Here is a 46963-nt window from a genome sequence, read left to right on the forward strand (position 1 = left end):
GAGCGGGCCTGGATACCCCATTTCCCATCCTGTAGCGTCAGTATGTAGAGTGACTCGTAGACACCGATGATGGAGTCGTCACTTCTGTACCTGGTGTAGCTCAGCGCGTAATGCGCCTTGTGGTCGTTGAACTGGATCAGCTCCCTGCGATCCCATCGACTGTATTTCCAGTCATCCTCCTCTCTTAACCGCGAGAACAAGTCCATCGGATTCCGGCCCGGTGCCTCATAGACCTTGAACTTTCCATCAGCCAGACGGAGATGCGGGAAATGCATGGTCGCATCCATTTTTTCCGCATCATGTTCGTTCAACGCGTCCATGAACCTGTCAAGCGTCAGCATGCACGCCGCGTGAATGTCTTCCCTGTTTGCAACCATGGTCTCTCCCGTTCATTTTCGAGACAGCAGAATCAGAGTTCCCGCAGAAATTGCAGAACAACTGAAGTGAATGTGTCGACAGTCCGCAGTAAAGGTAATCTTCCACACCCAGCCCGTCCAGCACTGAAGCAACGCGCGCGGCATAGGACGCCATCGATTGCTCGCCTTCCCAGTCAGGACTTCCATGCCCTGGGTATTCAAATGCAATGATCGGATGGCCCTGCGCCCATTTCCTCACCTGTTCACTCCATAACCTTGAATCGGATCCGAGCGAATTTCCAAGCACCAAGGCGATACGGCTCGCAGAACCCACCACGCGATGCGTGACGTCATTGGTTCTGCCACATGCACCGAAATACGGATGATTGACCAATCTGGTAACTCCAAATCTGCCTGGTTAGTCTTGACCAACTGACGGCAGGTCGCCTGCCACCGACCGCTGCTCCTCGCTGGAAAATATCATTAACCTGGGAGTGGCTGGCCAGCTGTCTCCCGTGCACACCTGCAGTCGCAGCACTTCATGTTTCTCGTGCGCGCGGCGGTCCAGGGAATGGGCATCGGCGCATTTGCTTCGTACATGGCCGAAAGCGAGGTCGCTGCCGGCAGGCTTGTACGCGTATTGCCTGATTGGACTCTTGACGGTTTCGGCGGGCATCTTTATGCGATTACGACGCCGAACCAGCTACTTCCGAGAGCGACGCAGGCGTTGCTTGATCATCTTCGCGACCAGATCAAGGGCCGGAACCTCGATAAGCTCAGCGAACTCCCTCCACGCAATACGAAGACGCGCCTCATCGCAAATTGAACGTGTCCAAGTCGCAAACGGACAGTGTCCGAAGCGCTGATCAGGCGATCGCGCCTGGAAAGTTCAGTCAGGCACGGGAGTGCTGGCGGACTCGCCGGCAACCGGGGGCTTAAGCCACACGTCGGCAACTGTCAGCGGGCGACCATCCTGGGAGCGAACCTCAAGGCGAGCCAATGGCAGCCCCGTCTTCGTCTCGATCAGACTGTCACGCGCTTCGTCGGGCGAGAAGCATGATTCATTGCCCCACTGGCGCAGGGCGACGATCACCGTGAGGAGGCCCTGGCCTTTTGGCGTCAGTGCGTATTCGCGATACGCGCCGCCGTCCTGCGCAGGCAGCGTTTCCATGATGCCCAGTTCGACGAGTCGGCGCAGGCGCTGCGTCAGTATGTTCTTGGCGAGCCCGAGGCTTTTCTGAAAGTCGCCGAACCGACGGATACCCCTCAGGGCATCGCGCACGATCAGCAGAGACCACCAGTCGCCGACCGCATCCAGGCTGCGGGCGACCGGGCAAGCATCTTGATCAAAGCTTTTCCGCCGCATGTGTAGGGCCTCTCAAAAAGTGGTTGTTTTTTTAAACTAGCTGGGTGCATACTGCAACCGCGCGGATTCATTATTAAACCATGTTGCGAGACACCCCATGAATGCGTCCTTACACGCGGCCCCAGGATCACCCGTGAAACCCCCGCCTTCTGGCGCGTAACCGTCCATATCCCCCCGATCACTGTGTTCGATGCCGGCTCCGCGCCAGGAGCTGGAGAGCGACTCCTGCATCTCACGGAGTCTGATCCGGCGCAACCTATCGCGGTGTTCGATTGCGCCAAGCCGGGCTTCCTCATCGCGCACTTCAGCTCGGCGGCCGGACCCAACTGGCAAACCACCGATGGAGAAACGCTATGAAAGCCATCCAATATCAAGCTTACGGTAGCTATCAGGAAAACCGTTTAGTTGACGTGGATCGTCCGCAACCGAAGGACGGCGAGGTGCTCGTGGAAATGCACGCTGTCGGGATCAATCCTCTCGACAATACGTTCCGCTCCGGGCACATCTACATTTCCACCCCGGACAACCTGCCCCGCATTGGCGGACAGTCGGGAGCAGGAGTCGTGGTCGAGACACGGAGTGCTGATTTCAAAGCCGGTGATCGCGTCTTCGTCAAGGGACAGGGTTCGGGTCTGGTGGCCGATGGCACATGGCGCGAGTACGTCGCTACGCCGGCAGCCGGGCTTGCCCACGTACCCGCTGGCCTGGACGACAACCATGCGGCGGCGTTTCTCGCGGGTGCGGGCTATCTGACCGGCTACCTGGCGCTGACGGAGATCGCGAAGTTCAAGCCAGGCCAGACCGTGCTGGCCCCCGCAATCGGCAGCGCCGTCGGCATGGAAACTGTGCAGATCGCGCGCCGCCTGGGCGCATCCCTGGCGATCTCGACCGCCAGCACGACCGAAAAGGCCGAGCGGGCTCGCGCGGACGGCTACGAGCACGTGATTGACCTGTCCAAGGAGAGCCTGAAAGACGGTGTGCTGCGCATCACCGGAGGGAAAGGCGTCGATATCGTGGTTGACGGCGTGAGCGGAAAGCTGACCGGCCAAGCGCTTGCCTCGCTCGCATTCGGCGGCACGGTCGTCGTAGTCGGTTATGCCGGGGGGCGAGAGACGGAAGTGAGCATCACCGACATTATCTGGAAGGCTGCGACGATCCGTGGTTTCACCTTCAGGCTGTTTGCGCCGGAAACCGTTGCGGCAGCCAACCAAACGATCCTCGGGTATCTGGAGGAGGGCGCGCTGGAGCCAAAGATCGGCAAGGTCTTCCCGCTGGCAGAGGCCGCCGAGGCCGTTCGGTATCTGATCGAAGACCGTCCCTATGGGCGGGTAATCATGCAGGTTTAGGCCGTCGCGGAAGGGTTGCGACGCGGTCTTCAACCTCTGCGCAAAAAGGGGCACCGCTCGTCGTGCCGGTCAGGTGAGCGCAACCTGGCATGACTCTGATTCACCAAACGGCTGTCATGCAACAGGGCGGCCGGACTATGCCAACCATCCTACTGAAGAGGCAACATCATGCAGCGAAAGCCGGCAGTCCTGATCACGGGCGCGTCTACTGGAATCGGCTCGGTATACGCAGATCGTTTTGCGCGTCGCGGTCACCCGATCGTGATGGTCGCGCGCGATACAGTGCGAATGCAGGCACTCGCAGCTCGGCTACGCGCCGAAACAGGCGTCGAGATCGAGATTCTCAAGGCCGATCTGAATGACCTCGCGGACGTCGAGAAGATCGAAACGCGTCTGCGCGATGACCCGAACGTCGGCGTCCTGGTGAACAATGCCGGCACCGCATTGCCGGGCACTTTCGTCGAGCAGAGCAGTGCCGACGTGACGCGGCTGATCGGACTGAACGTCACGGCGCTCACCCGGCTCGCGAGCGCGGTGGCGCCGCGCTTTGCGCGCGCAGGGCAGGGTGCAATTGTCAATATTGGGTCGGTGGTCGGGCTCGCGCCGGAGCTAGGCATGACAGTGTACGGCGCTACGAAGGCGTTCGTGCTTTTTCTCTCTCAAGGCTTGCATCTGGAGCTTGGCCCGAAAGGCGTCTATGTGCAGGCCGTTCTGCCGTCTGGGACGCGCACCGAAATCTGGCAACACGCCGGGCGGGACGTGAACACGATCGAAGGCATGATGGAGCTCGATGAACTGGTGGATGCGGCGCTGGTTGGGTTCGACAACCGCGAGACGGTGACGATTCCGCCGCTGCCCGAGCTCGCGCAATGGCAGCAATTTGACGCGGCTCGGCTCGCGATGTTGCCGAACTTCAGGCAAGAGCACGCTGCCGCGCGCTATCGCAGCAAGATGTGAGGGCCGGGTTGCCAGGTTTTGGCGCTACTAGTCGCGAGCGGGCATCGCCACGTACGCGCCAACGTAGAAGTCCATTTGATTCGAACCGATAAATCACTTTCTTCTCGGCCAGCCCGGCCGAGGCAGAACCTGGTTCGAGTACCTTCGATACGGTGGAGAACCGTCGAGTTGCAATGACCGGTTGAATCCACAAAGCGCAAACGGACATTGCGCTACCCTCGGCGCGACTGGCCACGTGATCGAATTCCGGGTTGCGCATCCACGGCAGTGAGGAGATGCTGGCGGCCCTCATCCAGAATTTCATCCGCGAGCGCCGGGTCAATGTCGGCAACAGCACGCGAAAGCAGCAGCGTGCCAACCATCTGGCTGAACAGCGTGATCGCCTTCCTGCGGCTGCCTTCCTTGATCCCATCCGTCTCTTCGATGACTCTGGCGAATTGTTCGAAATTCCCCGCGAGACCTGCCGCGTAAGCGTCGCGCGCTGCTTGGCCCAGCCGGCGGGCGTCGCCTACAAAACCCGACAAGGGGCAACCCGCATCGATACTCGCGCGATGCTCAGGGGATAGATACCACTGAATCCGTTGCCTGACCGGGTTGGCATCAGCCGATCTGGCGTCTTCGATTATCGAGGCAAACACTTCTCCACCATCCTCCATGGCCTTGTCCATCACCGCGGCTACCAGTGCGTCCTTCGATTTGAAGTGGTTGTAGAAACCGCCCTGTGTAAAGCCAGCCGCCTTCATCAGCTCGGCGAGCCCGACCGCATCGACGCCGCGCTCGCGAAACAGCTTCTCGGCGGCTGCCACGATCGCACGCCGGTTTTCAATCGCCTGCTGCTTGGAAACACCCATTCCCCCTCACTTCGGCCGCCAACGGCCCAATAAGACGCATCGAAAAATACAATGGTGATCACCATTGACATTGTCGGGGCGAGCGACCACAATCCATCGCATAGACAATGTCATTCACCATTGTGTTGAGTATAACCTACTTGACTCAAGCGTCCACGCAGCACGGACACAACGACTACCCGGCGCCTGAGCGCGTCGCCGCCTGAACCTTCAAAGAGGAACGCAGCATGACGAAGAGAACCCCTGAACAGAACAAGGCACTTGTGCTGGAAGCGTTCGACACCCTGTTCAACAAGCGCGACTTCGTTGCCGCAGAGCAATTCTGGTCCGATCGCTACATCCAGCACAGCGCGCATATTGCGCCGGGGCGCGAAGGCTTGTTCGATCTGATCCGCACGCTGCCCGATACCTTGCGCTACGAGAACCAGCTGATCGTGGCCGAGGGCGACTATGTCATTGCACATGGGCGCTTCTCCGGCATCGGTCGATCCGCCGCGTGGATTGCAGCCGATATCGTCCGCTTCGAAGACGGCAAGCTGGCCGAGCATTGGGACGTCCTGCAGGACGAAGCGACCCAGGCGCAATCCGTGAGCGGCCTGCCGATGTTCGGCGACCGGTTCCCTGCCTGAGCACGCAAGCATCAACCACCGAAGCATCAACAAGGAAACGATCATGAGACTCACCGGAAACACCATCTTCATCACGGGCGGCGGTTCGGGCATTGGCCGCGGGCTAGCCGAGGCGCTCCACAAGCAAGGCAACAAGGTGATCATCGGCGGCCGTCGGCGCAGCCACCTGGACGAGGTGGTGGCGGCGAACCCTGGCATGGCCGCGGTCGAGCTCGACATCACTGATGCCGCCAGCATCGGCCGCGTAGCGGCGCAGTTGATCGCGGACTATCCCGATCTCAACGTGCTGATCAATAACGCCGGGATCATGCTGCCCGACCACGCGGGTGGCCAGATCGACGACGCGCAGATGGTGTCCACCATCACCACCAACCTCATGGGGCCGATCCGCATGACGTCCGCGTTGATCGATCACCTCAAGACCCGGAACGATGCTGTCGTCGCCCATACCAGCTCGGTGCTGGCTTTCGTGCCATTGGCTATGACTGCCGTGTACTCGTCGACCAAGGCGGCGCTTCATTCGTACATCCTCTCGCAGCGCTTCATGCTGCGGGACACGACGGTTCGCGTACTCGAGATCGCACCGCCTTGGGTACGCACGGACCTCATGAACAGCCGCGAAGCCGAACAGGCGATGCCGCTTGAAGCGTTCATCGCCGAAACGATCGCAGTCCTTGGAACCGATGCGGATGAGATTCTGGTTGAAGGCGCGAGGCTGTTCCGGGGCAACCCGGGTCCCAATGAACACGACCTCGTCAATGGTTTCAATGCACAGATGATGGCGACGCTGGCTGGGTGATGCGCCGCCTGCCGGCCCCATGACGAAAACGACCGCTGAACAGAACAGAACAGAACAGAACAGAACGATATGACAAATGATCTTTTGAAGCTGGCTATCGAGGCGCATGGAGGCCTTGCGCGCTGGAACGCGTTCAGAACGCTCGAAGCCGAAATGTCGATCACAGGCGGCATCTGGCATGTCAAGCAGAAGCCCGATATTTTCAGGCACGTTGTCGCCGCAATGGATACGCAAGCCCAGCGTGTCGAACTGCGGCCTTTCACAGCGCCCGATCGACACTCTCTGTTTACTTCGGCCCGCGTCGCCGTCGAATCGACGGACGGACGCGTACTCGAGAGTCGCGATAATCCGCGTGCCTCTTTCGCCGGCCACAGTGTGCAGACGCCCTGGGACGATCTTCATGCGGCGTACTTCTGCAGTTATGCGCTGTGGACCTACTTCAGCGCGCCGTTTCTCTACACCTACCCTGGCGTAGTGACCGAGGAGCTGTCGCCGTGGCAGGAGGACGGCGAGCAATGGCGGCGCTTGAAAGTGACATTTCCAGGTTCCATCGAAACGCATTCACGCGAGCAGGTTTCGTACTTTGGCCCGGATGGTCTGCTGCGGCGCCATGATTACACCGTGGACATCATGGGCGGCGCTACCGGCGCGAACTATGCGTCGAACTACCAGGACTTTGACGGCATCATGGTGCCGACGACCCGGCGCGTGTTCGCATATGACGCTGAAGGCCAGAAAATCGACGAACCTTTGCTGGTTGCCATCGACATTGCAACGGTCTGCTTGCGCTAGGGCCGCCGGCAACAGGACGCGAAGACCCGTCGCCCGACTCACGCCTTCGCGGCCTCCTCTTGCGCCGCAACCTCCGCCCACCGATCCGCGCGCGCAATCTCGATATCGTTGGGCCGAACCAACTGGTCGTTGTCATCCACCAGCGCCGCACGCACCGGCCGCCCCTCCGTGCGGGTGCGCAACACTACCGGCCCCTGGCCGCAGGCGGCAAGGTGACGGTCGCCCCATTGCAGCAGGCCAACGATCACCGGCAGCAGTTCCACGGCAGCGCGCGTGGGCCGGTATTCGAAGCGCTCGCGCTCGCCCGGCTCGCGATAGCTTACGCGACGCAGCAGGCCGGCCTGGGTCAGCGTCTTGAGCCGGGTCGACAACACGGCGGGTGAGCACTGCAGCCGTTCGAGAAATTCGTCGAAGCGGCGGACGCCGTGAAATACGTCGCGCAGGATCAGGATGGACCACTTCTCGCCGACCAGCGAGAGGGTCGCGGCGATGGAGCAATGGCGGAGATCGTCGGGAGTCAGTTCCATGCATTCAGGATAGCAGGCTAACTTCATTTACAAAAGTCAGGGTATTGCCTATACTCCTGGCTATGGAATTTGAAGTCAGGAAGCAACAATGAAACCCAGCCACCCCGTCCGCCTTGCCGGCTCGTCCCGGACACCCGATAGCGGCTCGCGCGCCGCTTGCCCGGAATGTGCGGAAACCTGGCAGCTTTCCGGCGGCGAGCGGGTGGTGGTGCGCGCCGTGCGCGCCAGCGATGCGGAGCGGGAGCGGGCTTTTGTTCAGGCCTTGTCGCGCGAGAGCAGCTATCACCGCTTCCTGACCGGCGGGCGCGTGTCCGATGCGGTCATCGACCTGTTCATCGAGAGCCATGACGGACTGGCGCTAGTGGTCACGGCGCAAGTGAATGGGTTGCCGGTGATCGTGGCCAACGGCAATTACGTGGTCACGGGCGACGAGGTGGCCGAGTTCGCGGTGGCGGTGGCGGACGACTGGCAGGGCAAGGGGATCGGCCGCCGCCTGATCCGGCGCCTGTGGGATGCAGCGGCCGACGCCGGCCTGCGCCTGCTGCGCGGCGACGTGCTGAGCGAGAACCGGCGCATGCTCGCGCTGATGCGCGAGCTCGGGTTTTCCATCCGGCGCAATCCGGAGGACAGCTTCTTGTATGAGGTGAACATAGCGCTGCGCGGGCACGCCGGCAGCGCGTCGCAGATGGACGTAGCGCGGGTCGCGGCGGGCTGAGGCCAGCGGCCCTGCGGATTACGCCTCGGCAGTGGTGCGTTTGCGTGCCACTGCCGTCAGTGTGCATCCGATCGACGCCGTGATGATGCTGGCGATCGCCAGCCATTGCTGCGCATTCAGTGTCTCGTGCAGGAAGGCCAGTCCGGCGAGCGCGCCGATGGCCGGCTCCATGCTGAGCAGAATGCCGAAGGTGCGGCGCGGCAGGCGCTTGAGCGCGACCATTTCCAGGGAGTAGGGGATGGCGCTGGACAGCAGCCCGACCGCCAGCCCGGCCAGCAGCAGCGAAGGGCTGAACATGGCGGCGCCGGCATGGGCCAGGCCGAAGGGCAGCACCACCAGCGCTGCCACGGTCAGCCCCAGCGAGGTGGCCTGCCCGCCGTGCGCGTTGCCGGCCATCTGGCCAAAGACGATGTACAGCGCCCACCCCACGCCCGCGGCCAGGGCGTAGCCGATGCCAACCGGATCCAGGCTGGCGACGCTCTCCCCCAGCGGCAGCAGCAGCAACAGGCCCGCCACCGCAAAGGCGATCCACACGAAGTCGATGGCCCGCCGCGACGACGACACCGCCACCGCCAGCGGCCCGGTGAACTCGATGGCAATCGCCAGCCCCAGCGGGACGGTGCGCAGCGACATATAGAACAGCAGGTTGGTGGCGCCCAGCGCCGCGCCGTACAGCGCGATCACGCGCGCGTTGGCCAGGCTCAGTGGCATCCGCCAGGGCCGCCACACGCACAGCAGGATCAAGGCCGAGAACGTCACCCGCAGCGCCGTGGTGCCCTGGGCGCCGACCGCGGTGAACAGGCTCTTGGCAAACGACGTGCCGATGCACAGCGAAGCCATCGACCCGATCAGCGCCAGCACGGCGGCCAGGGTGGCACTTTGTTTGAGGCGATGCAGCGGCAATGGAGGCTCTCGGGCGTTTGCGAGCCCGCATCTTGAACGATCTTGGCCCGCCTGGCTAGGCGGCAATGTGCTGCAAGCGCGCCGCATGCAAAGCGTGCTCCGGTGGCAGCCAGCGCGTCGTGTCCGGGTTTATTTTCTGTCCCGCGTAATCGACGCATCACTTGTCCGGCATTGACCCGGCCATCCTCTCCAATGCTTCGCCGATGCTAGGGTAAATACCAGGGATCAATTCCCGGAAAGTGGGAATCCATGTTTTGATATTTGGGAAAACGGCTGCATGCTCTCACCCTATGCAGATCAAAGCCAATACCCCCGAAGTCAACTTGCCCACCGCTGGCGCGGACCGCGTGCTTTTTGTGCTCGCTGCGCTGGCACAGCAGGGCCAGCCAATGACCGTGCGCGAATTAGGTACCACGACAGGCTTGCCCAAAAGCACGCTGTATCGGCAACTGGTGCTGCTCAAGCGGTGGGGCTTCGTGCTGGAGTCGGACGGACGGTATGCGCCCGGCCCGATCAGCCTGCAGCTGGCGCTTGGCTTTGACATGGCTTCGCACCTCGCGCGCGAAGCGCTGCCGGAAATGCAGTGGCTGGCGCAGCAATCCGGCGAGAGCGTAGGGCTGGTGGTCGCGGTCAAGGACCAGGCGGTGTGCCTGGAAATGATAGAGAGCCGCCAGTCGCTGCGTTGCTCGTTCGAAAAGGGGCGCGGAGTGCCGCTGCGAGCGGGTGCGTCGGCAAAGTCCCTGCTTGCGTTCATGCCCGAGGACGCACGCCGCCGCCTCGTTCTTGGCCTGCCGGATATGGATGCCGCGCAGGCCGAACGGCTGCTGGACGAACTGGCGGGCATCGAGCGGGCTGGCTATGCAGTCAGCCAGGACGAGGTGGATGCCGGCGTGTGGGGCGTCAGCGTGCCGGTGTTCCGCCGGCGTGAGAAGACAGCGGCGGTAGGCTCGATCACGCTGATGACGCCGGCTACCCGCACGCAGGGGCGCGAGCCGCTTCTGATCGAGATGACAAGGTCCGCGGCAGCGAGAGTCTCGGCCGGTTTGCAAGCCTTTTGAGATACCTGCGGGCGCAGCCTGTGCCGGGCAGTCCAGCCGGCCGAACCCAATACCCCGATACCCCGATACCGTTCAACCTGGTGGAGATTGGCCGCGCCGATGCGGCCGTGACCGGCAGGCCCGCCGCGATGCAATATGTCAAGGCGCGCGGTGGCATGCGCGTGGTCGAGAAAGCCTTGACCACCGAGGAGTACGGCATGGCGGTGCGCAAGGATACGCCGGAGCTGACTCGCGCGGTGAACGCCGCCCTGGCCAAACTCAAGGCCGATGGCACCTATGCGCAGCTGATCCAGAAATGGTTCGGCGCCGCGCATAAGTAAGGCGGGAAGACATTATGGAACTGGATTTCTCGCCGGTCTGGGCAGGCTTGCCCGACTTGGCGCGCGGCGCCGTGGTCACGGTCGAAGTGACAGCCTGCGCGCTGGTGCTCGGATGCGTGATGGGCTTGCTGGTTGGCATCGGCCGGCTCGACCCGCGGCGTCGCGTCGTGTATGGCATCTGCACCGCCTACGTGACCGCCATCCGTGGCACGCCCCTGCTGGTGCAACTGTTTCTGCTGTTCTTCGGGCTGCCGCAGTTCAACGTCCTGCTGCCGGCGTTCGTTTGCGGGGTGATCGGCCTGGGCATCTATTCAGGCGCCTATGTCTCCGAGATCGTGCGCGGTGCGATCCAGTCGGTCGACAAGGGCCAGATGGAGGCGGCGCGTTCCATCGGCATGTCGTCAGGCCAGTCGATGCGCGCGGTGATCCTGCCGCAGGCGATCGTGCGCATGATTCCGCCGTTGGGCAACGAGTTCATCGCCTTGATCAAGAACTCGGCGCTGGTTTCGCTGCTGACCATTCACGATGTGATGCACGAAGGGCAGAAGATTATCAGCGTGTCCTACCGCTCGCTGGAGGTGTATCTGGCAATCGCGCTGGTCTATCTGCTGCTGACCAGTGCCGCTGGACTGTTCCTGCGGCACATGGAGCAAAGGCTGCGTATGGGAGGCATGGTGCAATGAGCGATACCGCAATCATCCGGATCCGCAATCTGGGCAAATCCTTCGGCGACCATACGGTCCTGAAGGGCATCGATTTCGATGTGGAGCCATCGCAAGTAGTGGTGGTGATCGGGCCGAGCGGCTCGGGCAAGAGCACGTTCCTGCGCTGCTGCAACGGGCTGGAGCAGGCGGAGACCGGCACCATAGAGATCTGTGGCTCCAGGCTGCTGGATCAGGGGAGCCTGATCGCCGACCCCGAACTCAACCGCTTGCGCACGGAAGTCGGGATGGTGTTCCAGTCCTTCAACCTGTTTCCCCACCTGTCCGTGCTGCACAATGTCACGCTCGGTCCCCGCATGTTGCGGGGAGCCTCGCGAGAAGAGGCCGAGCGCAAGGCGATGGCATTGCTGGAGAAGGTGGGCCTGGCGCACAAGGCGCATGCCATGCCGGCCAGCCTCTCGGGCGGGCAGAAGCAGCGCGTGGCGATAGCGCGTGCGCTCGCCATGGCCCCGCGCGTGATGCTGTTCGACGAGCCCACCTCGGCGCTCGATCCGGAACTGGTGGGTGAAGTCCTGCAGGTGATGAAGGTGTTGGCCGCCGAAGGCATGACGATGGTGGTGGTCACGCATGAGATGGGTTTTGCTCGCGAGGTCGCCGATGTCGTGGTAGTGATGGACGGCGGCGGCATCATCGAAGCCGGTCCGCCGTCGGTCATTTTCTCCGCGCCCACGCAGGAGCGCACGCGCGGCTTCCTGCAGGCCGTGCTGACGCGGCAGTGACCATGGCGCTGACCGGAACCCTTTGGCAGGGCCGTACCGACGCCGGTGAGCGCGGAGATACCAGACGCCTGTTTCATATCGTGCGCGCCGCGGGCGCGTCGGTGCCGGCCGGGGCGCCAGTGCTGGTGGGATTCGCCTGCGATGCCGGTGTGCTGCGCAACCATGGCCGCGCCGGCGCCGCGCAGGGGCCGGATGCGATCCGCCGCGCCCTGGCCAATGTGCCCGCGCACGGCCTGCCTGCCTTGTACGATGCCGGCAACGTGACCTGCGAGGACGGTGCGCTGGAAGCCGCCCACGAACGCCTGGCGGGGGCGGTCCGTGCCGCGCTGGACGCCGGCGGCCTGCCACTGGTGCTGGGCGGCGGCCACGAACTGGCCTGGGGCAGCTGGCAGGGATTGCGGGCGCATCTGGATGCCGCCGGCGACAACGGCCGGCTGCTGATTGTGAATATCGACGCGCACTTCGACTTGCGCACCAGCCGGCCAGCAAGCTCCGGCACGCCGTTCGATCAGATCGCGTGCGAGAGTGCGCGCCGCGGGCTGCCATTCGACTATGTTTGCCTGGGCGTGAGCCGTCTTGCCAATACCCCGGCCTTGTTTGCCCGTGCCGACGAACTCGGCGTGTCCTACGTCGAGGATGTCGACTTGCAGGAGCGGCATCTCGACGCTCGCCTGGTCGCGTTGAGGGAGCGCATGGCCGCGGCCGAGCACGTCTACCTCACCATCGATCTGGATGCGCTGCCGGCCGCCGTCATGCCAGGCGTCTCGGCGCCCGCTGCCTTTGGCGTGCCGCTTGCGGTAGTCGAGGCGCTGGTGGGCGAGGTGAGGCGCAGCGGCAAGCTGCGCGTGGCTGACCTGGCGGAGTACAACCCCGACTACGATCGCGATCATCAGGGCGCGCGGGTGGCCGCGCGGCTGGCATACCGGTTGCTGGCCTGACGCCGGGCTCGCTTGCCCGTGTCCGCCTATCCCCGCCCTGCCAGCGGCAACGTCGCCAGCCGCTCCAGCACGATCGCACGCATGCCCGCGGGAGCCGGCAGCTGCTCCAGTAAAGACGGCCAGCGCTCGCGCGCCATGGCCACGGCATCCTTGACGGCGGCGGTGGCGATGCGCTCGGCGATCCTCGCCTCGCGCGCGAACTCGCGGTAGGTCTGCAGGGTTTGCGCGCGCTGCTGGCGGTCGATGGCAACGTTCTGGCCGAAGCCGGCAAAGCCCGGCAGGGCCGCCACGCTGACGATGTCGTAGGCGGGCGACAACTCGGGCGCGATACCGTTGCGGTAAAGGAATGAGAAATTCTTCAGGTGGGCATCGCTGTTGCCCAGCAGGGTGTTGACGGCTTGCCGGATAAAGAACTGCCGCACATCCTCGATGCCGCGTACGCTCAGGCGCTCCAGCAATTGCACCAGCGCGACGTAGGCGTCGCGGCCGGCGTACTTGCGGTTGGGCATGCGGGTCAGCAGCTGGCAGCCGTCCTCGGCATGCACGCGTCCGCCAGGCTCGCGGTCGAAGCGGTCCACGGCGAGGAAGTGCAGCCCGCTGCCAAGGGTTTCGGCCAGGCCTGCCACCTCGATGGCGGCAAGCGGCGCGGCCCGGCACGGCGCGACCGCCACACCGGCGGCCTGCGCCAGTTGCATCGATACGTATTCGTTGAAGACCTGGCTGTCGTCGTTGCGTGCGGGCAGCTTGGCGATCAGGTCCGAAAGGTGCCCGTGGGTGGGCATGGTGTAGCGCTTGCCGGCATGCGCGGTGGATAGCGCAATCTTGTTCTGCACGCCCGAGACCGAGGCCGCGCCTTCGGTGGCGCCTTCGATCACGGCGATTTCCAGGTTGTCCGCGCCGCCAGTCACGCCGACGGTGCGCACATGCTCGGGCAGGGCGTCGATGGGGGCGGGGCGCACCACCACCGCGCCGGGCAGGTCGTCACCGGCGGCGGCCAGGATGCCGAAATCGTCGCGATCCTCGGGATTGTGACGGGTGGACTCCAGACGCTTGCGCAGTTCGCTCTCGGGCAGCAGTCCGGCGAAATAGGGCGGCAGCGCGGCGTTGGTGTTGTAGAGGGCGGGGTGGAAGGGGTTGGCGAGAACCGCCGCGGTCAGCGCGTCGTTGCCGGGAAAGGTGAGCGAGAGGCTGAGCGTGGGCCGCAGCGCATCGCCGCGGAAGGCTTCGGCGGGGACGAAGCGACAGGTGCGCTCAACCTCGCACAGGTGGCCGCACAGTACGCCGTGCAGGTGCACTTCCAGGTAGCGGGGGCGCAGGCCGGTGCTCATGATTCCTGACCGAGGAACATCTCGACCGAGGTCTTGGCTTCGTGGTCGGGGCCACTGTCCTTGCCTTCGATCAGGCGCCGCACGGCGAGGAGGTGCTCGCGGGGAACCAGGACCCACTCGGCGTGCAGCGCGGCGCCTACGGCTTCGAGTGTGGAGGCGCGCACATCGTGGCGGCCGCTCAGCGCCGTGGTGAGGTTGGAGGCGGCCATGCCGATCAGGCGGGCTATGTCTCTCAGGGAGGATTTGCGGGCGGCGCGGAGGGACTGGAGCTGGTCGTAGAAAGATGCCATGACATAGTTCCATGTCTGGAAGTATGAAATATCATAGCATGTCGACCGCGCTTGCAGTGTTATGTTATTGCATAATTTATGTACTAAAAATATGCTATCACATAACACGGGACTGGCAACGGCATTGCCGCAAAGGCGCGCTGCGGCCTGGGGGCAGGGATCAGCAGCGGGTCATCCGGGGCAGGCCGCTGAAAAAAAGAAGCGGGACAGGGATTTGCCCGCTTCGCAAAAAAGCCAGTGTCATCGTTGCGCTGGCCTTCAGTACCCGTTAGCGTGGCCGCGGCCTGCGCCGCGGCCGTCAAGCTTCAGATCGCCCATCCGCCGCCGTAGAACACAGCCAGCGCCAGCGCGATGCTGACAGTGCCCACATTCAGCTTGCGGAACTCGCCGGCCACGATACGCCCGATCACCAGGGTGCAGAAGCCCAGCATGATGCCGGTGACGATATTGCAGGTCAGCACGATAAAGACCGCGCACACCAGCCCGGCCATGGCGTCGACCATATCGTCCATATGCAGCTTGCTGACGCTGCTGAGCATCAGCAGGCCCACATACATCAGAGCAGGTGCCGTCGCGTACGAAGGCACCAGCCCGGCCAGCGGCGAGAAGAAGATCACTGCCAGGAAGAGCAGGCCCACTACCACCGCGGCCAGGCCGGTCTTGGCGCCGGCCGCCACGCCCACGCTCGATTCTATGTACGCCGCAGCGGGCGCGCCACCGAAGAAGGCCGAGAAGATCGAGCTCAGCGAATCCGTGGTCAGGGCACGGCCGCCGTTGGGGATCTGGCCCTTGGCATCGAGCTGGCCGGCTTGTCCCGCCACCGCACGGATGGTGCCCGTGGCATCGAACACCGCGGTCATCACCAGTGCCAGCACGCTGGGCAGCACCGCCAGCGACAGCGCGCCCTTGATGTCCATCGCACCGATCAGCGAGGCATGGCCCGGCGCGCTCAACGCGGGCAGTGCGAACACGCCCGAGAACCTGACGGCAGGGTCGAAGGCCAGCCCCAGCGCGGAGATGGCGACGATCACCAGCAGGATGCCGCCGGGCACCTTGCGCCGCTCCAGCCCGAAGATCGCGGCCAGGCCAAGGATCGACATCACCACCGGGAACGACGTGATCTTGCCCAGCCCGACGGGCAGGCCGGCGCCCGGGTTCTTGATCACCAGGCCAACTTCGTTGGACGCGATCAGCAGCAGGAACAGGCCGATGCCGATCCCCGTGCCGTGCGCCACGCCAGCCGGCAGGTTGCGCAGGATCCAGGAGCGCACACCGGTCACGGAAATGGCGGTGAAGACCACGCCCATCAGGAAGATCGCGCCCAGCGCGACGGCCGGGGAGAGCCCCTGTCCGAGCACCAGCCCGAAGGCTGTGAACGCGGTCAGCGAGATCGCGCAGCCGATGGCGATGGGCAGCTTGGCCCACACGCCCATCAGCAAGGAGCCGAAGGCCGCGGTCAGGCAAGTGGCGACGAATACGGCGCTGGTATCGAAGCCCGCCTTGCCGAGCATGCCCGGCACGACGAAGACGGAATACACCATGGCCATGAAGGTGGTGACGCCGGCCAGCGCCTCGCGGCGCCCGGTGCTGCCGCGCGCGCTGATCTGGAAGTATCGGTCAAGGAAGCCTTTGACTTCGATGGCCTCGATGGCGTCGATGGCCTTGGCCTCGATCGCTTCAGTGCCGGGGGCGGTGGCACGGCCGGGGAACGGCTGCTCAAGCATGGCGGAGTGTCTCCTTTTGTGGTGCGCTGGGGTGGCGGCTACGTCGCTCTGACCCAGGCTGTCTCGCTTTTTCGTTGTCGTTACCGGGGCGGGGAATCGGGCTGCCGCGCACTAGCTTGGGTCGCTTGTGTCGCGGGCAGCATCGCATTTGCCACGGTACGCCGCTGTCGGCCAGGTCTTCGCCACTCCGTGCTGGCGGTGCCGGTCCGACATGGCGCAAGACTAAGGGAGGCGCAGGATTCGCTCATAACTGCAGGGACATGCCCGATATTGGGATTTGAATATATGGGATGTGTCGCGCGGGCTCCCGCTGGGGAGGGCGCAAGTGCGCGGATTGGGGCTGCTGGCGGGTGAGCGGGCGACGATGAAACCGGTGAGGGCCCGAATACTACCTTATTAGTCAGGAGTGCCCGGACTTGCGGTATGGCGTTTGTGCCTGCTGCGATTGCGCAGGACGCTTGCGACGAGCCTGCCGCCGGCGCGGGAGGGCGCAGCGAGCGGCGCGCCGCGCCAAACGCGGCCTCCCGGCAACTGGTAGCATCGCAGCAGCCTGCCCGGCCGTCGATGGGTGCCTGGCAACGCCGTGCAAAGGGGCCGCGCCGCAGTCCCTGTCTTTCAACGCTGTTTTACCGAGTGATCCGCTCCGTGTCCGCCAAATCCTATTTCTACGAGCCTGCCAGTGGGCATGGCCTGCCGCACGATCCCTTCAACAGCATCGTCGGTCCGCGCCCGATCGGCTGGATTTCCTCGCGCGGTGCAGATGGCATTGTCAATCTCGCCCCCTACAGCTTCTTCAACGCCTTCAACTACACGCCGCCCATCGTAGGGTTTTCCAGCATCGGCTACAAGGACAGCGTGCGCAATATCGAGCAGACCCGCGAGTTCTGCTGGAACCTCGCCACGCGGCCGCTGGCCGAGGCCATGAACGCGAGTGGCGCGGCCGTGCCGCCGGAGGTCGATGAGTTCGCGCTGGCCGGCCTGACGCCCGAGGCATCGCGCCTGATCTTGGTACCGCGCGTGGCGGAAAGTCCGGTCTCGTTCGAGTGCAAGCTCACGCAAATGATCCAGCTGGAAGGCGTCGACGGCGCGAAGGTGCCGACCTGGCTGGTGCTGGGGGAGGTGGTCGGCGTGCATGTCGACAAGGCGCTGCTCAAGGACGGCATCTACGACACCGCGGCGGCCCGGCCCATCCTGCGCGGCGGCGGCCCGGCCGATTACTTCGAGATCGGGCCGGAGGCACTGTTCCGCATGCGGCGCCCGCGCTAGGCGTTGCAAGCGCTGCCGTTCGCGATCCCTGCTGGCGGCTTGCCAGCTTTTACGCCAACGGGATCCATGTAGAGAGGTCTGTATGATTCCCCCAGCCGCCGATGGGTCTCGCGACCCTGCCGGGGCGTACCGGAAACGCTGCGGGCCTTCTTTCCAGATCCCGGAGTCCGCCACGGCCAGTCCGGCCACCGTGCGCTTTCGCAGCCAGGAGAAACCAATGTCGTCCAGTCCCGAAGTCCGGCCGCCCGTGCCCCCGTTCAACCGTGAAAGCGCCATCCAGAAAGTGCGCGGTGCCGAAGACGGCTGGAACAGCCGCGACCCCGAGCGCGTGGCGCTCGCCTATAGCGTCGACAGCGCCTGGCGCAACCGTGCCGAGTTCATCAATGGACGCGAGGCGATCGTCGCCTTTCTGGCGCGCAAATGGCAGAAGGAACTGGACTATCGCCTGATCAAGGAGTTGTGGGCCTTCGACGGCAACCGCATCGCCGTGCGCTTTGCCTACGAATGGCACGACGATTCCGGCAACTGGTACCGCTCCTATGGCAACGAGAACTGGGAGTTCAACGACGCCGGCCTGATGCGGCGACGCTTTGCCTGCATCAACGACGCACCGATCAAGGAAGCCGACCGCAAGTTCTTCTGGCCTTTGGGCCGCCGCCCCGACGATCACCCGGGCCTGAGCGATCTCGGCTTGTAGGCGCACGGCCTGCCGCGACGGCGCGTGCCATCCACGACAGGCTGCATTTTGATCGGGGATAATCCGCCCACTTTTCAGGCCACGGGATCTTTCCGCCATAGCCATGAGTCAGCCTTCCTCGGGGGAAACTGCTGGAAAAGCGCCGGCCGATCGAACTTGCCTTCCGCAGCAGCCGCGTGATGGATCGGGAGCGCCTGCGGGACGAAGACGGCAATTGGCGTGGGGTCGATGTCGGGCCCCATCGGTTCGCGGCGGAGCCGCTCAGCCGGCGGCAGCGAGCCCCGCAATGGTCTCCGCGAGTTCCGCACGCAATGCCGCCACCAGCTCGCCTGCCGGCAAGGCGCGCGACAACTGCGCGGCTTGTCCGGCCCACTGCGGGGCAAAGTCCTTATTGCCGCGTGCCTTGGCGGCCGCGTGCAGCGCCTTGCCGGCATCGTAGGTGATGGGGTAATCGGGAATCGGCGGGCAGTCCGTTGCCTCGCCCAGTTCGGTGAGGCGGTTCACAAAGCCGCGCGCCCTGCGCCCGGAGATGGAGCGGGTCAGCGTCGTGCGGGTCGGCTCGCCAGCCAGCAGCGCAGCCCGGTAAGGCGCATCGGCCGCGCTTTCCGGACAGGAGACGAACGCGGTGCCCAGTTGCGCCGCCTGCGCACCCAGCGCCAGCGCCGCGGCAATCCCGGCGCCGTCCATGATGCCGCCGGCGGCGATCACGGGCAGGGCCGTGTTCCGGACCAGCAGGCGCACCAGGGCAAAAGTGCCAAGCCCTTCGTCACGTCCCTCGGTGTCGAACACGCCGCGGTGGCCGCCGGCTTCGGTGCCTTGCGCCACGATGGCATCGATGCCGGCATCGGCAATCTGCCGCGCTTCGGCGGGATGGGTGGCGGTGGCCATCAGGAAGATGCCGGCCTGGTGCAGCGCATCGATCCAGGCCTGCGCCGGCAAGCCGAAATGGAAGCTCACCACTGCCGGCCGCTCCTCCAGCAGCATCGCGTACATGGCGTCATCCGCGACAAAGCTCTTGTAGATCTCGTGCAGCGCCGCGGGCGGCGTGGCGCCGAACTCGGCGAAGCTTGGCGCCAGGTAGGCCAGCCATTGCGCCTCGCGCGCCGGGTTGGCGACGGCAGGGGGATGACAAAACAGGTTGATGTTGAACGGCTTGTCCGTCAGCGCGCGGGTTTCGCGGATTGCCTTGCGGGCGCCTTCGGCGTCGGTGGCGCCGACGCCGAGCGAGCCGAGGCCGCCGGCATTCGACACGGCCGCGGCCAGCGCCGGCGTGCCGGTACCGGCCATCGGCGCCAGGATAATCGGATTGGTAATGCCGAGGCGGGCGAGCAGCGTGCGTGGTTGCGTGGCGTTGTTCATTTGGGGTTCCTTCGAGAGAGTGGATCCGTGCGGCCTGCGCCAAGCCTACGGCTGGCGCGGTGAACGGCGGCTCCGCAGGCGATGGCCTTCACAGGAAACATGCGGCGGCCGAGGCCAGCAATGCGACTGCGGCAGTGGCAAGAGGTCCGCTGAAGCTGTGGCTGCGCGCCATCAACGCATCGGACACCAGCGGGCCGGCGATCTGGCCCACGCCATAGGCAGCGGTCATGATCGCCAGCAGGTTGAAGTTGACGCGATGGGCCACGCGCTTTGCCGCCGGCATCGCGATGGTCACCGTGCCCACGAAGGTGCCGCCCACCAGCAACGCGCTGGCCAGGTAGGCCGGCGCGGCATGGCTGAGCGCGGGCAGGATCACGCCCACTGCCTGCACCAGCAGGTTGAGCGCGAGCGCGCGCCGCGTGCCAAGGCGTTCATGCAGCGCGTGCCAGAGAAAACAGGAAGGGGCCGCGCCAAGGCCGAAGGCGGCCCAGATGTGGATCGGATCGATGTGGCCCAGCGCATCGCGCACGAACAGCGGCAGGTAGGTGGCGGTGACGATATAGCCGAATCCCGCCAGGCCGTAGCTGATCACGAGCGGCCAGGGCCCGGGGCCGTTGGCGTTGGTTTCGGCAGCGCCGGCCCTGGCGGCATCGGGCACCGCCGTCGGGCGCTGGCTGCCAAGAAGCGGCCATGCCAGCAGGGCCAGTACGGCAGCACCGCCGCCAATCGCAATCCACAGCAAGGGGCTATGCCAGCCCGCCAGGTTGCCGGCGGCGATCAGTTCCGCGGATAGCAGGATGCCAACGCCGACACCAGAGAACAACAGCGGCGCGCCATGCGGATGGCCGACCACGTGGAACAGCCAGACGGCGGCGCAGATCAGCGCGATGGCGCTGAGAACGCCGGCCAGGAAGCGTACCGCGATAAAGAACCAGGGGCCGGCGGGCAGTGCCAGCGCCAGCAGGCACAGGGCCGTGCCGAGCAAGGCGATGCGGCACAGGCGTGACGCCGCGCGCTCTGGCATGCGGGTGACGGCGAGGGCGCCCACCAGGTAGCCCGCATAGTTGGCGGATGCCGCCAGCGATCCGGCGCTGATGCTCAGCAAGCCGTCGCGTACCATCAGCGGATACAGGCCGGTGAAAGCGAAACGCCCGAAGCCCATGCCCACCGCGAGCACCAGCGCGGCGGCCAGCGATGGCATCCAGGGCGCCATTGCGTGGCGCAGGGCGGCGTTCCCGCTTGCGGAGACGGATTGGGTCTTAGCCATGCTGCAACTCCTGCAAGAAGGCCGCGTAAGCCGAAGTCGTGAATCCGGAGCGCCGTACCAGGCAGGTGTGCGCTGTCCGCACCGGCACTGTTTGCAGGCTCGCCGCATCCGGATGCAGTGCCAGCAGCGACCTTGGCAGGATCGCCATCGCCGATCCCGCCGTCACGCAGGCCAGCATGGCGTGGTACGAGGCCAGTTCCAGCACATTCAGCGCCCGCCGCGGGCCATCGCCGCTGGCAAGCCAGTCCTCCGCGCACATGCGATAGGTGCAGCCGCGCGCGAACGTGGCCAGGTTGCGCAGCGCGATGTCCTGCGGCGTGCGCACCGGCGGATGGCTGGGTGGCAGCACCAGCAGGAGTTCTTCGGAGAACAGGAAGGTGCCTTCCAGGCCGGGGCCGAGTTCGTCCATGTCGAGCGTATCCGGCGCGCCCTCGGACGGATGGGCCACCACGGCGCAATCGATGCGGTGCGCCAGCAAGGCATCGACCAGGGCTTGCGTGGTGCCGGTCTGGATCTCGATCCGCACATCCGGCCACTTGCCGTGGTAGCGCGCCAGCGCACGGGGCAAGCGGCTGGCGGCCGAGCTTTCCATCGAGCCCACGCGCAGCGTGCCGGACGGTACAGCGCCGTGCATCGATTGCCGGGCCTCTTCGGCCAGCGCCAGCAGCCGCTCGGTATAACCCAGGAAGCGCTGGCCCTCGGGCGTCAGCGTCATGCGCTTGCTGTCGCGCAGGAACAGGGCGACGCCGAGTTCCTCCTCAAGCTGCTTGACGCGCGTGGTCACGTTCGACTGCACGCGGTCCAGGGCCTTGGCGGCCTTGGTCACGCTTTCCTCCAGCGCGACGGCCCGGAAAATCTCTAGTTCGGCCAGATCCACGGCAGTCCTTTGCTTTGGCTTTGGTCAATCGCTTGGTCAATATCGTTCTTAATAAGAGAACGTATCTTGATTAACTGTCATTGATAGGGATGGATAAGTCAAGGAAACCCTGACGCCAGCAGGGTAGGCGGGCAGGGAAAGAGGGAGAGGGCGGGCGGCCAGCCTCTGGCGCTCAGCGGCGCGGGGCCGGGCGATAGCGGGCGCGCAGGGTTTCGAGGAGCACCGGCAGCGCGGGAGCCGGATTGCCGGCGGCATAGGCCACGGCTACGCCGACCTGCAGGTCCGCGTGTTCCTTGAGTCTCTTGTAGACGACGCCCGTACGCGCCATCGCCTGCAGCGAGGACGGCACCAGCGCCACGCCCTGGCCATCGGCGATCAGGCCCAGCAGCACGTGATGGTCCGCCGGCTCCGGCACGCGCGGCGGTGCATGGCCCAGCGCGCGGAAGACGGCCTCGTAGTGGTCGAAGTAGGCAGGATTCAGCCGCCGCTGGCCCCAGAACAACGGATCGGACCCGAGTTCCAGCAATGAGATGCGCTTGCGCCTCGCCAGCCTGTGCGTGGCCGGCAACGCTAACACCAGCGGGTCATCGAACAGGCGTTCCACCACGAGTTCGCCGGTGGCGCACGGCAGGCCGATCAGTGCCGCGTCGAGCGCGCCGCGGCGCAGGTCGGCGATCGATTGCTGCGAGATCTGGCGCTTCTGCATCAGCCGGACCTCCGGTGCCTGTGCCTCCAACGCCGGCGCGAGCCAGGTGAACAGGGCGGCATCGAGCACGGTGGTGATGCCCAGCCGCAGCCCGTTGTTGCGCGTGGCGCGCTGCCGGGCACGGGCGAGCAAGGCATCGGCACTGGCCAGCAGTTCGCGTGCCTCGGGCAGCAGGCGGCTGCCCGCTGGTGTCAATGCCACGCCATTGCGATCCCGCTCGAACAGGCGCGCGCCGATGGTTTCCTCCAGCGCCTGGATCTGCCGCGTCAGTGGCGGCTGCGTGATCGACAGGCGTTCCGCCGCGCGGCGAAAGCTCAGTTCGTCCGCAACGGCCACGAAGTAGGTTAACTGCCAGAGTTCCAGCCGGGTTTGCATGGGATGTCCTTGTGATACGCCAAAGGTATCACGCCGAAGGCATTGGCGGCGCGCCAACGCGCTCGCTAAGCTTGCCTCACTGTCCTGACGAATCAGGAGATTCCAGGCACAAACCGGAAAAGGAAGTCCCATGAACACGCAGACCGTGACGCTTGGCCGCGCCCAGCTGGCCGCCCTCGAACAGACCGCCGAGCCCTCCATCCTTGAGGCATTGCGCGATATCGCGCCTGACCTCGCCACCATGGCGATCGGCTTCGTCTACGGCGAGATCTACCCACGCCCTGGGCTGGCGTTGCGGCAGCGGCAACTCATTACCGTGGCGGCGCTCGCGGCCATGGGCGGGCTTGAGCCGCAACTCAGATTTCATCTGGCAGGTGCGCTGCATGCGGGCTGCACACCGGACGAACTGGTTGAGCTGATGCATCATCTGGTCGTGTACGCCGGATTTCCGGTGGCGCTCAACGGCAGTGCCGTTGCCCGGGAAGTCTTTGCGAAGGAGGGCGTCGCCGCGAACACGGGCAATCCCGCGCCGGCGCCGGCCGGGTCTCGCTTCGACGCGGGGCTTGCCTGTCTGCGCGAGATCGACGGGGAGGTGGGGGAGCGCGTGCTCGATTCGCTCCGGGACATCGCGCCGGACCTCGGCCGCTTTATCGTCGAGTTCGCCTTTGGCGACATCTATGCCCGCCCAGGGCTCGACCTGGTTTCGCGGGAACTGGTTACCGTGGCCGCACTGACGGCGATCGGTTCGGCCACGCCGCAGCTCAAGGTGCATATGCACGGCTTGCTGAACGTGGGCGGCACGCAGGTGCAAATGGTGGAGGCCATTATCCATCTCGCGGCCTATGCGGGATTTCCGCGGGCTATCAACGCGGCGCTGGCGGCCAGGCAGGTGCTGGCCGAGCGCGCTCAACACCGGCATTGAGGGGCTTCACTAATGCGGCTGCTGGTATTGCGGGGCGTGGGACTGCGCCGGTGCCGGCCGCGCCAGCAGTTGCCGGATCGAGGCAAGGTAGCGATCCCCGACTTCCCGGCTGGCGCGGTTCGACTGGGCGTGCAAAGTGCGGCGGCTCGGCGGCGTGATATTCAGGCTGCGGCAGATTGTGGAAAGGTAAGGCTTGCGCTCTCCCGCCAGCCGCTGCGCCGCCGCTTGCACCACCGCATCGCCGACGCGAGCGCGCAGCCAGGCCAGGACCTGCCTGTCGTATTCGTTCTGTACCCGGACCAGATGTTCCATGATGGGCTCCCGTAAACACTGTCTATCCATACAGTAACTGTAAATATATACAGTAATCCGGGTTTTTCAAGGACGAGATTTGTCGGGTGACACCATTAGTGCGACTAGTGACAGAATTCGCGCTGGTAGGGGGCGCTTCAGAGAACGGAAGATATTGCAAAGCCATGACAAAGCTCGGTTATTGAGCCTCAGGGCTTTGGCCGGCCCGGCGTGGCGCCATCGCGTGCTAATTCCTGCAGTTCCGGCCTTGGCTAGCGCTCTGGGAGTGGCCGCAGAGGCCGGAAATCAAAAGGGCACAACTCTACCCGGCAGGCGGTTTCGCCGCCTATGCCAAGTGTCTCGCGCGCCATCGCCAAGGAGAGCGGGCACAGGGGCGACGCTACGCGTCGCGCGCTATCCCTCATCGGCCTGAAGGCCGATGTTTCCCGCGCGAACAGATGAATAAAACAACCCCTTCTTCCCGTCACCGTTCTGTCCGGCTTCCTTGGCGCCGGCAAGACAACGCTGCTCAACCACATCTTGAACAACGGAGAAGGCCGCCGTGTGGCCGTCATCGTCAACGACATGTCGGAAGTCAACATCGACGCAGCACTGGTGCGCGATGGTGGCGCGGAGCTGTCTCGAACCGACGAGAAACTGGTGGAAATGAGCAATGGGTGCATCTGCTGCACATTGCGCGAAGACCTGTTGCTCGAAGTGAACCGTCCGGCCAAGGAAGGAAAGTTCGATCAGTTGGTGATTGAATCGACGGGGATTTCCGAGCCACTACCCGTGGCGGAAACCTTTACCTTCACGGACGAGGACGGGCAGAGCTTGTCGGATGTCGCTCGCCTGGACACCATGGTTACGGTGGTGGACGCCTACAATTTCCTGAAAGACTCATTCGCTGCTGGTATTGCACAACTTCCGGGTTGCCCATATCGGGGACCGATCCTGGAAGCACTGGTGGGACGCCCATGGCTCGCAACTGCCTGCTGGCTTGGGTGCCGAGATCGAGCGTGAAGTCGACGGCGTGCATGGACCGAGCCGGCATACGCTGGTGGCTGGCGACCTGAATTCAGTCCTGCAAGTGATCGCCAAGGCCAAAGCACGCTGTGGCCTGGCGCCGCAAGCCCCAGTGCGCAGTTGCTACGAAGCCGGCCGCGATGGCTTCTGGCTGCACCGATGGCTCACGGAGCAAGGTATCCAAAACCTGGTGGTCGACTCGTCCAGTATTGAAGTCAACCGCCGCGCGCGACGCACGAAGACCGACCGGCTCGACGGCGACAAGCTGCTCTCCATGTTGATGCGTTACCACGCTGGCGAGCGACGCGTGTGGGCAGTCGCGCGGGTGCCGACACCACAGCAGGAAGATGAGCGGCGCTTGCACCGCGAGCTCGGGCGACTCAGGCAGGAACGCACGGCCCACAGCAACCGGATTCTATCTGCCTGTCCGAAATAACTTGACCACTACACGGATTCAACGGGGAACACGCTGCCCACTGCTGCGATCTTTGCGCAGAGCGTTGTTGGAAGGATGCCTCATCGTCGTGGCAATCAACTGCGTGGCAGAACTCCTCAGCCAGATTGCCATGTCAGCCGGATGCCTGCCGGCCATCGGTCGCATGCCGATGACATGCCGGACTGACCCTCACGAAGAGATTTGGGTTGCAGCGATACCTTCGGATTGTTGTTCGTCGTACTCTTCACCTTGATCTATCAAGCACCGTCTCTACGCGAGTTTTTCCAGTGACGCGGTGGACTCTGTCGGCAAAGGGTTAGTACAACTTACCACCCCGCTCGGCCAATACCGACCGACGACAGACGACGTCGTGCTGGTTTCTCGGAAGAACGTGGCGTAACGTACAGTGCGCAGGGCAATGAGGCATAAGCTGACGTTATGCGAGGACAGGGGGCCATCTGCGATGACAGTCGGCGCAAAGGCCGATCCAGTGGTAGTGAGTGCGACTCGATGTCACATCCCGTTCCAACTGAATCAAGCCCAAAGAGTCCTTTCAGGCGACGGCTCGCCACTATAATCAGCCACCCATTTTCACGGCGCAACATGTCCTTCACCCATCGGCTCATTTTCTGGCTCGCGCTGCTGGGCATGGCGTTGCACTCGCCATGGCCGCCGATGGCCCACGGGCAAGCGGCCGGGGGAATGATAGATCACTCGATCTGCAGTGCAAGCGGCATACGTGTCGTCTCGGCGGACGATCAGACGTCAACAAGCCAGGATGTCCCCGGCAGCCACCAAAGCCTCGACGATTCCCTCTGCTGCCTGGTCTGCGCGGACCTCGGCAGCACCGTTGCAATACCGCACGTGCCGTTTGTCTTTCAGCCTCACCTGAGACAGCTTGGCCTTGTGCGGCCGGTGTTACAGCCGGATGCCTATCGGCCTCCCGGCATTCTTCGCGCGACGGCCCGAGCGCCGCCCTTGGCATGATCGGCTTCGCTTGATCGCCCGCGCGCTCCACGGGCGCGCGCCCATGCCACGGGCGGACCACCGGTCCGCCCCCGTATTGCCCTGAACACCATGAATCCGATCCTTCGCGCCGGCACCGCAGGTGCCGCCTTGCTGCTTCCCTCGTTTGCGTTCGCCTGCGCCACCTGCGGCTGCTCACTCAGCGCCGATGCCGCCATGGGCTACTCCACAATGCCGGGCTGGCGCATCAGCTTCGACTACAGCTTCATCAACCAGAACCAACTGCGCCATGGGACAGGATCCGTCCCCGCCACGCAGGCTGCCGCCATCAACGACGCTGGCGGCAACCAGGAGGTGGAAAAGCAGACAATCAACCGTTACTACAACCTGGGCCTGAGCTACAGCCCGAATAGTAGCTGGAGCTTCAGCACGATCGTTCCCATCATCGACCGCAGCCACACCACGTACGGCAACGCGACCTCCGACCAGCTCACGCCGGACAACGTGAGTGGTGTGGCCGCCAGTGGCCTGGGCGATATCAAGCTCATCGGCACCTACCAGGGTTTCCTGCCCACCCGAAACCTGGGCGTGCAACTGGGCGTGAAGCTGCCCACGGGCGCCTACGGAGGCCAGAATGTCGCCACCGGCGCCACCGTGGGGCGCAGCCCGGTGTTCTTCTCGTCAGGCCCGAATGCGGCTGCGGGCCAGGCGCTCGATGCCAGCCTGCAGCCCGGTACCGGCAGCACCGACCTGATTCTTGGCGCGTACTATTACCAGCCGGTCAGCCAGAATTTCGACGCCTTCATCAATGGCCAATTCCAGGCGGCGGTGATGCAACGGCTGCACGACTTCAATGCGGACTATCGTCCCGGCAATCTCCTGACCGTGAGCACCGGCCTGCGCTACGTAGCCAACCCGAAGGTGGTGCCCCAACTACAGTTCAATTTCACTCACAAGAGCTCAGACCAGGGCGCACTTGCCGATACCATCAGTACAGGAGGTAGCGTGCTCTACCTGAGCCCCGGGGTCACCGTCGCCGTGAGCGAGCACGTGCGCATGTACGCCTTTCTGCAGAAGTCAATCTATAGCAATCTTCAGGGGTATCAACTCTTCCCGCGCTGGACCGGCAACTTGGGGGTGTCCTATGCGTTCTGACCTCTCGTCTCGTCGCGACTGGATCCGGAAGGCTGCCGCTCTTGCCTGCGGACCTTCTCTTGCTGGCTGGCATACATCGGCGAGGGCGGAGAGCCTGGCGGTGGGGCGGCCTGCGCCACCGCTGGTGCTGCGCACGCTCGACGGGCGCAGCATCGATACGCGGAGCCTGCAAGGCCAGGTAGTCGTGCTCACGTTCTGGGCGACGTGGTGCGGCCCGTGCCACACGGAGCTTCCTGTCTTGTCGGCCTATGCGGCGGCTCACGCCGGCGAAGGGCTGACCGTGCTCGGGTTCAGCCTGGACACGCCGGACTCGCTCGCCGACGTGCGCAAGATGGCTGCGAGCCTCGCCTTTCCGGTAGGGCTGCTGGGTGGTGCCTACGCGGGCGGCTACGGCCGGGTCTGGCGTCTTCCAGTGAACTTCACCATCGACCGCGCGGGGATGCTCGCCGATAACGGCTGGGATGACGCCAGTCCGGCCTGGACTGCCGAGCGGCTGGAGCAGGTCGTCACGCCTCTGCTGAAGCGGTAACTGGACAGAGCCTTGGGCGACATGCACGGCGGGCGAAGTTCTTGGCCATTCCGATTCGCGGCCGATCACGGTGTAGATCCGATCCTCCGGATGCATCCCGTGCCGGCACCGAGGTTGGCCGCCAGGGCCAGGCCCACGCCAATTTGTTGGGCAACAGATTTCATGCGTCTTTCCCCGGAAGGTCAGGCAGCGCGATCACTCGCTCTTGATTTGAGCGATAACGACCAGGATCACCGCGGCATTGCCAGGCTGCCGGGATTGCGCGAATGCCGCGCGTGCGTGGCCGGCTTTTTCGCCGAGCACGTCGGCGAACAAGTTCGACGCGCCGTCGAGCACTGCCGGCTGGTCCACAAATCCGGCTGCGCTGGTGATGTAGCCGTCCAGCCGGACGATATGGTCCAGGCGCTCGAATCCGCCGCCCAGGTATTTATCGATCTGGGCCAGCACGTTCAGCGCGGCCAGTTCGGCGGCCTGCTTGCCTTCCTCGATCGTCAGGTCCTTGCCGAGTTCGCCTTTCCAGACCACCTTGCCATCGCGCAGCGGGAGTTGACCGGAAATGAACAGCAAATCGCCGGCGCGGCTGACGGCTGTGTAGCGCCCAAGTGGTTGCGGCGGCGCGGGCAGTTCCAGCTTCCCGGCCGGGGTCCCGCTAGTGGCGCCGTTGGTCGCAATCGTCTTGTCGGACATCTCTGTTCTCCTGAATTCGCGGTCGGATTGAGGCGCCTGCGGCATTAGCTGTGTTGCCGCGGCCAGCCTTGGATCGAACTATAGGAGCGCCGTCCGCCCCGATAAAGCCGCCCGGGAGAACTTGAATTGATACATGGCGGAACAAGTCTGCGACGCACGCGTTCGCGCACGCTGCATCCATCGCGACTGATCGCCGGGTGCAGAATTTTGCCGATATGAGAAGGCCGTGGATGCATTGATCGGCGCGGCCTATGGTTCTGCTCGCGAATGGTGCATGGCGGCGTCTGTGGCCTTGACCGACAGGCGACTCTCGCTGTTCCCGCCAGCAGAGGTCGGCGCTCTATTTGTACTTGCCGCGCATAAGTGTTTGTTCTGTCGAGGTCTGTGAAGGCCAAAGTGAATCGCCTAGATTGGAACCCATCGGAGCCACCCGCCCGATCGGCAAGCAAGCCGATTCCAACTACATCGAGGTTCAAAATGAGTGCATCGCAGAAAGTCGTAGTCATCACGGGCGCATCGCAAGGCATTGGCGCTGAACTGGTCAAGGCGTTCCGCGAGCGCGGTCACCACGTGGTGGCGACGGCGCGCAGCATCAAGCCGTCTGACGACCCGGGCATCCTGGCAGTCGCCGGCGACATCGCCGATCCAGCCACGGCCCGCCGCGTCATCGCCGAAGCCGTGGCAAAGTTCGGCCGTGTCGATACGCTGGTCAACAACGCCGGCATCTTCATCGCCAAGCCGTTCACCAGCTATACCGACGAGGACTATGCGGCCGTAACGGGCATCAACCTGACAGGTTTCTTCCACATTACGCAGTTGGCCATCGCCGAAATGGAGAAGAACCGCAGCGGCCACGTGGTCAGCATCACGACCAGCCTGGTCGACCATGCGATCAGCGGGGTGCCGTCGGTGCTGACCTCGCTGACCAAGGGCGGCCTGAATGCGGCGACCAAATCGCTTGCCATCGAGTACGCCAAGACCGGTATCCGCGCCAACGCGGTCGCGCCCGGCATCATCAAGTCGCCGATGCACGCGCCGGAAACCCACGAGGCACTGGGCGCGCTGCATCCAGTGGGCCATATGGGCGAGATGCGCGATATTGTCGACGCGGTGCTGTACCTCGATTCCGCCCCCTTCGTCACAGGCGAGATCCTGCACGTCGACGGTGGCCAGAGCGCCGGCCATTGACTGGAGACCCGTGGCGATGCTTGCCAACGCCTGGCAAGCATCGCCGGCATCATGCCAGCGCCGCGATCAGCGCGCTCTGGGCGGAGACCGTATGGCGGCCACGGCGGCGCCGGTAATTGCCGTCCGAGTCCATTTCCCAGGTGTCGCGGTTGTCCTTCAGGTAGATCTTCAGGCCTTCCTCGATCACACGCTTCTTGAGCGATTTGTCCAGCACGGGGAAGCACACTTCGATGCGCCGGAAGAAGTCGCGTTCCATCCAGTCTGCACTGGACAGCCGCACGTCTTCGGCCTTGTCGTTGTAGAAGTAGAAGATCCGCGCATGCTCGAGGAACTGGCCGAGCACCGAGCGCACCCGGATATTCTCCGACAGGCCCGGCATGCCGGGGCGCAGCGCACAGCCGCCGCGTACGATCAGTTCGATCCGCGCACCGTCGCAGGATGCCTGGTAGAGAGCCTGGATGATCGCCGGGTCCATCAGGGCGTTCATCTTGGCGATGATCAGCCCCTTGCGGCCAGCCTTGGCGTGCCTGCCTTCGCGGCGGATGGCGTCGAGCAATGCCGTGTGCATGGTGAACGGCGCTTGCCAGAAGTGGGTGAGCGTGCCTGGATGGCCCAGTCCGGTCAGCTGGGAGAAGACGTTCGCCACATCCTCGACGACGGCTTCCTTGCAAGTGAACAAGCCGAAATCCGTAAAATTCCTGGCGGTCTGGCAGTGATAGTTGCCAGAGGACAAATGCGCGTAGCGCCTGAGCTTCTTCCCTTCGCGCCGCACCACCATGGCCATCTTGGCATGCGCCTTGTAGCCAACCACGCCGTACACCACGTGGGCGCCGGCGTCTTCGAGTTGGGCCGCCCAGTTGATATTGGCTTCCTCGTCGAAGCGGGCCAGCAGCTCCACCACCACGCTGACTTCCTTGCCCCGGCGCGCGGCGCCGATCAGCGCCTGCAGCAGCGCCGAGTCGCTGCCGGCGCGGTACACGGTCTGCTTGATGGCCATCACGTCGGGGTCTTCCGCGGCTTGGCGTATAAAGTCCACCACGGGGGCAAACGACTGGTACGGATGGTGCAGCAGGATATCGCCGTCGCGGATGGCGCGGAACATGTCCGGCTGGCCTTGCAGCGACTTCGGCAAGCCGGGCCGGCATGGGGGATACTTCAAGTCCTCGCGTTCCACGCAGTCAGGCACCGACAWCAGCCGCACCAGGTTGACCGGGCCATTCACGGAAAACACCTCGGGCTCCTCCAGCCCGAACTGGTTCTGCAGGAACCTGGTCATCTCGTCGGAGCAGTTGTCCGCGACTTCAAGCCGTACCGCATCGCCATAATGCCGCTGCGGCAACTCGCCCTGCAGCGCAGCGCGCAGGTTCTTGATTTCTTCCTCGTCGACGAACAGCTCGCTGTTGCGGGTGACCCGGAACTGGTAGCAGCCGCGCACGCGCATGCCGGGAAACAGCTCGCCGACGTGGGCATGCAGAATGGACGACAGGAACACAAAGCCGTGCTTGCAGCCGGAAATCTCCTCGGGCAACAGGATCACGCGCGGAAGTGCCCGCGGCGCCTGGACGATAGCCGCGCCGGCTTGCCGGCCGAACGCGTCCCTGCCATCCAGTTCCACCGCGAAGTTCAGGCTCTTGTTGAGCACGCGGGGGAAGGGATGCGCCGGGTCCAGGCCGATCGGGGTCAGCATCGGCATCAGCTCGCGGAAAAAATAGGCCCGGATCCACTCCGCCTGTTCCTGCGTCCAGTGCGGCCGCCGCAGGAAGCGGATTCCCTCCCGGTCCAGCTCGGGGACGAGCACCTCGTTGAACAGGCGGTACTGTTCCGCGACCATCTTGCGCGCGCGCGCGCTGACCAGTGCATAGACTTGCCGGGTGTCCAGCCCGTCCGGGCCGACAGCGGGTGCCTGCAGCTTGATCTGCTCCTTGAGGCCGGCGACGCGGATCTCAAAAAACTCGTCGAGGTTGCTGCTGAAGATGCAAAGGAAGCGCAGGCGCTCCAATAACGGGACGTCGCGATTCTCCGCCTGCGCGAGCACGCGCCGGTTGAACTCCAACTGGCTCGCTTCACGGTTCAGCAAAAGCTGCTGTTCACTGGTACCGTTATTGGTGCTCACGCCGGCAAGGAAATCCGACGGGGCGCCGCGAACATCACTCGAAACGAGTGGTAGGGAAGGGACGATCTCTAGTGGCGCAGCCGAGCCTTCTTCCATAGTGCGCTTCATTCCTTGTTTGATCTGGTTCATCGCGCGCCGATGACCTGTGACAGATATATTACCGCGCAGCGCGGCGATTGAGGAGTGGGCTCTTTGCGGGAAAGCTTTCACGTTTCGTTCCGGTCATCGGCGGAGGATGGCGAAACTGCGCACGCAAGACCCGTTCCATCGAGCCTTGCCGGGCGGCGAAGCATGGGCCGGACACATATCGATAAGGCCAATTGGGTTCAATGCGCCAACGCTCCCGGGGATGTGCGCTGCACGCATTGGCGATTGCGGCTACTCTGATGCGTCGTGATGAACTGTGTATCGGGAAAGCGCACCATGAAGCAACTGAAAATCGATTTTGTCTCCGACGTGGCGTGTCCGTGGTGCGCCATTGGCCTGAGTGCACTGCAACAGGCGCTGGCACGGCTCGCAGACGAAGTCTCGGCCGATATCACCCTGCGCCCGTTTGAACTCAATCCGGGGATTGGGCAGCAAGGCGAAGCAATCCAGGAATACATGGCGCGCAAGTACGGCCGCACGGAAGCCGAAATCGCACAAAGCCAGGCCATGATCAAGCAGCGCGGCGTGGACGTCGGATTCGAATTCGGCCCGCGTACGCGCGTCTACAACACGTTCGACGCGCATCGCCTGTTGCATTGGGCGGGACTGGAAGGACATCAGTTGCCGCTGAAGAAGGCGCTGTTCCACGCGTACTTCACCGAGGGCAAGGATTCCAGCAATCACGAGGTCCTGGTCGAGGCGGCAACTGCAGCCGGTCTTGATCCCGAGAAGGCACGTGCGGTGTTGTCCGGTGACGCGTACGGGACCGAAGTCCGCGATATGGAAAAGCAGTACCAGGACATGGGCATCCGTTCCGTGCCATCCATCATCTTCAATGACCAATACCTGGTCAGCGGCGGGCAGCCGGTGGAAGCCTTCGAGAGCGCAATTCGGGAGATCCTGGCAAAGGCGTGAGGGCAGGAGCGGCAGGTTTTTCTGGCGCGCCTTATCATTTAAAGTTATCTATTTGTAACAAAGGTGTGGTAAGTGGCGAAATAAGCGCAATAACCTGGCTTCTTCGTCCACTGTGGCTTACGCGCATACGCACTATCACCTAATGCTGCGTTGCGTCATTTCTTTTGCTATACTAGGGAAAACCCGATGAGGGTTATCCCTGAAAGGAAGAAAGCCATGAACACCCAGACCGACCTCAAGATGACCGACCAACTCGAACGCGAACTGATCGAGCGTGAGCTGGCTCCCCGCAGCCCTGCCTTCATCGATGACATGAAGAACGCCATCGCCGCCGTGCAGCACGTGCTTGGCCGCCTGCAAAACCAGGCTCGCAAGGCAAAGATCGCCTACGCGAACGGCTGATTGCCAAATCACCAGAGCACCGAATCAAGCTTCGAGAGTCAAGAGCAGATTACTGCTGTAGCGCGCTGTAGTTAATCATTGTTTGTTGTTGATGTATGTAGTTTTGGTTTGACGGCTGTATATCTGCCGCTCGCGCCGCGCCTCAGCGCGCGTAGCAAGCGAGGGCAGGCACAACGTGAAACCGGCGTGGAAGCTTCCACGCGGCAAGACCGGCCAACCCGTCGCTCCAGTCGAGCGTGACGCTTATTGGCCGGTTTTTTTTATTTCAGTGCCGAACCCCGGCGCCTCAGGACTCGGACTGCTCTTCGATCCACATCGACAGGCGCGCTTTGTAGGCCTGCTGGATATGCCGGCGCGTGATCTGTTCGGCCAGCGCGGGATCGCGTTGCTCAAGCGCTTCCACCAGGGCGATGTGCTCCTCGTAGGAGACCCGGGCGCGTCCCGGCAGCGCCAGCGTGGTGCGGCCCAGCAGTGCCATCGACTCGTGCAGGGAGCGCAGCGTCTTGAGCAGGTAGCGGTTATGCGCGCAACGGTGCAGGGTTTCGTGGAAGAGCCGGTTGTTGGCGGCGAGCTTGTCGGGCTGGTCGGCGATGGCGAGGTCGCGCTGGACGATATCGCGCAGCAGCGAGATTTCCACGTCGGTCGCGTGGCGCGCGGCCAGCGCGGCGGCGGTGCCCTCCAGCACCTCGCGCATGACATACAGCTCGCTGACCATGCTGGCGTCGAGCCGGGTCACCATCATGCCGCGGTTGGGCTCGTTCACTACCAGGCCTTCGGATTCCAGGCGCGATAGCGCTTCGCGCACCGGCGTGCGCGACAGGCCCAGCGATGCCGCCAGTTCCACTTCGCGCAGGCGCGTACCGGAGGGAAGTTGCCCCGCCTGGATGGCGTTGCGCAGGTGCTGGTAGGCCCGCTCGGCTCGGGGCAGGGAGTCGTCGGGTCCGGTGCCGGCGGCGCCGGCGAGATCTGCGGAAGTCATGGGAGACAGGCGAAGCCGTGGTCGTTGCGTGTTGTCGTCGTGATGTTGCAATGCGTGGCCGCCGGAGTGGGCGGACATCCGCCTGCCTGATTGCCGTGATGATACCTGCTCCACGCCCGGCAACATCACGCCGGCGGTATGTCGGTCAACAGCCCGTCAGGGGCGGCGGCCACCCGGGCGCGCCAACCCTCACGCGCCATAACCCGCCGGCGAGTTGAAGGGGTGGTACTGGTAGAGCCAGGTCTCCGACAGCGGCTTGCCATCCAGGCGGAGGAACAGGCGCAGTTCGACCGGCTCCTTGCCGTCGGCGGTCAGGTCGAACTGGGCACGCCAGTGCCCGGCCACGCCATTGGGCACCGCTTCCGTGAATACGTAGGAGATGCTGCCGCGCGAGCTGGCCAGTACCGCTTCGGGTTTGGTCCCGTACGGCAGTTTTTCCAGCGGCGCCCCCTTGAACTCCACCATGAACTTGCGCACGCCTGGTGGACGGGGCTGCCCGGGTTGCCCTCCGTTGCCCAGGCGGGTAGCGACGCATCGCGCCAGCGGGCTGGGATAGGGCTCGTCGGCCAGCCACTGCAGCCGGTAGCGCAGGCGGAAGTTGCTGCCGGCCTTGGCCGGCGCCTTTGGCACCCACATCGCGACAATGTTGTCGTGAATCTCGTCGTTGGTCGGAATCTCGATCAGTTGCACCACACCCGCGCCCCAGCCATCGCGCGGCTCGACCCACAGGCTGGGCCGCCGTTCATAGTGCACGCCGTCCTGGTAGTGATCGAAGTTGCGATCACGCTGCAGCAAGCCGAAGCCGCGTGGATTGTCGTCGCTAAAGCTGGAGACCATGGTGCGCGGCGGGTTGTTGAGCGGGCGCCAGATACGCTCGCCGGCCCCGTTCCAGATCGCCAGGCCGTCGGAATCGTGCACCTCCGGGCGCCAGTCCACGGCAGTGCCCTTGATGGCTTCCGTGAACCAGCACATCGAGGTCAGCGGCGCCAGGCCCAGGCGCGCAATATCCTTGCGCAGGAACAGCGCGCAGTCGATATCCATCAGCACGCCCTTGCCACGCTGCATGACGAAGCGGTATGCGCCAGCCACGCTGGGCCCATCGAGCAGGGCGTAGACCGTGACGGCATCGCCGTTGCCCGCGGGCGTCTCGAAATAGAAATGCGTGAAGTTCGGAAACTCCTCCGGCTTGCCGGCCTCGGCCACGTCGATGGCAATGCCGCGCGCGGACAGGCCGTACTGGTAGAGCTCGCCGATGGCGCGGAAATAGGATGCGCCGAGGAAGGCCACCCAGTCGTTCTTCTTCCAGTCCAGTTTCTTCTGGTCGCCCAGGCGGCTCTCCTGGAAGCGGAAACCGGCAAAGCCGCTGCCCCGCGGCAGCTTGCGTGCCGGGCTATCGGCCGGCATGTCGAAATACGACTCGTCGTACACGATCTCGCGCTCGGCCGGCGCGCCCTTGGTGATGTCGATCACGTGCATGCGCACCGGCTGGCGGAAGAAGGTGCCCAGGTGGAAAAAGGTCACCGGGAATTGGCCGGGCCCGTCCGCGAACAGTGCGTCTTCGGTCTTGAAGTGGATCTTGCCGTGCGCTTCGTAGTCGATCTTGGCGAGGACGTCAGCCGGTGGCGAGGCGGGTGGCGTGTAAGCCTGGCCGGCCAGGGTGCGGGCGCGTTCTATCAGGGTGTCGAAGCTGAAGGGACGGGCATCGCCCAGTTTGATCCTGCCGGCAGCGAGCACGGATGGCGTAATGCCGAGGGCCGCCAGCGCGGCGGAAGCAGTCGCGGAAACAAGCAGGGTGCGGCGATTCATCATCGAGGGCAGGTGTTCCTTGGCGCATGACGCCGGAGTGGGCAGAACATCAAAAGACGCAGCGGGGGATAGAAAGTTCTGAAAAGGATAAAGGAAAGTGTTGCAACTGGCATTTCTGGCGTGTGAATTGCGAGACGCCATGCTGCGCCAGTGTGGGCGTGCGCATGTGGGCAGCCCCCATTTGCGCCTCACGCCCGGTCACGCGCAGATTCAGGTTGTACTCCGCCTCGCTGGAATATAGTATGTGATATATCTATCCATAAAACCCACCGGGAGACGACTGATGAAAGTGTGTATCTATGGTGCCGGCGCCATCGGCGGCTATATCGGCGTGCAGCTTGCCCTGGCGGGCGCCGAAGTCAGCCTGGTCGCGCGCGGCCCCCATCTCGCCGCAATGAAGGCCAACGGCCTGCGCCTGCTGAGCGAAGGCGAGGAGCGGGTAGCCAGCGTCAACTGCACCGACGACCCTGCCCAACTGGGGCCGCAGGATTACGTCTTCATCACCTTGAAGGCGCATTCTGTCCCCGGCGTGGTGGACCTGATGCAGCCCTTGCTTGGGCCAAGGACGGCGGTGGTGACCGGCGTCAACGGCATTCCCTACTGGTATTTCCACCAGCACGGTGGTCCGCTTGCCGGTACCACGCTGGAAAGCGTGGACCCGGGCGGGCGGCAGTGGCGCGGCCTGGGGCCGGAGCGCGCGATCGGCTGCGTGCTCTATCCCGCCGCCGAGATTGCCGAGCCCGGTGTGATCCGCCATGTCTACGGCAAGAAATTCCCACTCGGAGAACCCGACGGCAGCAAGTCGGCCCGCGTCAGCCACCTCAGCGAAATGATGGTGGCGGCCGGCCTGGACGCGCCCATCCGCGACAATATCCGCGACGAAATCTGGCTCAAGCTGTGGGGCAATCTCTGCTTCAACCCGATCAGCGCGCTCACGCATGCCACGCTGGATATCATCACCTCCGATCCCGCCACCCGTGGGCTATCGCGCGCGATGATGCTGGAAGCGCAGGCGATCGCCGAGCGCTTCGGCGTGCATTTTCGCGTGGATGTGGAACGGCGCATCGATGGCGCCGGAGCGGTCGGCGCGCACAAGACTTCCATGCTGCAGGACCTGGAAGCAGGGCGCGCCATGGAGATCGATCCCCTGCTGACCGTGGTGCAGGAAATGGGGCAGCTGGTGCAGCAGCCCACGCCGATGGTGGACGCTGTGCTTGGCCTGATCAAGCAACGCGAAAGGATGGCGCTGGCGGCTTGAGCGGGATGGCCAGGCAGGCATTCCGGGAGGAAATGGTGGCGCCGGCCAGTTACGGCGGCGCACCATGTGATATACCATATACGTAAAACCGTAAATGCTGGTGGCCTATTTATGTCAGTTGTGCATTTTGCTATGCATTTGACTCATGCGATGGCTGGCTTTGGTAAGCTAGGCGGTAAGCCGGTGGCCACGGTCCTGTGTGCCAAGGCGCTGGTATCAACAAGAGCCCATTCATGTCTGTGCAAAGCCCATCCGCCGTCCAGCCAGCTGGACTGACCCTGTCCCTGCAACCGATCAATGCCGGCGCCAGCCTGCGCGACCAGGCCTACGCCATGCTGCGCCAGGCCATTGCCGACGCCGATATCTATCAGTCGACCGAGGAAATCCGGCTGGACGAGCGGGTCCTGAGCGAAGCGCTAGGCGTGAGCCGCACCCCCATCCGCGAAGCCATGACGCTGCTGGAGCAGGAGGGTTTCCTGCGCACGGTGCCGCGGCGCGGCATCTACATCATGCGCAAGACCAAGCGCGAGATCGTGGAGATGATCCAGGTGTGGGCGGCGCTGGAGAGCATGGCCGCGCGGCTTGCCACCCTGCATGCCAGCGACGATGAGATCGTGAAGTTGCGCCGTATGTTCGACAGCTTTCGCGATGCCACGCCGGCGGAGCATATCGAGGAGTATTCCGACGCGAATATCGCTTTCCACCAGGCGATCGTGCAGCTATCGAAATCGCAGGTCATCATGGATTCGATCAGGAATATCTTTGTCCATGTGCGTGCGATACGGAAGATGACGATCTCGCAGAGTGATCGTGCTTCACGCTCCATCGTCGATCATTTGCGCATTATCGAGGCGCTGGAGACGCGTGATACGGATCTGGCCGAGAAGCTGGTGCGGCAGCATTCGCTGGATCTTGCCGACTATGTCGAGAAGAATTGCGATTTCCTCGCTTGAGCATGGAGGCGTCCCGGACGCGCTGGCAACAAGAAAAAGAAAAACGGCGGTTCCTGTCCGAGCCGTTAACAAGAATTGTTGAAAGTCGGCGGTGTATTAGCTGGGACTCGATCTGACGATTCTCTGCGATTTGACAAGACTCTCATCGCCCCCTGGGGCGGGCCAAGAAACAATAGTGCGAGACGACCCGTCACGCACCCTAACAAAGTGCGCGACGGGTCGGTTACTTGTTCAACCGTGTTCGGGGAGGTCGCTCAGACGCCTACGGACTGGTCCCGTCGACCGAATTCTCCGCTTGAGATCAGCCCGACCATTGAACTGGCCGCCCCGATTTGCCCGGTTGCACCATATTGGTAGGCTAGTTCTCCCCCCAGCGCAGCTTCATCGCTGCCAGATAGGTGAAAGTCCAGTAGCGATTCAGAAAGCGCCCACGACGACAGTTCCGGTGTTGAAGACTGCTCTTCGTCGAAGCGATTGACGATCGCGCCGAAATCGAACTGCTGAACATGGTGCGCGTGCATGTCATCTCCCGTCGGATCGTAGTCGTCCGCGATGATCATTTGCAAGGTGCCAACGCTGCGATTTCGCTCGTTGCTGTACCAGTCTTCGAAGACAATGGCTTCCCCGTCGCCTGCGTTGAGCCTGAGGTCATCGCCGACACGGGATAGCTGGAGGTCATCGTATCGGATGCCACCACCAAGCGAGAGTGTATTGCTGAACTTGGCACTTGCAGCAACGGTATCCACGCCGTCCCCCCGATTGAACGCAATGATGTCGTATCCAGCGCCTGCATTGATGATGTCGTTGCCGGCCCCGCCAACAAACATGTCATCACCCGAGCCGCCTGTGAGGACATCGTCGCCGGCACCTGCCTCCAGCAGATGGTTGCCCAGGGTCACCTGCAGTGCATCGTCCCCCTCCGTCCCCTGCAGGACGCCACTTGCATCGACGGAATAGGTGCCGTCGCGATTGATATTCCAAACGGTGCCGTCAAGGAATTCGATGCGACTGAGTTGGTTCTCGATTTGTACGTCGGTGCGCAGGCCGTTCCGTTCCGGTAGTTTTGCAAACCAATTGTCAAATTGGACGCACCCCTCGACCTCGTCATAGTCATAGTCATAGTCATAGTCATAGCCATAGTAATGGCCATTTACACGCACATGATGGGAGATGATGGCACTAAGATCCCACTCGTCATTCTCCAGGTGGACGTCGGAGGCATGGATGCCTTCGCCAAACCGCAGTACGTCATGTCCGGCGCGCAGTTGTGCGTCGTGGGCGCTCTCGAGCGCGTCAACATCGTTGTTCCAGCCGGAGTTTTCCAAATACTGGCCGCCATAGTTTAAATAGCGCCAATAGTGCCGCTGGTCTGTCACGGTGTCATAACCGTCGCCCAGACGATATACGAAGACATCGTTGCCCGCGGTCGCATAGATCCGGTCATTGCCTTTTCCCCCATCATAGATCCCACCGTCATCCCATATATTGGAGGGGTCGAAATCGAAATCAATCCGGGGCGGCATAGAACCTCCGGCGAGGATATCGTCGCCATCGCTCCCAACCAACGAGTCGAAGCCAGCGTCGCCGTACGCCGACCCACTTTCGGTGAGCGTGATCGTGTCGTTACCGGCACCACCAAAGACGATGCCGCCCGCGCGGATGACATTGTCTAGCGAGTCAGCATCCACGGTGGGAATATCCGGCGCGAGATTTCTGACATCTGCGAAAGTCGCCGTCGTTCCATCAGAAAATTGGAACAATTCGATTCCATTTCCCGCCAGTTGATCCGCGCGGGGAACAACTATCGTTACCTTGTCCGTGGTGCCCCAGGAGACTTCCATCGCCCAGAACGCGCGCGTTGCAGCGAAACTCGTGTCCCAAGTGCCATTCTCATCCATCCATATGCGGCCAGGACCCCGAGCGTCCATTTCGACAAAACGGACACTAAGGTATGAGAGCGAGACGGCGTCCGGAAGCTCTAGTACATCCATGGCCGGACTACCAGTGTCGAAATCTGCGATGACGTCTTGTCCGTCCCCTGCCTCCATGATGTAGGTGTCGCTGCCCTTTCCGCCGTAGAGCAGGTCGTCGCCGTGCCCACCCACAATGACATCGTCGCGGTCGCCAGCGAGCACGAAATCGTTGCCATCGTTACCATAAAGGAAACTTCCAATTGCAACGGGATCTCGGAAATTAGCCTGGAACTCGCCGTAGAGTCGATTGCTTTTAGTGTTGTCAATGATGACGTCGTTTCCGGCGCCGGCATCAACCATCATTTGGCCAGAAAACGCGATATGGTTATCCGAGCTTCCACCCGTCAGCTCCCGCGCATTTAGCTGCAGTTGCAAATCTCTTTGCGAATACCGCTTGGTAACTACCTCGTCTTGGTAGACAGGGGTCGGACGTTCAGGTGCTGGAGCATAGACTCGGTAGCCGACAATCTCACGCTCTGCCGCGCCTGTGAGTGAATTGTAGTAAACGGTGTTTCCGTAAACTGGGATCAGCATCGAATTTAATGGGACTGCGATAGAACCGTTAGACAGCGACAGATATTGTGACCCCGCCACAGTCGCAAGGATCGGGCTCTGCAATCGCGAGATGGTCTGTCGCTCGCTCCAGCTCTTGTATGAAGAAGCAAGCGTTTCAAAGCCATCGGAGCCGTAGCGGATCTCCGCATCGTCGCTGAATCGCTGATCCGAGTTCAATGCGATGTCTGTCGAGTAGGCATTGTGGTCGAAGTCACTATCCAAAACCCTTGTATGGGAGAATGATGCGCCGTCGCTAGTTTGATATCCCGCCCCATATAGGGCTTCAACGTAGGCTGCGTTGAGCCCCGTCCTGTATGCGTCCCAGCGCGCAGTCACGGTAGAGGGCTTGGGTGGCGGACTCAAGTCTTGTAGTAAGTCGCCTAGCGTTGCCTGGATTCCGTCATCCGTGCGAACCTGCCAGTTTTGCGGCCCAGTGAAATAGTCCTTGATCAGAACGCCAGCAGAAGTATTCCGGATCGTGAGATGCAAGTCGTCACCAGTCTTGAAGGCAACGAGGTCGGTAATGGACAGGGCCTTCTCCAGTTGAAGGATGCTGCCTTCCGATCCGGTTTCGTAGATTGTGTCGGCCCCCATTCCGCGGCCCATGCGATATGTATCAATGCCTGCGCCGCCATACAGTTGGTCATTCCCTTGATTGCCCACAAGGAGGTCGGCACCGTTTCCGCCGTAGAGCGTGTCTGCACCAGCGCCGCCCGCCAACTTGTCGGCGCCGTCGCCGCCCGTCAGGACATCTCCGAGATCGCCGCCAATCAAAGTGTCATCAGCGTGTCCACCTGAAATACGGACTGCCTGGTTGCGGGGCGCTTGGTAGACGAGTGGGTCGGAGCCAAAATGAAATTGTGTCTCGGAAAGGAGCGTCCCGTCAGCGTCGACGAACTGCAGTGCCTGAACACTCTGATCGAACGACTGCTGGATATAGACCGTGCGGGTCTCACCGATCTTGAGTGCCAGGTATAGACGCCCATCGTCCCCGTTGAGGTAGCTGGCATTCACGTCGTTGGGCGAAATACCGTCATCAAGCACTACGGTGCTCTTGCCGTATTGATCGACGATGATAAGTTCGCCGGCCAGGTTGTCTAGTACATAGATGTCGTTGCCCGTGCCTCCATCGGCGTAATCAAACCCCGTACCTGCCGAGATATAGTCGTTGCCTTCACCTCCGGACAGCTTGTCATTGCCTGTGCCACCGAGAAGCGTATCGTCACCCGCCCCCCCAGAAAGTTCGTCGTTGCCGTCRCCGCCATTAAGACTGTCATTGCCGTTACCGCCATCGAGCCAGTCGTCGCCTTCCCCCCCATTCAGGGCGTCGTTGCCCCCACGTCCATAAAGCGCGTCATTGCCATTGCCCCCATCCAGCACATCAGCATCAGTCTTGCCATCACCACCCTGGAGCGTGTCATTCCCATCGTCCCCGAAGAGAACGTTGGCGCCATCTCCACCGTCGAGCCAGTCGTCGCCGGCGCCGCCATGCAGTTCGTCCTTGCCGCCGCCGCCATACAATGAATCGTCGTACCTGGTCCCGATCACATGTTCGGCCGCTGCCGTGCCATGCCAGATCAGGCCGAGCCCAGATTGCTCGAGTACCGCGGAATGGGTGAGTACGGAGCCATCGGCCATCTCGTAGATGAGTCCCACCGCGTTACCGTTGTCCGGAAACTGAATCAAGCCGCCGCTGTGGCCGTAAGAAAGCACATATTGGTGGGCCCAGGAGCCGGTATTGTAGTCATAGGCCTGTGCGCGTTGAAGGCGAAGAGTTTGAGCTGGAATGTCCACGCCAAATTTGATGCGATGCAGCCCATCCCCCGTAATTGTGTCCTGACCATCGCCCTCTTCAATTCGCAATGTGCCTGCTTCTCCAGTCAGTTCAATGGCGTCATTGCCGCGGCCACCATATACGGTGGCGTTGTCGCCGCTCGCACTCAATCTATCGTCGTTGGCGCCGCCGCCCACAAATGCGCCATCGGTATGGGATGCGCTTGCAATGGGATCCCGGAATGTCCGGGCGATCAGATCGGAGAGGCCGACGGCGGTGCCATCGGCAAATGCGAATTTCTTGACCGAGCCGCCGCGCACGACAACACCATCGGTCTCGGAATACAAGATCCCGAGCGATCCGTCTGTTAAGCCGTAAGTCCGTAGCGCGTCCGGATCAATCCCCGCGCCGAAGCGGATTGTGTCCTCGCCGCTGGAATCCTCAATTGTCTCCGCCCCGCCGGCGCCAAGAGTGCTGTCACCCAAATTGAGCAGATAGGTATCGTTCCCCGAACCGCCAGCAAGGTAATCCACGCTGGCACCTCCAATCAGGATATCGTCGCCGTCGTCTCCGTGAAGCGAGTCAATTCCCGCGCCGCCATCAAGGTAATCGGTTCCTCCGCCTCCAATTAGCACATCGGCCCCCTCTCCACCGAGCAACGTGTCGTTTCCTTCACCGGCGTCCAGCCGGTCGTTGTCGGCCCCCCCTTGAAGGACATCGTTTCCGTCGCCGCCGCTTAGAGAGTCACTACCAGCGCCGCCGTTGAGATAGTCATTGCCGCCATAGCCGATCAGCACGTCATTCCCATCACCGCCGTCGAGGTAGTCATCTCCCTGCAAAGCGACCGGCGTCAAGTCGTCATCGCCAAAGAGTTGGTCATCACCGGCACCGCCAAAGAGGATGTCGTCCCCACCACCACCAACGAGCAAGTCGTTTCCGTTGCCGCCGTCAAGGTAGTCGTTTCCGTCATGTTCGGTCTCGACCCGATCACCGACATCGCCCCACATCGTGTCGTCGCCGTCGCCACCTAGAAGATGATCGTCGCCACCTTCCCCCTGCATCCAATCGTTTCCGGCACCACCATCAAGCAAATCGTCGCCTTGCACCACCGGCATGCCGGTTGTCCTGTAAGCGGCGACGCCTTCATCACCGGTCATGACGTCGTCGCCATCGCCGCCGAACAGGGAGTCATTGTTTGCTCCGCCGACAAGTACATCAGCGCCGGATTCGCCGTACAACACGTCATCGCCGCGAAGACCCATCAGCTGGTCATCTCCTGCGCCTCCGTAGAGCAGGTCGTTTCCAGTATTGAACGGATTGCCGGCCGCTGACTGCAGGGTCTCGCTGCCGATACATATATCCCAACCATCTCGCTCTCCGTACCAAGGGAAGGTGATCGATGAGTAGTCGTCATCTCCATCCAGGATGTCGTTGCCCGCGCCGCCGATGAGAATGTCGTTACCGTTGCCTCCAAACAGCAAATCCTTGAGTGCACTGCCCACTAGCACATCGTTTCCGCCCTGACCATTGAGCCAGTCGCCGTGGATAGTTGACGATCCCCCAAGGCTGCCGGCCACGACAGCGTCCGTAATTGATACTCGGCTATCTCCGAAGAGAAAATCATTGCCAGCACCGGCCAAAACAATGTCGGAGCCGCTGCCGCCTTCAAGAATATCGTTTCCGCCACGGAACGCGTTGATGAAGTCGCTCCCGCCGCCTGCACTGACAATATCGTCGCCAGCGCTGTCATAGAGGATATCCTCGCGTCCGGGCGAAGGGGTGTTGGTAAGCGTAACGACGTTGCCGAGGTTGTCGTACTGATATACGAGCGCTGGGCCAGGATCGGAGTCCCATGCCGAGAGATCGCCAAGAATCGATTTCGTCGTCGACGGAGCCTGAACGGTGCCACTCTGCAGGGTAATGCCCAGTCGACCATTAACGTAGTTCTGTACCGTGATTACGTCCTCACCCATGGCAATCGTCAAGGGCCCGGCGCCGGCGGAGTCGGTGATTAGGAACCGGATTTCGTTCCCACTGGCATCCGTTGCTGTCCAATAGCCGGCGCCTGCTACAGCGGTGCCACCGGTAAGGGTTTCGCCATTAACCACAATTTGACCACGCCCATCAGCATCAATGACCACATCCGAGCCGTCGCCGGTCTGAAAGCGATAGACATCAATTCCAGCGCCTCCGCGTAGGGCGTCCGCCCCACGGCCTCCCTCTAAGATGTCATCGCCGCCGCCACCCAGGAGCACATCGTTACCGTTGCCGCCAAACAGTGTGTCTTGTCCGTCGTCACCCTCCAGATAGTCGTCTCCGCTACCACCAGACACTAAATCATCGCCTCCGCCCCCATAAATTCGATCGGCTCGGGAGCCTCCGGCAAGGACTTCATTTGTATCGGCCCCAAATGTCAGATAGCTGGGGTCAACTATTCCAAAATCGATGCCATCAATAACTAATTGCCCAGCGCTACCCTCAATCCCCATGGTCGTGATAATGGTGTCACCAAGCTGAAAGAATGGTATCCCCGCCTCCCAACTCAATAGCCCGTCTGTCTCCTTTCTGTTCCAATAGCGCTCGTATGCCACGAGGGCTTGAGATCGATCATTGATCCATTGAGATGTTATCTGTCCGCTTCCGGCCTCTTCGTTGTAGAGCGTGAACCGTTGCGCGACTGCATCGCTGACTTGAACAGCAACGAACGACATCGCCGAGAGCGCCACCCGTGCATTTACGTCGACTGCCGCACGAGAGGCCAAGGCAACAGCATCTACAGGGAGAATTTCCGCTTTTAGGCTATGCAATACGTCCGGCGGGATGGAGCCAAATAGCGTGCTTGCATTCCTCACCAAGTTGTCAGCGTTCGTTGCTCCGATCACCGGGCGCCCCTGCAGGGCACCTGCCAACATGTCCAGAAAGCGCTCACTACCCACATCGGTAATAAGGTTTACGACTCCAGCCAACTCGGGTGTGCGGCTCACTATATCGCGAATAAAGCCCAACGGCCATCCGGGATTCGAAGCGGAAATCCTATATTGTGCTATTAGTCCAGCTTGTACCGTCGGGATACCAACTATTGGAGAAACGGCAAACGCCAGTGAATCTGCGATAAATTGAACAAAATCAAGAGATCCTTGAATAAATCCGGACCGTAGTGCAGTGTTGTAGGACTCGACGGCAAATAGAATATTCTTAAAGTCGTCCAGGGTGTTTGCCTTTGCTTGAGTATGGTCTTTCGCCGATCCTGGGTCTCCCGCAGTCATCAGTCGCCAGGTCTCGAATGGGGCTAGGCCGCCCAGCAAGTTGAACCCAAGCGTCCCTGACCAAGCCGCATTGCTACTGACTGCGGTATCACTTTTGCCAAGAGAGTCCTCAAACAGCGTCTCGCCTATGGCCGAGGCGTCCAGGCTGGCGATTTGATCGATTCTGGGCAAAGTCCAAGCTGCGAGATTGTCTTTTTTTTCTCCAAAAAGAAGACCGTTCACCAGATTCCGAGCGACGACGTTTGATGCAGCTTGCATTTCGTCGGCACTAAAGCTTCGGCCCAGTCGGAGCAAGCCCTGCTGGTTCGTATAGTCCCGAATAAATGCGGAATGTGGACCTGTGCCACTGTTGGCGCCAATAGCAACATCAAGCCACAATTTTGCACTTTGCAAATCGGATAATGTTGCGGCATCATAATAACCGTCACGCGATATTATATTGCCAACAATTTCTGATAATATTCGGTAGAAAGGAGCGGCGTTGCGATCTGCTGATTCGACTGCATAATATCTACCATTGGATGGGTCAAATTCAAGTCCGGAGCACCCAGGCAAGGCATCCATAAGGCTGAGGCGCTCTATTTCAGTAAAGGTATAGCTCATTTTTTTCGCTCCAATTTTACTGATTCAGAAAGATAGTTCTGAAGTGCTTTTAAAGCGGGAACTAAATCAGAAAATAAGTCAGATGAGAAAATTAGCCTGGCCGATCCGCCGCGAAACGAAAAGTCCCATGGA

40 protein-coding genes and 3 pseudogenes (1 of these 43 running past the window's edge) are annotated in these 46963 nt (G+C 62.7%); 25 read left to right on the forward strand and 18 right to left on the reverse strand.

Features of this window, described 5'->3' with window-relative positions:
* Positions 1–377 carry the 5' portion of a hypothetical protein gene (locus AC1DQ3_RS12845; RefSeq protein WP_477120571.1) on the reverse strand. 16 nt of this gene lie to the left of the window's left edge, so 377 of the gene's 393 nt are visible here — the first part of the coding sequence; it begins with the start codon at positions 375–377; its stop codon lies off the left edge, out of view.
* A 502-nt stretch (positions 378–879) separates the two neighbouring features.
* Between AC1DQ3_RS12845 and AC1DQ3_RS12850 the strand changes: the two genes are divergently transcribed.
* The gene (locus AC1DQ3_RS12850) at positions 880–1182 is read left to right on the forward strand and encodes a LysR substrate-binding domain-containing protein (RefSeq protein WP_477120612.1); all 303 of its coding nucleotides are present in this window, start codon (positions 880–882) and stop codon (positions 1180–1182) included.
* A gap of 63 nt (positions 1183–1245) precedes the next feature.
* Here AC1DQ3_RS12850 and AC1DQ3_RS12855 read toward each other — a convergent pair whose 3' ends face one another.
* Complete coding sequence (locus AC1DQ3_RS12855) at positions 1246–1722, reverse strand: winged helix-turn-helix transcriptional regulator (protein WP_477120572.1); 477 nt, start codon at positions 1720–1722, stop codon at positions 1246–1248.
* Between the two features lie 353 nt (positions 1723–2075).
* Between AC1DQ3_RS12855 and AC1DQ3_RS12860 the strand changes: the two genes are divergently transcribed.
* The gene (locus AC1DQ3_RS12860; RefSeq protein ID WP_477120573.1) at positions 2076–3068 is read left to right on the forward strand and encodes a quinone oxidoreductase family protein; all 993 of its coding nucleotides are present in this window, start codon (positions 2076–2078) and stop codon (positions 3066–3068) included.
* Positions 3069–3236: 168 nt separating this feature from the next.
* On the forward strand, positions 3237–4025 hold the full coding sequence (locus AC1DQ3_RS12865) for an SDR family NAD(P)-dependent oxidoreductase (protein ID WP_477120574.1): 789 nt from the start codon (positions 3237–3239) through the stop codon (positions 4023–4025).
* Positions 4026–4237: 212 nt separating this feature from the next.
* Here the strand turns inward: AC1DQ3_RS12865 and AC1DQ3_RS12870 are convergent, their stop codons facing one another.
* The gene (locus AC1DQ3_RS12870) at positions 4238–4876 is read right to left on the reverse strand and encodes a TetR/AcrR family transcriptional regulator (protein WP_477120575.1); all 639 of its coding nucleotides are present in this window, start codon (positions 4874–4876) and stop codon (positions 4238–4240) included.
* A gap of 227 nt (positions 4877–5103) precedes the next feature.
* Between AC1DQ3_RS12870 and AC1DQ3_RS12875 the strand changes: the two genes are divergently transcribed.
* The 3 genes from AC1DQ3_RS12875 (at position 5104) to AC1DQ3_RS12885 (ending at position 7096) form a co-directional block, all read left to right on the forward strand.
* On the forward strand, positions 5104–5505 hold the full coding sequence (locus AC1DQ3_RS12875) for a nuclear transport factor 2 family protein (RefSeq protein WP_477120576.1): 402 nt from the start codon (positions 5104–5106) through the stop codon (positions 5503–5505).
* Between the two features lie 43 nt (positions 5506–5548).
* Complete coding sequence (locus tag AC1DQ3_RS12880) at positions 5549–6304, forward strand: SDR family oxidoreductase (RefSeq protein ID WP_477120577.1); 756 nt, start codon at positions 5549–5551, stop codon at positions 6302–6304.
* A 69-nt stretch (positions 6305–6373) separates the two neighbouring features.
* The gene (locus AC1DQ3_RS12885; RefSeq protein WP_477120578.1) at positions 6374–7096 is read left to right on the forward strand and encodes a hypothetical protein; all 723 of its coding nucleotides are present in this window, start codon (positions 6374–6376) and stop codon (positions 7094–7096) included.
* A gap of 38 nt (positions 7097–7134) precedes the next feature.
* Here AC1DQ3_RS12885 and AC1DQ3_RS12890 read toward each other — a convergent pair whose 3' ends face one another.
* Positions 7135–7623 (reverse strand): winged helix-turn-helix transcriptional regulator, encoded by a 489-nt coding sequence (locus tag AC1DQ3_RS12890; RefSeq protein ID WP_477120579.1) that lies wholly within the window; start codon positions 7621–7623, stop codon positions 7135–7137.
* 88 nt (positions 7624–7711) lie between these two features.
* On the opposite strand from AC1DQ3_RS12890, the gene AC1DQ3_RS12895 reads away from it, so the two are divergent.
* A complete protein-coding gene (locus AC1DQ3_RS12895; RefSeq protein WP_477120580.1) occupies positions 7712–8338 on the forward strand; it encodes an N-acetyltransferase family protein in 627 nt (208 codons plus the stop codon).
* 18 nt (positions 8339–8356) lie between these two features.
* Here the strand turns inward: AC1DQ3_RS12895 and AC1DQ3_RS12900 are convergent, their stop codons facing one another.
* On the reverse strand, positions 8357–9241 hold the full coding sequence (locus AC1DQ3_RS12900; RefSeq protein WP_477120581.1) for an EamA family transporter: 885 nt from the start codon (positions 9239–9241) through the stop codon (positions 8357–8359).
* A 290-nt stretch (positions 9242–9531) separates the two neighbouring features.
* Between AC1DQ3_RS12900 and AC1DQ3_RS12905 the strand changes: the two genes are divergently transcribed.
* From AC1DQ3_RS12905 to hutG, 5 genes and pseudogenes are all read left to right on the forward strand, one after another.
* Positions 9532–10299 carry an IclR family transcriptional regulator gene (locus AC1DQ3_RS12905; protein ID WP_477120582.1) on the forward strand — a complete coding sequence of 256 codons (768 nt, stop codon included), beginning with the start codon at positions 9532–9534 and terminating at the stop codon, positions 10297–10299.
* A 71-nt stretch (positions 10300–10370) separates the two neighbouring features.
* Positions 10371–10619 (forward strand): annotated as a pseudogene (locus AC1DQ3_RS12910) (transporter substrate-binding domain-containing protein); the annotation flags it as partial.
* Between the two features lie 14 nt (positions 10620–10633).
* Positions 10634–11302, forward strand: a complete 669-nt coding sequence (locus AC1DQ3_RS12915) for an amino acid ABC transporter permease (RefSeq protein ID WP_477120583.1) — start codon at positions 10634–10636, stop codon at positions 11300–11302.
* Positions 11299–12060, forward strand: coding sequence for an amino acid ABC transporter ATP-binding protein (locus AC1DQ3_RS12920; protein ID WP_477120584.1), 762 nt, complete (start codon positions 11299–11301; stop codon positions 12058–12060). Before AC1DQ3_RS12915 ends, AC1DQ3_RS12920 begins: the two co-directional genes overlap by 4 nt.
* A 2-nt stretch (positions 12061–12062) precedes the next feature.
* The gene (gene hutG, locus AC1DQ3_RS12925; RefSeq protein ID WP_477120585.1) at positions 12063–12998 is read left to right on the forward strand and encodes a formimidoylglutamase; all 936 of its coding nucleotides are present in this window, start codon (positions 12063–12065) and stop codon (positions 12996–12998) included.
* Positions 12999–13024: 26 nt separating this feature from the next.
* Here hutG and AC1DQ3_RS12930 read toward each other — a convergent pair whose 3' ends face one another.
* The 3 genes from AC1DQ3_RS12930 to AC1DQ3_RS12940 form a co-directional block, all read right to left on the reverse strand.
* On the reverse strand, positions 13025–14326 hold the full coding sequence (locus AC1DQ3_RS12930) for a type II toxin-antitoxin system HipA family toxin (RefSeq protein ID WP_477120586.1): 1302 nt from the start codon (positions 14324–14326) through the stop codon (positions 13025–13027).
* Positions 14323–14616 (reverse strand): helix-turn-helix domain-containing protein, encoded by a 294-nt coding sequence (locus AC1DQ3_RS12935; RefSeq protein WP_477120587.1) that lies wholly within the window; start codon positions 14614–14616, stop codon positions 14323–14325. Before AC1DQ3_RS12935 ends, AC1DQ3_RS12930 begins: the two co-directional genes overlap by 4 nt.
* 305 nt (positions 14617–14921) lie before the next feature.
* Entirely contained in the window at positions 14922–16340 is a 1419-nt protein-coding gene (locus tag AC1DQ3_RS12940) for an NCS2 family permease (RefSeq protein WP_477120588.1), read from the reverse strand.
* A 633-nt stretch (positions 16341–16973) separates the two neighbouring features.
* Between AC1DQ3_RS12940 and AC1DQ3_RS12945 the strand changes: the two genes are divergently transcribed.
* Positions 16974–17606: a flavin reductase family protein gene (locus AC1DQ3_RS12945; protein WP_477120613.1), complete on the forward strand. Its 633-nt coding sequence runs from the start codon at positions 16974–16976 to the stop codon at positions 17604–17606.
* A gap of 217 nt (positions 17607–17823) precedes the next feature.
* A complete protein-coding gene (locus AC1DQ3_RS12950) occupies positions 17824–18303 on the forward strand; it encodes a nuclear transport factor 2 family protein (RefSeq protein WP_477120589.1) in 480 nt (159 codons plus the stop codon).
* Positions 18304–18564: 261 nt separating this feature from the next.
* Here the strand turns inward: AC1DQ3_RS12950 and AC1DQ3_RS12955 are convergent, their stop codons facing one another.
* From AC1DQ3_RS12955 to AC1DQ3_RS12970, 4 genes are all read right to left on the reverse strand, one after another.
* Entirely contained in the window at positions 18565–19662 is a 1098-nt protein-coding gene (locus tag AC1DQ3_RS12955) for an NAD(P)H-dependent flavin oxidoreductase (protein ID WP_477120590.1), read from the reverse strand.
* Between the two features lie 88 nt (positions 19663–19750).
* Positions 19751–20929 (reverse strand): YbfB/YjiJ family MFS transporter, encoded by a 1179-nt coding sequence (locus tag AC1DQ3_RS12960; protein ID WP_477120591.1) that lies wholly within the window; start codon positions 20927–20929, stop codon positions 19751–19753.
* Positions 20922–21806 (reverse strand): LysR family transcriptional regulator, encoded by an 885-nt coding sequence (locus AC1DQ3_RS12965; RefSeq protein WP_477120592.1) that lies wholly within the window; start codon positions 21804–21806, stop codon positions 20922–20924. Before AC1DQ3_RS12965 ends, AC1DQ3_RS12960 begins: the two co-directional genes overlap by 8 nt.
* A gap of 172 nt (positions 21807–21978) precedes the next feature.
* The gene (locus AC1DQ3_RS12970; RefSeq protein WP_477120593.1) at positions 21979–22887 is read right to left on the reverse strand and encodes a LysR family transcriptional regulator; all 909 of its coding nucleotides are present in this window, start codon (positions 22885–22887) and stop codon (positions 21979–21981) included.
* 130 nt (positions 22888–23017) lie between these two features.
* Between AC1DQ3_RS12970 and AC1DQ3_RS12975 the strand changes: the two genes are divergently transcribed.
* A complete protein-coding gene (locus AC1DQ3_RS12975) occupies positions 23018–23809 on the forward strand; it encodes a carboxymuconolactone decarboxylase family protein (protein ID WP_477120594.1) in 792 nt (263 codons plus the stop codon).
* A gap of 9 nt (positions 23810–23818) precedes the next feature.
* Here AC1DQ3_RS12975 and AC1DQ3_RS12980 read toward each other — a convergent pair whose 3' ends face one another.
* The gene (locus AC1DQ3_RS12980) at positions 23819–24121 is read right to left on the reverse strand and encodes a CppA family protein (RefSeq protein ID WP_477120595.1); all 303 of its coding nucleotides are present in this window, start codon (positions 24119–24121) and stop codon (positions 23819–23821) included.
* A gap of 441 nt (positions 24122–24562) precedes the next feature.
* Between AC1DQ3_RS12980 and AC1DQ3_RS12985 the strand changes: the two are divergent.
* From AC1DQ3_RS12985 to AC1DQ3_RS13005, 5 genes and pseudogenes are all read left to right on the forward strand, one after another.
* Positions 24563–25000: pseudogene (locus AC1DQ3_RS12985) on the forward strand (GTP-binding protein); the annotation flags it as partial.
* A 7-nt stretch (positions 25001–25007) separates the two neighbouring features.
* A pseudogene (locus AC1DQ3_RS12990) lies at positions 25008–25547 on the forward strand (hypothetical protein); the annotation flags it as partial.
* 618 nt (positions 25548–26165) lie between these two features.
* Positions 26166–26549, forward strand: coding sequence for a DUF2946 family protein (locus tag AC1DQ3_RS12995; protein WP_477120596.1), 384 nt, complete (start codon positions 26166–26168; stop codon positions 26547–26549).
* 90 nt (positions 26550–26639) lie between these two features.
* On the forward strand, positions 26640–27683 hold the full coding sequence (locus AC1DQ3_RS13000) for a transporter (RefSeq protein ID WP_477120597.1): 1044 nt from the start codon (positions 26640–26642) through the stop codon (positions 27681–27683).
* The gene (locus AC1DQ3_RS13005) at positions 27673–28212 is read left to right on the forward strand and encodes a TlpA family protein disulfide reductase (RefSeq protein ID WP_477120598.1); all 540 of its coding nucleotides are present in this window, start codon (positions 27673–27675) and stop codon (positions 28210–28212) included. Before AC1DQ3_RS13000 ends, AC1DQ3_RS13005 begins: the two co-directional genes overlap by 11 nt.
* 195 nt (positions 28213–28407) lie before the next feature.
* Here the strand turns inward: AC1DQ3_RS13005 and AC1DQ3_RS13010 are convergent, their stop codons facing one another.
* Positions 28408–28899, reverse strand: coding sequence for a RidA family protein (locus AC1DQ3_RS13010; RefSeq protein ID WP_477120599.1), 492 nt, complete (start codon positions 28897–28899; stop codon positions 28408–28410).
* 477 nt (positions 28900–29376) lie between these two features.
* On the opposite strand from AC1DQ3_RS13010, the gene AC1DQ3_RS13015 reads away from it, so the two are divergent.
* The gene (locus AC1DQ3_RS13015; protein WP_477120600.1) at positions 29377–30087 is read left to right on the forward strand and encodes an SDR family NAD(P)-dependent oxidoreductase; all 711 of its coding nucleotides are present in this window, start codon (positions 29377–29379) and stop codon (positions 30085–30087) included.
* 49 nt (positions 30088–30136) lie between these two features.
* Here AC1DQ3_RS13015 and ppk1 read toward each other — a convergent pair whose 3' ends face one another.
* Positions 30137–32296, reverse strand: coding sequence for a polyphosphate kinase 1 (gene ppk1 / locus AC1DQ3_RS13020; protein WP_477120614.1), 2160 nt, complete (start codon positions 32294–32296; stop codon positions 30137–30139).
* 327 nt (positions 32297–32623) lie between these two features.
* Between ppk1 and AC1DQ3_RS13025 the strand changes: the two genes are divergently transcribed.
* Positions 32624–33262, forward strand: a complete 639-nt coding sequence (locus AC1DQ3_RS13025; RefSeq protein ID WP_477120601.1) for a DsbA family oxidoreductase — start codon at positions 32624–32626, stop codon at positions 33260–33262.
* Positions 33263–33478: 216 nt separating this feature from the next.
* A complete protein-coding gene (locus AC1DQ3_RS13030; protein ID WP_477120602.1) occupies positions 33479–33664 on the forward strand; it encodes a hypothetical protein in 186 nt (61 codons plus the stop codon).
* A gap of 286 nt (positions 33665–33950) precedes the next feature.
* Here the strand turns inward: AC1DQ3_RS13030 and AC1DQ3_RS13035 are convergent, their stop codons facing one another.
* Positions 33951–34643 (reverse strand): GntR family transcriptional regulator, encoded by a 693-nt coding sequence (locus tag AC1DQ3_RS13035; RefSeq protein ID WP_477120603.1) that lies wholly within the window; start codon positions 34641–34643, stop codon positions 33951–33953.
* A gap of 189 nt (positions 34644–34832) precedes the next feature.
* Positions 34833–36452, reverse strand: coding sequence for an OpgD/OpgG family glucan biosynthesis protein (locus AC1DQ3_RS13040; RefSeq protein WP_477120604.1), 1620 nt, complete (start codon positions 36450–36452; stop codon positions 34833–34835).
* A 280-nt stretch (positions 36453–36732) separates the two neighbouring features.
* Between AC1DQ3_RS13040 and AC1DQ3_RS13045 the strand changes: the two genes are divergently transcribed.
* Both AC1DQ3_RS13045 and AC1DQ3_RS13050 read left to right on the forward strand, forming a co-directional pair.
* On the forward strand, positions 36733–37707 hold the full coding sequence (locus AC1DQ3_RS13045) for a 2-dehydropantoate 2-reductase (protein WP_477120605.1): 975 nt from the start codon (positions 36733–36735) through the stop codon (positions 37705–37707).
* Positions 37708–37940: 233 nt separating this feature from the next.
* Positions 37941–38660, forward strand: a complete 720-nt coding sequence (locus tag AC1DQ3_RS13050) for a GntR family transcriptional regulator (RefSeq protein WP_477120606.1) — start codon at positions 37941–37943, stop codon at positions 38658–38660.
* 254 nt (positions 38661–38914) lie between these two features.
* Here AC1DQ3_RS13050 and AC1DQ3_RS13055 read toward each other — a convergent pair whose 3' ends face one another.
* The gene (locus AC1DQ3_RS13055; protein ID WP_477120607.1) at positions 38915–46831 is read right to left on the reverse strand and encodes a hypothetical protein; all 7917 of its coding nucleotides are present in this window, start codon (positions 46829–46831) and stop codon (positions 38915–38917) included.
* Between the last annotated feature and the right edge of the window lie 132 nt (positions 46832–46963).

This window comes from Cupriavidus sp. 01T418, from assembly GCF_056398885.1.

Coding starts and splice junctions, on each gene's coding strand:
- AC1DQ3_RS13045 (WP_477120605.1), top strand. CDS start 36,733: ATGAAAGTGTGTATCTATGGTGCCGGCGCCATCGGCGGCTATATCGGC.
- AC1DQ3_RS12855 (WP_477120572.1), bottom strand. CDS start 1,722: ATGCGGCGGAAAAGCTTTGATCAAGATGCTTGCCCGGTCGCCCGCAGC.
- AC1DQ3_RS13010 (WP_477120599.1), bottom strand. CDS start 28,899: ATGTCCGACAAGACGATTGCGACCAACGGCGCCACTAGCGGGACCCCG.
- AC1DQ3_RS13050 (WP_477120606.1), top strand. CDS start 37,941: ATGTCTGTGCAAAGCCCATCCGCCGTCCAGCCAGCTGGACTGACCCTG.
- AC1DQ3_RS12970 (WP_477120593.1), bottom strand. CDS start 22,887: ATGCAAACCCGGCTGGAACTCTGGCAGTTAACCTACTTCGTGGCCGTT.
- AC1DQ3_RS13005 (WP_477120598.1), top strand. CDS start 27,673: ATGCGTTCTGACCTCTCGTCTCGTCGCGACTGGATCCGGAAGGCTGCC.
- AC1DQ3_RS12960 (WP_477120591.1), bottom strand. CDS start 20,929: ATGGCTAAGACCCAATCCGTCTCCGCAAGCGGGAACGCCGCCCTGCGC.
- AC1DQ3_RS12940 (WP_477120588.1), bottom strand. CDS start 16,340: ATGCTTGAGCAGCCGTTCCCCGGCCGTGCCACCGCCCCCGGCACTGAA.
- AC1DQ3_RS12865 (WP_477120574.1), top strand. CDS start 3,237: ATGCAGCGAAAGCCGGCAGTCCTGATCACGGGCGCGTCTACTGGAATC.
- AC1DQ3_RS13000 (WP_477120597.1), top strand. CDS start 26,640: ATGAATCCGATCCTTCGCGCCGGCACCGCAGGTGCCGCCTTGCTGCTT.
- AC1DQ3_RS12905 (WP_477120582.1), top strand. CDS start 9,532: ATGCAGATCAAAGCCAATACCCCCGAAGTCAACTTGCCCACCGCTGGC.
- AC1DQ3_RS12980 (WP_477120595.1), bottom strand. CDS start 24,121: ATGGAACATCTGGTCCGGGTACAGAACGAATACGACAGGCAGGTCCTG.
- AC1DQ3_RS12920 (WP_477120584.1), top strand. CDS start 11,299: ATGAGCGATACCGCAATCATCCGGATCCGCAATCTGGGCAAATCCTTC.
- AC1DQ3_RS12950 (WP_477120589.1), top strand. CDS start 17,824: ATGTCGTCCAGTCCCGAAGTCCGGCCGCCCGTGCCCCCGTTCAACCGT.
- AC1DQ3_RS13025 (WP_477120601.1), top strand. CDS start 32,624: ATGAAGCAACTGAAAATCGATTTTGTCTCCGACGTGGCGTGTCCGTGG.
- AC1DQ3_RS12915 (WP_477120583.1), top strand. CDS start 10,634: ATGGAACTGGATTTCTCGCCGGTCTGGGCAGGCTTGCCCGACTTGGCG.
- AC1DQ3_RS12875 (WP_477120576.1), top strand. CDS start 5,104: ATGACGAAGAGAACCCCTGAACAGAACAAGGCACTTGTGCTGGAAGCG.
- AC1DQ3_RS12895 (WP_477120580.1), top strand. CDS start 7,712: ATGAAACCCAGCCACCCCGTCCGCCTTGCCGGCTCGTCCCGGACACCC.
- AC1DQ3_RS12975 (WP_477120594.1), top strand. CDS start 23,018: ATGAACACGCAGACCGTGACGCTTGGCCGCGCCCAGCTGGCCGCCCTC.
- AC1DQ3_RS12870 (WP_477120575.1), bottom strand. CDS start 4,876: ATGGGTGTTTCCAAGCAGCAGGCGATTGAAAACCGGCGTGCGATCGTG.
- AC1DQ3_RS12935 (WP_477120587.1), bottom strand. CDS start 14,616: ATGGCATCTTTCTACGACCAGCTCCAGTCCCTCCGCGCCGCCCGCAAA.
- AC1DQ3_RS12930 (WP_477120586.1), bottom strand. CDS start 14,326: ATGAGCACCGGCCTGCGCCCCCGCTACCTGGAAGTGCACCTGCACGGC.
- AC1DQ3_RS12995 (WP_477120596.1), top strand. CDS start 26,166: ATGTCCTTCACCCATCGGCTCATTTTCTGGCTCGCGCTGCTGGGCATG.
- AC1DQ3_RS12860 (WP_477120573.1), top strand. CDS start 2,076: ATGAAAGCCATCCAATATCAAGCTTACGGTAGCTATCAGGAAAACCGT.
- AC1DQ3_RS13015 (WP_477120600.1), top strand. CDS start 29,377: ATGAGTGCATCGCAGAAAGTCGTAGTCATCACGGGCGCATCGCAAGGC.
- AC1DQ3_RS12890 (WP_477120579.1), bottom strand. CDS start 7,623: ATGGAACTGACTCCCGACGATCTCCGCCATTGCTCCATCGCCGCGACC.
- AC1DQ3_RS13035 (WP_477120603.1), bottom strand. CDS start 34,643: ATGACTTCCGCAGATCTCGCCGGCGCCGCCGGCACCGGACCCGACGAC.
- AC1DQ3_RS12880 (WP_477120577.1), top strand. CDS start 5,549: ATGAGACTCACCGGAAACACCATCTTCATCACGGGCGGCGGTTCGGGC.
- AC1DQ3_RS12885 (WP_477120578.1), top strand. CDS start 6,374: ATGACAAATGATCTTTTGAAGCTGGCTATCGAGGCGCATGGAGGCCTT.
- AC1DQ3_RS13040 (WP_477120604.1), bottom strand. CDS start 36,452: ATGATGAATCGCCGCACCCTGCTTGTTTCCGCGACTGCTTCCGCCGCG.
- hutG (WP_477120585.1), top strand. CDS start 12,063: ATGGCGCTGACCGGAACCCTTTGGCAGGGCCGTACCGACGCCGGTGAG.
- AC1DQ3_RS13030 (WP_477120602.1), top strand. CDS start 33,479: ATGAACACCCAGACCGACCTCAAGATGACCGACCAACTCGAACGCGAA.
- AC1DQ3_RS12955 (WP_477120590.1), bottom strand. CDS start 19,662: ATGAACAACGCCACGCAACCACGCACGCTGCTCGCCCGCCTCGGCATT.